50 protein-coding genes (2 of these 50 cut by a window edge) are annotated in these 56,596 nt (G+C 64.9%); 22 read left to right on the top strand and 28 right to left on the bottom strand.

Features of this window, described 5'->3' with window-relative positions; genetic code table 11:
* The 10 genes from ACIGJE_RS34125 to ACIGJE_RS34080 form a co-directional block, all read left to right on the top strand.
* On the top strand, nucleotides 1-1,088 hold the 3' portion of the coding sequence (locus ACIGJE_RS34125; RefSeq protein ID WP_311940549.1) for an ABC transporter substrate-binding protein. 124 nt of this gene lie to the left of the window's left edge; the window shows 1,088 of its 1,212 coding nt (coding positions 125-1,212); its start codon lies beyond the left edge, outside the window; it ends in the stop codon at nucleotides 1,086-1,088.
* A gap of 39 nt (nucleotides 1,089-1,127) precedes the next feature.
* On the top strand, nucleotides 1,128-2,102 hold the full coding sequence (locus ACIGJE_RS34120; RefSeq protein ID WP_311940551.1) for a YVTN family beta-propeller repeat protein: 975 nt from the start codon (nucleotides 1,128-1,130) through the stop codon (nucleotides 2,100-2,102).
* A gap of 43 nt (nucleotides 2,103-2,145) precedes the next feature.
* Entirely contained in the window at nucleotides 2,146-2,634 is a 489-nt protein-coding gene (locus tag ACIGJE_RS34115; RefSeq protein WP_311940553.1) for an SRPBCC family protein, read from the top strand.
* A gap of 308 nt (nucleotides 2,635-2,942) precedes the next feature.
* Nucleotides 2,943-3,689: an ABC transporter ATP-binding protein gene (locus ACIGJE_RS34110; protein ID WP_311940555.1), complete on the top strand. Its 747-nt coding sequence runs from the start codon at nucleotides 2,943-2,945 to the stop codon at nucleotides 3,687-3,689.
* A complete protein-coding gene (locus ACIGJE_RS34105) occupies nucleotides 3,689-4,534 on the top strand; it encodes an ABC transporter permease (protein ID WP_149250623.1) in 846 nt (281 codons plus the stop codon). Before ACIGJE_RS34110 ends, ACIGJE_RS34105 begins: the two co-directional genes overlap by 1 nt.
* Complete coding sequence (locus ACIGJE_RS34100) at nucleotides 4,531-5,193, top strand: hypothetical protein (RefSeq protein WP_376717730.1); 663 nt, start codon at nucleotides 4,531-4,533, stop codon at nucleotides 5,191-5,193. Before ACIGJE_RS34105 ends, ACIGJE_RS34100 begins: the two co-directional genes overlap by 4 nt.
* 164 nt (nucleotides 5,194-5,357) lie before the next feature.
* The gene (locus ACIGJE_RS34095) at nucleotides 5,358-5,603 is read left to right on the top strand and encodes a BrnT family toxin (protein WP_415084165.1); all 246 of its coding nucleotides are present in this window, start codon (nucleotides 5,358-5,360) and stop codon (nucleotides 5,601-5,603) included.
* Nucleotides 5,593-5,907 (top strand): BrnA antitoxin family protein, encoded by a 315-nt coding sequence (locus ACIGJE_RS34090; RefSeq protein ID WP_415084167.1) that lies wholly within the window; start codon nucleotides 5,593-5,595, stop codon nucleotides 5,905-5,907. The genes ACIGJE_RS34095 and ACIGJE_RS34090 overlap by 11 nt, the downstream gene beginning before the upstream one ends.
* 196 nt (nucleotides 5,908-6,103) lie before the next feature.
* A complete protein-coding gene (gene yghX, locus ACIGJE_RS34085) occupies nucleotides 6,104-6,991 on the top strand; it encodes a YghX family hydrolase (protein WP_394313207.1) in 888 nt (295 codons plus the stop codon).
* A gap of 332 nt (nucleotides 6,992-7,323) precedes the next feature.
* Complete coding sequence (locus ACIGJE_RS34080; protein ID WP_311940558.1) at nucleotides 7,324-7,629, top strand: hypothetical protein; 306 nt, start codon at nucleotides 7,324-7,326, stop codon at nucleotides 7,627-7,629.
* 64 nt (nucleotides 7,630-7,693) lie between these two features.
* On the opposite strand, the gene ACIGJE_RS34075 is transcribed toward ACIGJE_RS34080, so the two are convergent.
* From ACIGJE_RS34075 to ACIGJE_RS34020, 12 genes are all read right to left on the bottom strand, one after another.
* Nucleotides 7,694-10,696, bottom strand: coding sequence for a type III effector HrpK domain-containing protein (locus tag ACIGJE_RS34075; RefSeq protein WP_483681767.1), 3,003 nt, complete (start codon nucleotides 10,694-10,696; stop codon nucleotides 7,694-7,696).
* 273 nt (nucleotides 10,697-10,969) lie between these two features.
* A complete protein-coding gene (locus ACIGJE_RS34070; protein ID WP_149250627.1) occupies nucleotides 10,970-11,785 on the bottom strand; it encodes an IclR family transcriptional regulator in 816 nt (271 codons plus the stop codon).
* Between the two features lie 64 nt (nucleotides 11,786-11,849).
* Nucleotides 11,850-13,049, bottom strand: a complete 1,200-nt coding sequence (locus ACIGJE_RS34065; protein WP_415084172.1) for an aminotransferase class V-fold PLP-dependent enzyme — start codon at nucleotides 13,047-13,049, stop codon at nucleotides 11,850-11,852.
* A 162-nt stretch (nucleotides 13,050-13,211) separates the two neighbouring features.
* Nucleotides 13,212-13,703, bottom strand: a complete 492-nt coding sequence (locus ACIGJE_RS34060; RefSeq protein WP_367624923.1) for a RidA family protein — start codon at nucleotides 13,701-13,703, stop codon at nucleotides 13,212-13,214.
* A 35-nt stretch (nucleotides 13,704-13,738) separates the two neighbouring features.
* A complete protein-coding gene (locus tag ACIGJE_RS34055) occupies nucleotides 13,739-14,731 on the bottom strand; it encodes an ABC transporter ATP-binding protein (RefSeq protein WP_415084175.1) in 993 nt (330 codons plus the stop codon).
* Nucleotides 14,728-15,747 (bottom strand): ABC transporter ATP-binding protein, encoded by a 1,020-nt coding sequence (locus tag ACIGJE_RS34050; protein ID WP_483681740.1) that lies wholly within the window; start codon nucleotides 15,745-15,747, stop codon nucleotides 14,728-14,730. The genes ACIGJE_RS34055 and ACIGJE_RS34050 overlap by 4 nt, the downstream gene beginning before the upstream one ends.
* Nucleotides 15,744-16,970, bottom strand: coding sequence for an amidohydrolase/deacetylase family metallohydrolase (locus ACIGJE_RS34045; RefSeq protein WP_483681738.1), 1,227 nt, complete (start codon nucleotides 16,968-16,970; stop codon nucleotides 15,744-15,746). Before ACIGJE_RS34045 ends, ACIGJE_RS34050 begins: the two co-directional genes overlap by 4 nt.
* 3 nt (nucleotides 16,971-16,973) lie before the next feature.
* Nucleotides 16,974-17,837: an ABC transporter permease gene (locus ACIGJE_RS34040; protein WP_311940572.1), complete on the bottom strand. Its 864-nt coding sequence runs from the start codon at nucleotides 17,835-17,837 to the stop codon at nucleotides 16,974-16,976.
* Complete coding sequence (locus tag ACIGJE_RS34035) at nucleotides 17,837-18,778, bottom strand: ABC transporter permease (protein ID WP_149250634.1); 942 nt, start codon at nucleotides 18,776-18,778, stop codon at nucleotides 17,837-17,839. Before ACIGJE_RS34035 ends, ACIGJE_RS34040 begins: the two co-directional genes overlap by 1 nt.
* A 166-nt stretch (nucleotides 18,779-18,944) precedes the next feature.
* Nucleotides 18,945-20,477: an ABC transporter substrate-binding protein gene (locus ACIGJE_RS34030; protein ID WP_415084233.1), complete on the bottom strand. Its 1,533-nt coding sequence runs from the start codon at nucleotides 20,475-20,477 to the stop codon at nucleotides 18,945-18,947.
* 124 nt (nucleotides 20,478-20,601) lie between these two features.
* Nucleotides 20,602-22,224 (bottom strand): serine hydrolase domain-containing protein, encoded by a 1,623-nt coding sequence (locus tag ACIGJE_RS34025; RefSeq protein WP_415084180.1) that lies wholly within the window; start codon nucleotides 22,222-22,224, stop codon nucleotides 20,602-20,604.
* 314 nt (nucleotides 22,225-22,538) lie between these two features.
* Nucleotides 22,539-24,074, bottom strand: a complete 1,536-nt coding sequence (locus ACIGJE_RS34020) for an ABC transporter substrate-binding protein (RefSeq protein WP_415084181.1) — start codon at nucleotides 24,072-24,074, stop codon at nucleotides 22,539-22,541.
* Between the two features lie 331 nt (nucleotides 24,075-24,405).
* On the opposite strand from ACIGJE_RS34020, the gene ACIGJE_RS34015 reads away from it, so the two are divergent.
* Nucleotides 24,406-25,167, top strand: coding sequence for a potassium channel family protein (locus ACIGJE_RS34015; protein WP_246683519.1), 762 nt, complete (start codon nucleotides 24,406-24,408; stop codon nucleotides 25,165-25,167).
* A 6-nt stretch (nucleotides 25,168-25,173) separates the two neighbouring features.
* Here the strand turns inward: ACIGJE_RS34015 and ACIGJE_RS34010 are convergent, their stop codons facing one another.
* Genes ACIGJE_RS34010 through ACIGJE_RS33990 form a run of 5 tightly spaced genes read right to left on the bottom strand, consistent with a single transcriptional unit; the run spans nucleotide 25,174 to nucleotide 30,474 of the window.
* The gene (locus ACIGJE_RS34010; protein ID WP_483681735.1) at nucleotides 25,174-26,166 is read right to left on the bottom strand and encodes a carbohydrate kinase family protein; all 993 of its coding nucleotides are present in this window, start codon (nucleotides 26,164-26,166) and stop codon (nucleotides 25,174-25,176) included.
* A gap of 40 nt (nucleotides 26,167-26,206) precedes the next feature.
* Nucleotides 26,207-27,409, bottom strand: a complete 1,203-nt coding sequence (locus ACIGJE_RS34005; protein WP_483681733.1) for a trans-sulfuration enzyme family protein — start codon at nucleotides 27,407-27,409, stop codon at nucleotides 26,207-26,209.
* 19 nt (nucleotides 27,410-27,428) lie between these two features.
* Entirely contained in the window at nucleotides 27,429-28,265 is an 837-nt protein-coding gene (locus tag ACIGJE_RS34000; RefSeq protein WP_149250641.1) for a carbohydrate ABC transporter permease, read from the bottom strand.
* Between the two features lie 2 nt (nucleotides 28,266-28,267).
* Complete coding sequence (locus ACIGJE_RS33995) at nucleotides 28,268-29,182, bottom strand: carbohydrate ABC transporter permease (protein ID WP_483681730.1); 915 nt, start codon at nucleotides 29,180-29,182, stop codon at nucleotides 28,268-28,270.
* Nucleotides 29,183-29,211: 29 nt separating this feature from the next.
* A complete protein-coding gene (locus ACIGJE_RS33990) occupies nucleotides 29,212-30,474 on the bottom strand; it encodes an ABC transporter substrate-binding protein (RefSeq protein WP_394313188.1) in 1,263 nt (420 codons plus the stop codon).
* Between the two features lie 142 nt (nucleotides 30,475-30,616).
* Between ACIGJE_RS33990 and ACIGJE_RS33985 the strand changes: the two genes are divergently transcribed.
* Both ACIGJE_RS33985 and ACIGJE_RS33980 read left to right on the top strand, forming a co-directional pair.
* Complete coding sequence (locus ACIGJE_RS33985) at nucleotides 30,617-31,483, top strand: MurR/RpiR family transcriptional regulator (RefSeq protein WP_483681728.1); 867 nt, start codon at nucleotides 30,617-30,619, stop codon at nucleotides 31,481-31,483.
* A gap of 13 nt (nucleotides 31,484-31,496) precedes the next feature.
* Complete coding sequence (locus tag ACIGJE_RS33980; RefSeq protein ID WP_311940591.1) at nucleotides 31,497-32,177, top strand: phosphoribosylanthranilate isomerase; 681 nt, start codon at nucleotides 31,497-31,499, stop codon at nucleotides 32,175-32,177.
* A gap of 18 nt (nucleotides 32,178-32,195) precedes the next feature.
* Here ACIGJE_RS33980 and fhuF read toward each other — a convergent pair whose 3' ends face one another.
* From fhuF to ACIGJE_RS33935, 9 genes are all read right to left on the bottom strand, one after another.
* Nucleotides 32,196-32,897, bottom strand: a complete 702-nt coding sequence (fhuF, locus tag ACIGJE_RS33975; protein WP_483681725.1) for a siderophore-iron reductase FhuF — start codon at nucleotides 32,895-32,897, stop codon at nucleotides 32,196-32,198.
* Nucleotides 32,894-34,891 (bottom strand): Fe(3+)-hydroxamate ABC transporter permease FhuB, encoded by a 1,998-nt coding sequence (gene fhuB / locus ACIGJE_RS33970; RefSeq protein ID WP_483681723.1) that lies wholly within the window; start codon nucleotides 34,889-34,891, stop codon nucleotides 32,894-32,896. Before fhuB (ACIGJE_RS33970) ends, fhuF begins: the two co-directional genes overlap by 4 nt.
* Nucleotides 34,884-35,720 carry an ABC transporter substrate-binding protein gene (locus tag ACIGJE_RS33965; RefSeq protein ID WP_483681722.1) on the bottom strand — a complete coding sequence of 279 codons (837 nt, stop codon included), beginning with the start codon at nucleotides 35,718-35,720 and terminating at the stop codon, nucleotides 34,884-34,886. The genes fhuB (ACIGJE_RS33970) and ACIGJE_RS33965 overlap by 8 nt, the downstream gene beginning before the upstream one ends.
* A gap of 65 nt (nucleotides 35,721-35,785) precedes the next feature.
* The gene (locus tag ACIGJE_RS33960; RefSeq protein WP_483681720.1) at nucleotides 35,786-38,218 is read right to left on the bottom strand and encodes a TonB-dependent siderophore receptor; all 2,433 of its coding nucleotides are present in this window, start codon (nucleotides 38,216-38,218) and stop codon (nucleotides 35,786-35,788) included.
* A gap of 148 nt (nucleotides 38,219-38,366) precedes the next feature.
* Entirely contained in the window at nucleotides 38,367-39,350 is a 984-nt protein-coding gene (locus tag ACIGJE_RS33955) for a FecR family protein (protein ID WP_483681718.1), read from the bottom strand.
* A gap of 156 nt (nucleotides 39,351-39,506) precedes the next feature.
* Nucleotides 39,507-40,019, bottom strand: a complete 513-nt coding sequence (locus ACIGJE_RS33950; protein ID WP_311940597.1) for an RNA polymerase sigma factor — start codon at nucleotides 40,017-40,019, stop codon at nucleotides 39,507-39,509.
* A 239-nt stretch (nucleotides 40,020-40,258) separates the two neighbouring features.
* Nucleotides 40,259-41,977 (bottom strand): ABC transporter ATP-binding protein, encoded by a 1,719-nt coding sequence (locus tag ACIGJE_RS33945; protein WP_483681716.1) that lies wholly within the window; start codon nucleotides 41,975-41,977, stop codon nucleotides 40,259-40,261.
* Nucleotides 41,978-42,118: 141 nt separating this feature from the next.
* Complete coding sequence (gene fhuB / locus ACIGJE_RS33940; protein WP_483681714.1) at nucleotides 42,119-44,101, bottom strand: Fe(3+)-hydroxamate ABC transporter permease FhuB; 1,983 nt, start codon at nucleotides 44,099-44,101, stop codon at nucleotides 42,119-42,121.
* Nucleotides 44,088-45,014 carry an ABC transporter substrate-binding protein gene (locus ACIGJE_RS33935; protein WP_483681712.1) on the bottom strand — a complete coding sequence of 309 codons (927 nt, stop codon included), beginning with the start codon at nucleotides 45,012-45,014 and terminating at the stop codon, nucleotides 44,088-44,090. The genes fhuB (ACIGJE_RS33940) and ACIGJE_RS33935 overlap by 14 nt, the downstream gene beginning before the upstream one ends.
* 428 nt (nucleotides 45,015-45,442) lie before the next feature.
* Between ACIGJE_RS33935 and ACIGJE_RS33930 the strand changes: the two genes are divergently transcribed.
* From ACIGJE_RS33930 to ACIGJE_RS33910, 5 genes are read left to right on the top strand one after another with little or no spacing between them, the layout of a single operon-like run.
* Nucleotides 45,443-47,650, top strand: coding sequence for a TonB-dependent siderophore receptor (locus tag ACIGJE_RS33930; protein ID WP_483681764.1), 2,208 nt, complete (start codon nucleotides 45,443-45,445; stop codon nucleotides 47,648-47,650).
* On the top strand, nucleotides 47,644-48,531 hold the full coding sequence (exbB, locus tag ACIGJE_RS33925) for a tonB-system energizer ExbB (protein WP_376717731.1): 888 nt from the start codon (nucleotides 47,644-47,646) through the stop codon (nucleotides 48,529-48,531). The genes ACIGJE_RS33930 and exbB overlap by 7 nt, the downstream gene beginning before the upstream one ends.
* 4 nt (nucleotides 48,532-48,535) lie before the next feature.
* Nucleotides 48,536-48,991 carry a TonB system transport protein ExbD gene (exbD, locus tag ACIGJE_RS33920; RefSeq protein WP_311940604.1) on the top strand — a complete coding sequence of 152 codons (456 nt, stop codon included), beginning with the start codon at nucleotides 48,536-48,538 and terminating at the stop codon, nucleotides 48,989-48,991.
* 8 nt (nucleotides 48,992-48,999) lie between these two features.
* Nucleotides 49,000-49,896, top strand: a complete 897-nt coding sequence (locus ACIGJE_RS33915; protein WP_367624901.1) for an energy transducer TonB family protein — start codon at nucleotides 49,000-49,002, stop codon at nucleotides 49,894-49,896.
* A gap of 14 nt (nucleotides 49,897-49,910) precedes the next feature.
* Nucleotides 49,911-50,735 (top strand): ATP-binding cassette domain-containing protein, encoded by an 825-nt coding sequence (locus tag ACIGJE_RS33910; protein WP_483681762.1) that lies wholly within the window; start codon nucleotides 49,911-49,913, stop codon nucleotides 50,733-50,735.
* Nucleotides 50,736-50,775: 40 nt separating this feature from the next.
* On the opposite strand, the gene speB is transcribed toward ACIGJE_RS33910, so the two are convergent.
* Nucleotides 50,776-51,744: an agmatinase gene (speB, locus tag ACIGJE_RS33905; protein ID WP_311940608.1), complete on the bottom strand. Its 969-nt coding sequence runs from the start codon at nucleotides 51,742-51,744 to the stop codon at nucleotides 50,776-50,778.
* Between the two features lie 51 nt (nucleotides 51,745-51,795).
* Nucleotides 51,796-53,154, bottom strand: coding sequence for an MFS transporter (locus tag ACIGJE_RS33900; protein ID WP_415084217.1), 1,359 nt, complete (start codon nucleotides 53,152-53,154; stop codon nucleotides 51,796-51,798).
* 212 nt (nucleotides 53,155-53,366) lie between these two features.
* Here ACIGJE_RS33900 and ACIGJE_RS33895 point away from each other — a divergent pair, with 212 nt between their 5' ends.
* From ACIGJE_RS33895 to ACIGJE_RS33880, 4 genes are all read left to right on the top strand, one after another.
* The gene (locus ACIGJE_RS33895) at nucleotides 53,367-54,287 is read left to right on the top strand and encodes a LysR family transcriptional regulator (protein WP_415084219.1); all 921 of its coding nucleotides are present in this window, start codon (nucleotides 53,367-53,369) and stop codon (nucleotides 54,285-54,287) included.
* 210 nt (nucleotides 54,288-54,497) lie between these two features.
* Nucleotides 54,498-54,830, top strand: a complete 333-nt coding sequence (locus tag ACIGJE_RS33890) for a YMGG-like glycine zipper-containing protein (protein ID WP_068294316.1) — start codon at nucleotides 54,498-54,500, stop codon at nucleotides 54,828-54,830.
* Between the two features lie 860 nt (nucleotides 54,831-55,690).
* On the top strand, nucleotides 55,691-56,029 hold the full coding sequence (locus ACIGJE_RS33885) for an HdeA/HdeB family chaperone (protein WP_068294318.1): 339 nt from the start codon (nucleotides 55,691-55,693) through the stop codon (nucleotides 56,027-56,029).
* A 266-nt stretch (nucleotides 56,030-56,295) separates the two neighbouring features.
* A protein-coding gene (locus ACIGJE_RS33880) for an oxidoreductase (RefSeq protein WP_415084222.1) crosses the window boundary here: on the top strand, nucleotides 56,296-56,596 show its beginning. The gene runs 1,769 nt beyond the window's last position; the window shows 301 of its 2,070 coding nt (coding positions 1-301); it begins with the start codon at nucleotides 56,296-56,298; its stop codon lies off the right edge, out of view.

The following is a 56,596-nucleotide window of genomic DNA, read 5'->3' as shown; positions in this document are numbered from 1 at the left end:
TCATTACCCACAAGGCACCGCCGCCCGCGCTCTACGAGCTCGATCCCACGCCGGAAGACGAGGCCGCGGCCGGTGCGGGGCTTGCCATCGACGACAACAACACCACAGGCCGCTTTTCCGGTCAGCGCTATGTGCTGGATCAGGTCGTGCTGGACAAGGACCAGTCGCCGGTGGAATCGGCCGTCAAATTGGCCGATGCGGGGGCGAAATTCCTGGTCGTCGCCCTGACGGCGGACGAACTCCTCGCCGTCGCCGATGCCCTCAAGGGACGGCCGGTGGTGGTGTTCAACGCTGCCGCGCAGGACGACCGGCTGCGCGGCGCCGATTGCCGCGCCAATGTGTTCCACGTTCCGCCGAGCCGCGCCATGCTGACCGATGCGCTGGTGCAGTATCTGGCGACCAAGCGTTGGATGAAGCTCTTCCTCACCTACGGGCCTACCGCGGCGGACAAGCTCTATGCCGACGCGCTCAAGCAGTCGGCCAAGAAGTTCGGGCTTACCCTCGTCGCCGAGAAGGCCTGGGAATTCGGTCCGCTCGCCCGCGCCCGCAGCGACAGCATCACCCAGTCGGATGCCTTGGTGTTCAGCCGCGGCGTCGACTACGACATCATGCTGGTGGCCGATGAGGAGGCCGATTTCGGCGACTATCTCAGCTATCGCACCTGGGACCCCAAGGTCATCGCCGGTACGCAGGGCCTGATCGCGACCTCCTGGCACCGCGCCCAGGATGCCTGGGGGTCGGCGCAATTGCAGAGCCGCTTCTTCAAGCGGGCCAAGCGGACCATGCGGCCGATCGACTATCAGGCCTGGGTCGCGGTACGTGCGGTGGGGGAAGCCGTGACGCGGACCAAGTCGGCAGATCCGGCGGCGATCTCGACCTTCCTCGTCGATCCGAAATTCCAGCTGGCCGCCTTCAAGGGCGTACCGGTGAATTTTCGCGGTTGGGACCACCAGCTGCGCCAGCCGGTGCTGATTGCCCAGCCGATGGCGATCGTTTCGGTGTCGCCGCAGCCCGGTTACCTGCATCAGCGCAGCGTGCTCGATACGCTCGGCGCCGATCAGCCCGAAAGCCAATGTCATTTGCCGTGAACGCGCTGCGGGGATGCCCGCCTGGAGAGGAACCGGATCATGCCGCATTTCGCCAAGGCTGCTTTTTTGGGGCTGGCGGCCGCTTGCCTGGCCGGCACGGCGCAGGCCTACACGGTCTATGTCTCCAATGAGAAGGGCAATTCGATCTCCGTGATCGATTCCGAGACCCAGACCGTCAAGCAGACCGTGCCGACGGGCCGGCGCCCGCGCGGCATCACCATCTCCAATGACGGAAAATCCCTCTATCTGTGCGCCAGTGACGACGATGGCGTCGAGGTGATCGACACGGCGACGATGAAGGTGGCCCGCACCTTGCAGTCGGGGCCCGATCCCGAACTCTTCATCCTGCACCCTTCCGGCAACCCCCTCTACATCGCCAATGAGGACGATGCCCAGGTGACGGTGGTCGACGTGCAGCAAAACAAGGTGCTGGCCACCGTGCCCGTCGGCGTCGAGCCGGAGGGCATGGGCATCAGCCCTGACGGCAAGATGCTGGTGAACACCTCCGAGACCACCAACATGGCCCATTTCATCGACACCACCAGCTTCCAGGTGATCGATAGCGTGCTGGTGGATTCACGTCCGCGCTTTGCCGAATTCAACAAGGACAATTCCAAGGTCTGGGTGAGCTCCGAGGTTGGCGGCACCGTCAGCGTGATCGAGCCGGCCACCCGCAAGATCCTCAAGAAGATCGAATTCCAGGTCCCGGGCGTCACCGCCGAGACGATCCAGCCCGTTGGCGTGCGCGTCACCAAGGATGGCAAGACGGCCTTCGTGGCGCTCGGGCCCGCCAACCGCGTCGCGGTGATCAATGGCGAGACCCTGGAGGTCGAGAAATATCTGCTGGTGGGCCAGCGCGTCTGGCAGCTCGCCTTCACGCCGGACGAAAAATATCTCTACGCCACCAACGGCAATTCCAACGACGTGTCGGTGATCGATGTCGCCAGCCAGAAGGTGATCAAGACCATTCCGGTCGGCGAGGCCCCCTGGGGCGTGGTGGTTTCGCCGAACTGACGCGACACGACGATTCAATCAGCAAGATCTGGGGAGGAAGAACATGCGTATCGCGACTCTTGTCGGCGCCGTGGCGGTATTGGGCCTTGCTTGCAGCCCGGCCCTCGCGGAAAAAAACTCCAATCGCGTCGAGGGCAAGGGCACGCCGGCCAAAGCCTGGGCCCTGATCGGCGATTTCTGCGGTATCAAGACTTGGCATCCGGCCATCGCTTCCTGCGAGCTTTCGGAAAAGGACGGCGCCAAGATCCGCACACTCACCACCAAGGACGGCGCCAAATTCGTCGAAAAGCTGGTCAAATGGGACGACAAGGACACGTCCTACACCTATGCGATTCTCGAGAGCCCCCTGCCGATCGAGAATTACGTCTCCACCCTGAAGGTGGAAGAGGACGACGAACCGGGCAAGATCGCCATCACCTGGTCGTCCACCTTCGACCCCAAGGGCGTCTCGGGAGATGCTGCGCGCAAGGCTGTGGCAGATATCTATCTGGCCGGTCTGCTCCAGCTCAAGGCCAAGCTCAAGGGCAAGTGATGGTTGTGAAATACCGTTCATTTTGGGCCTGGCGAGCCGATCAGGTGCGGTGAAATGGTTACAGGATGGTGCTGCCCGTCACCCTTACCCTCTCCCCGCAAGCGGGGCGAGGGGACCTCGGCGTCGCGTTTTGTCCCGCAAGCTCAACGTCTCACGTTGATGCGCGGCGCTTGGCGCTCCCTCGCCCCGCTCTTGCGGGGAGAGGGTAAGGGTGAGGGGCAGCGCAAACCCCTGCCAGCAACTCTTCGTTCTGCCGTCCGCCGGGCCTGGTGTATCCTGCCGCATCCTCGGCGTGACAGGGATCAACCATGACGGTTCGTTCGGACAAGCCGGCGCTCTCGGTCTCGGCCGTCGGTCATCGTTTTGGCAAACGCGAAGCGTTGACCGACGTTTCGCTCGAGGTGCAGGCCGGGCGCTTCGTCGCCCTGCTGGGGCCGAACGGCGCCGGCAAGACGACCCTGTTCTCGATCGTGACGCGGCTCTATCAGAACCGTTCCGGCCGCGTCGAGGTCTATGGGCATGATCTCAATCTCACGCCGTCGCGGGCACTTGCCGAGCTCGGCGTCGTCTTCCAGGCCCGCACGCTCGATGCCGACCTGACGGTACGCCAGAACCTTGCCTATCACGCGGCCTTGCACGGCCTCGGCGGGAAGGCGGTCCGCGAGCATATTCTTACGCTTCTGCGACGCGTGGGCCTTGCCGAGCGGGCCGACGAGAAGGTTCGCACGCTTTCCGGTGGCCAGGCCCGGCGCGTGGAGATCGCACGCGCGCTGGTGCACAGGCCCCGCCTCCTGCTCCTGGACGAGCCGACCGTCGGCCTCGACCTTGCAGCCCGGGCCGACATCGTCGCCACGGTGCGGCGCCTGGTCGATGAGGAGGGCATCGCAGTGCTGTGGGCCACCCATATCTTCGAGGAAATCGCCGACAACGACGACGTCTATGTCCTGCACCAGGGCCGCATCGTCGCCGAGGGCAAGGCGGCCATGCTCGCTGCTCGCAGCGGCGCCAGCCTGGCCGAGACCTTCCGCCGCCTGACTGACAGGGAGGCCGCCTGATGTCGGATACGGCACTCACCTCGCGGCTGAGCTTTTCGGGTTATCTGGTCTGCCTGGGCGGCATCGCGCATCGGGAGATGCTGCGTTTCGTCAACCAGAAGGAACGTTTCCTGTCGGCGCTGGTGCGCCCGCTGATCTGGCTCTTCATCTTCGCTGCCGGCTTTCGCAATGTGCTGGGGGTCTCGATCCAGCCGCCCTACGAGACCTATGTGCTCTACGAGACCTATGTCGTGCCGGGCCTGGCGGTGATGATCCAGCTCTTCTACGGCATGCAGTCCTCGCTTTCGATGGTCTATGACCGCGAGGTCGGCTCGATGCGGGTGCTGCTCACCAGCCCCTTCCCGCGCTGGTCTTTGCTGGCCGCCAAGCTGACGGCGAGCGTGCTGGTGTCGGTCCTGCAGGTCTATGTCTTCCTGGCGATCGCAGCCTGGTGGGATGTCGACGCGCCGGTGCAGGGCTATGTCCTGGCCCTGCCGGCGCTGGTGCTGACCGGCCTGATGCTCGGCTCGATCGGCCTCTTCCTGTCCTCGCTGATCCGCCAGCTCGAAAATTTCGCCAGCGTGATGAACTTCGTGATCTTCCCGATGTTCTTCGCCTCCTCGGCGCTCTACCCGCTCTGGCGCATCCGGGAGGCGAGCGAGGGTCTTTATCTGACCTGCCTCGCCAACCCGTTCACCCATGGGGTCGAGCTGGTGCGCTTTGCCCTTTATGGCCGGCTCGAGCCGGTCGCGCTTGCGGTGGTGGTGGGCACCACGGTGCTGTTCTTCGCCGCCGCGCTCATCGCCTATGACCCGTCCCGCGGCCTGATGGTGCGCCGCGGCGGCCCCAAAGGAGAAGCATCATGAGATCTGGCAGGCCCCCGAAATCTGGCAGGTCCGTGGTGCGGACCCTTCGGCCGGCCATCCTGGTGGTGATGCTGGCGGGTGGCGTGGATTGGGTTCACACCGTGCAGGCCCAGCAGCCCCAGCCCGATCCGGACTGGCCCTGCATCCAGCGCAAGGTCGGCACGCTGAGCGCCGGCGTGGTCTGGAGCGGGCCGGATATCGCGACGGCCGGCGACTGGACCAAGGATTTCGACACGGCGGCGATGGCCCAGAAGCTCGCCTCGCGCCGGACGCCGATCGAGGAGGTCGATGGTCTGCTCGACGGTTTCGTACAGCAGACCGGGGCGGAGAAGGACGCCCGCCTGACGCGCCTGTTCGCCGGTGTGCTCGAACTGGTCAATGAGGAGCGCGACAAGATCCTGGGCGGCATCGGCCGCTATGCGCGCGGCCAGAACAAGCTCGCCGATCGCATCCGCGACGAGAGCGACAAGATCGGTGCCGCCAAGGATTCCCCCAGCGCGGTGGGCAGCAAGGAAACGGATGATCTCGAAACCCAGCTCAAATGGGACAAGCGCATCTTCGAGGAGCGCGGCCGCTCCCTGACCTATGTCTGTGAGACGCCGGTCCTGCTGGAGCGTCGATTGTTCGACATCGCCCGGCGCATCCAGCAGCGCTTGTGACAGGGGCGGTCGGTCGCTTCCGTCTTCAGCCTTGGAAGCACGAAAGGAGCGCCCAAAGGATGGTCCCCTTGTTATGGGGCCTTTTTTTGTATATACAAAAAGATTGACAAAGAAAGATTTGTAGCTACAAAAAGCTATGGAGCTCGTCTGGGACGAACCAAAGCGTGCTGCCAAACCTTGTAAAGCATGGGTTGGATTTCGCTCATGTCGAGGAAGGATTCGACTTCGGGACGGCAATCGCGCTTGAGACATCGCCGAGCAGGAACGGTCGCAGGCGCATTCGCATGATTGGCGAAATGAACGGTATCCTATTGGTCGCCATGATCGTTTCCCCACTGGGGTCGGAGGCATTGTCGATCATCAGCCTCCGCACCGCGAGCAAGAAGGAATGTGAGCTCTATGGCTGGTAGGAAGGCATCAGATTACATTCCAAACTCCGTCTTTACGAGGGAAGACTGGAGCGAGGTGTCTGACAATCCGACATGGAAGAAGGCGGACTTTGCCAAGGCAAGGCCGGCTGGCGAGGTCCTGCCGACGGAGATGATGGATGCGCTGAAGAAGCGATATCGCGGGCAACGTGGCCGACAAAGGGCGCCGACGAAGATGCTCGTTTCGCTGCGCCTTGATCAGGATATTATCGATCGGTTCAAGGCGGATGGGCCTGGTTGGCAGTCACGGATCAACGAGGCGCTGCGCAAGGCGCTGGCGGCATGAGATAACTGCCGACAGTGGAGGCTATCTCCTTCACCATGACGAGGACTCTTCGGCGAGGCGGCAGCTTGAAAGGCATCTGAGTAATCTGATGCTCTCGCGCCGCTCGCAGCACCCGGCCATCTCGCCATTGTGAAGACCGCCGGCCGGCAGATCATGTAGTCTGCCCCCAGGATCCACTGGGATGGAGGGACGATCGATGACCCGGATGACGGCCAAGGATTTCCCTCAGGAACTGCTTGAACTCTACGACTTCTATGCGCATGGCAAGATCTCCAAACGGGAGTTCCTCGATCGCGCCGGCAAGTTTGCCGTGGGTGGCCTGACGGCAGCGGCCATTCTTGCCTCTCTCAGCCCCAATTACGCCTATGCGCAGCAGGTGCAGTTCACCGATCCAGACATCGTGGCCGAGTACATCACTTTTTCCTCGCCCAAGGGGAATGGCGAGGTGCGCAGCTATTTCGTGCGCCCGGCCAAGGCGACGGGTCCCGTTCCCGGTGTGGTCGTCGTCCACGAGAACAGGGGCCTCAACCCCTATATCGAAGATGTGGCGCGGCGTGTCGCCAAAGCAGGGTTTGTCGCCCTCGCACCCGATGGCTTGAGTTCGGTCGGTGGTTACCCCGGCAATGACGACAAGGGGCGGGACCTGCAGGCCAAGGTCGATCCCGAAAAGCTGATGAACGATTTCTTTGCGGCAACCGAGTTCCTGATGAAGCACAAGTCGGGGACCGGCAAGGTCGGCATGACCGGCTTTTGCTATGGCGGCGGCGTCGCCAATGCCACGGCCGTGGCCTATCCCGAGCTCGCGGCCGCGGTGCCCTTCTATGGGCGCCAGCCCAAGGCCGAGGACGTGGCGCGCATCAAGGCGCCGCTGCTGATCCATTATGCGGAACTCGATACCCGCATCAACGAGGGCTGGCCGGCTTATGAAGCTGCGCTCAAGGCCGGCGGCAAGACCTATGAGGCCCATGTCTATCCCGGCGTGAACCACGGCTTCCACAACGATTCCACCCCGCGTTACGACGAGGCGGCGGCCAAGCTCGCCTGGGACCGGACAATCGCCTGGTTCGGGCGCTATCTGGCCTGAGGCACTCGGGCCCGATCCGGTTTTCAACGTGTCGCTGTGCGACCTGCCGTTCCCTGCCAAAGTGCAGGATGCGCCGGTTGCCTATGATGGCGGGACGGCCTCATCCGGGCGCTGACGGCTGCCATGTGGCGGCCGGCAAGTTAATCTGACATTTCACGATTTTTTTGCTACGGAATGAAAATTCCATAGAAGGGTGGTTGTCTTACTATTTGAACAGGCACGACCTATATACGACGGAATATGTTGGATGCTGGGTCCGGCATCGATATTTTGGCCGCCGTCCTGCCCAAGAGGCAGGCACCAGGATAGTGTAGGATATTGGGCGTTTTACGATGCGGAATCCGCCGAAGCCGGACCCCGAATTGCTGCGGACCTGCTATCTTTCCGGGCAGATGACCGAGGCTCAATGGCAGGAGCATGTCGCCAATGGCGATGTCGAGGAGCTTGCCGGCGCCGCGGACGACAGTGCCTCGATTTCGCCCCTGGAAGCCGCAATGATCCTCGGCAGGGAGGCCATGCAGTTGCGGGCCCGGCAATTCATGGACAAGCACCCGGAACTCTCGGTTACCGATCTCATGGTCGAGTTCGCTTTGCTCGAGGCGGAGCTGCTGATCGCGTCGAGAAACCGAGCGGCATAGCCAGGCGTCATCGAGGAGGGTCGACGGGCCGGCTTCGTCGATCAGATCCGCCGCACTGGGCGCGTCAGGATGTGCCGCTGCCGGTCTGCGGCCAGTCCTCTTCCGGGACATCCCAGATATCGCCATTCTCCACGCCGTCGATCCCGTATTTCGTCAGGTAGCTGCTGAGCAGATCCCCGAAATCGTCGGCGCGCTTTTGCTGCTTGCCTTCCTCGATCAGGCCCGGAAGTAGCAGGGCCAGCGCGCCGACGCCGGCCGCGGCTAAGCCAAGGCCACCCGCGGCCAGGGCCGGGATCAAGCGCGCCACATTGGGCGCAAACAGGGCAAGGCCCCCCTCGACGGTGGAAGCCAGGCCGGCCATGGCGCCCAGCGAGCCGGAGGCGATGCTGATGCCGCCGCTGACCGTATCGCCCTTGCGGATCGATTGGACGCCGTCGAAAATCGCATAGGCGCCGGCGGCCATGCCGGCGATGCCGCCGGCTCCCTTCGCGGCGTTTTCGAGTTTCTTCAGGTTGGACTCCAGCTCCTTGTAGAATTTGGACTTGTCCTGCAGGGCCTGGCTTTCCGGAGAAACGTCTTCGAGAAGCGAGCCGACATGGTCGAGAAGGTCGCCGCTGAGCTTGCTCTTCACGTCCTTCAGATAATTCAGATAGGCCTTGGAGCCGCCTTCCGTGAGGATCGTCGCGGTCTGGATCGAACCGGTGGTGATGTCGGCGATCTGGCGGCTGCTGAGCTGGCCGGATCCGCTGGCCCCCTTGGCGATGGTGACGCCGGCCAGGAAGAGGCCGCTGACGCCATGCAGCACGCCTCTGTCGGAAGCCGCCTTGATCGACGAATCCGGGCTGAAGAGCTTGAGCTCGTTGATCGATTTCGCGCCCTGTCGCAACAGATCCCAGTCTCCCCTGAAGGAAGCCAGGATCTGGTCTGGCCTTGCGACCGTCCCGTCCTTGTTGATCAGGAATTCGGGATTGTCCTTGCCGATCTGCTCGATGAGGCTCTTGACCTTGGCCTCATCGAGCCGGTCGCCGCCATCGACGCCGAACGCCTTCTTCAGATCGTCGAAGGATGCCCCGTCGAAGGCCTTGTCCTGCGCGATCTTGGTGAAGTTCTCGTTCAGCTTGGCGTCGAACCTGCCGGTGAAGTCGGGATCGAGGGCTGCGTTGTAGAGCGCAACTTCCATGCTGAAGGCGCTGGCTGCCTTCTCGAACGAATTGTCCCTGATAAGGTCTTTCAGGCAATCGCCCGATGCCAGCGACTTCTCATAGAAATCCTGTAGCTCGCCATTATGCTTGGAACTCTTGACGGCGTCCTGGATTTCGGCGGCGTTCTTGAGCCCGAGGGCGCCCTGGAACAGCCGTGCGGTTTCAAAGAACTCGGCAAGAACCGCCTGCTGGTCGGCCTTGCCGTCCTTCGTCTTCGTGTCCCACAGGCTGTCGAGCGCCTTACCGGACTTGATCTCCTCGCCATAGGTCTTTTGCAGGGCGTCCTTGAGACCCTTGTTTTCGTCCAGCAGCTCGGTCATCTGCTTGGCGCTGTTCTCGTCCAGATATTTGACGACGTCCGGATCGTTTTCGAGCGTCTTGATGTGGTCGTTGACGTCCTGAAGCAGCTTCTGCGGATCGGGATGACTGCGCACGCGGTTGGCGATGCTGACGATGGAATAGTCGTCCTTCCACATGCCGGCCTTGGCGCCGTCGGTGATCAGCTTCTGCGCCTTCAGCAATTCCTGGAGGGCGGCCGCCTTTTCGGGTGTGCCGTATTTTTCGGGGTGCTCGAACAGGTCCTGGTTCAGCGTCTTGGTGTCGATGCCGGCGACGACATTGCCATCGGCGATCGTGGACATGAGAGCGATGGCCGAACCGGCATCCTTGGGCGCCTGCTTTTCCAGCCAGCTGGTTACGTCGTCCTTGCTCAGCTTGCCGTCGGCCTTGAGCCGTGTCGGGTCCTTCGCCGTCTCCAGCCGGTCGAAGGCGCCCGGCTGCGACCAGAAATTGAGCGCTTCCTTGAAGTCCCCGCTGATCTGCGGGTTCTTGCGCATGTAGTCCTTCAGCGCGTCGGCCGTCAAAGTCTCGCCCGAGCCGGTCTTGCCTTTGATCGCATCGTAATTCTCGGCGAGGATGGCGGTATATTTGGCGATCGTCTTGGAGGCTTCGTCGGCGCCGGGATTCTTTTCCAGGAAGTCCTTGTAGCTGGCGATGTCTTCGGGTTTTTCCACTGCCTGGAGAGCGGAGAAGCCATATTTGCCGAAATCCTGGAGCCGGCCGGCCTCCGTGCCATGCCTGGCTTCCCCGCTCTTGGTGAAGCCGTCGATGCTGGTGTTGGACACGTCGCTTCCCGACAGCGGCTTGCCATTCTCGTCATACATCGTGACGCGATCGAGAACCTGGCTGGCCCGGTAGGCGGCGTTGGCGTCATGCTCGAAATCGCCGACCCGTTCCTTCAGCATGTCCTTGACGCCGCTCTGGTTGCCCAGATTTTTGAGCAAGGGGGAATCGTCGATGATCTCCTGCGCCGAGCGCTTGTCGTCGGCCGGCAGTTCCCATTGGATGCCGATTTTCTCGGCCTGTTCCCGGGCTGCCTTGTCGTCATCGGCGGAAGCGACGTGCTGGAGTTCGCCTTTCAGGTTGGAGAAGCCATATTTGCCGAAGTCCTGCAGCCGGCCGGCCTCCGTGCCGTGCCGGGCGTCGCCGTCCTTGGTGAAGCCGTCGACACGGCCATTGCCCATATTGCTGCCGGCGATCCGGTTGCCGTTCTCATCGAATTTCTCGACATGTTCGAGCACCTGGGCGGCTCTGAACGCGGCGTCGGCATCCGTTTCGATATCGCCGCCGACCCTGTCTTCCAGCATGTCCTTGACGCCGCTTTGATTGCCCAGATCGCGCAGCAGCGGGGTGTCCTTGATGATATCCTGAGCCGAGCGGTGATCGTTCTCCGGCCGCTTCCAAAGTATACCCGCGTCCTTGGCAGCTTTCTGGGCCTGATCCCATGCCTTGACAGCCGATGGGTCGATCGAGGCGGAGTTTATTTTAACGACAGGCAAACTATTATTAAATGAATTGATTTTCATCACGACGAACAAACCTTTCCTGTCTCAGGGACATTACAGTCCGATACGGTTAAGGTTGTCGGATCTAAGCGGTCCTTCATGAATTGCATGTGACAGGTCGGACAATATCGCGACTGCATGCGGCATCGGGCGACCGCTGGCAGCATCCGCGGGCCATGGCCGATTTTTTGATTTCAGGGGTTGTCCGGGGATATGCCGCGTGATTGCGAGCGCGCATCATCGCTTGTGATGCGTCAGCCGTCGGTGAGGCCACAAACGCCGTGTCGATCCCCCTCAGCGCCGGGCCTGCCACCCCAGCCGGCTCTCGATGCGCCGGGCACTGGCCTTGACCAGGGCGATCAGATCAGGGTCCTTCTGCTCGAGCTTCCTGTCCGGCACCACGATCGAGATCGTGGCGCGGCAGGCGCCCTGGCTGTCGCGGATCGGGGCGGCGATGCAGGCAACCGCGAAGTCGGAATCGCCGGCCTGGATGGAAAGGCCCTGTTCCAGGGCTTCGGCCGCTATCCTGGCCAGCACATTGTTGTCCGTCTCGGCCCGGCCGGTCGGCGAGGCGACCGCCGAGCGCGCGAAGATTTCGCGCCGCTCCGCTTCCGGCAGATGGCCGACCAATATGCGGCCGGATGCCGTCCAGTTCAGCGGGCTGCGCGTGCCGACGCGCGAGGTGACCTGGAAATGGTCCTTGCCCTCTTCCATGGCCAGCACGACCATGTGGTCGCCGTCCCGCCCACAGATCTGGATGGTCTCGCCCGAACTCTGGGCGAGCTCATGCATCTCCTGCTCCGCCACGTTGAGGAGGTCGAGCGTGCGCGCATAGGTCAGGCCATAGTGATAGAGGCGGGGCCCGAGCCAGAGCAGGCCGCCATCCTGGCGGTCGAGCATCTCCTTCTCCACCAGGTCGTCGACGATGACATAGATCGTCGACAGGGGCGCGCCGATGTCGCGCGCGATCTCATAGGCGGTGGCGGGACGCTCGACCTTCTGCAGATAGTCGAGAATCTGCAGGGCACGGTCGATGCCGCTGGTGCGCGAGCGGCGCCGGGTGGCACCGCCTTCGTTGGCGTCGTCACGCTCGAGGGCTGTCGTGGACATGGGATTCGGAGCTTTCCATCATGCATCATTCTATGCCGCGGTCGCGGCAATGAACAAGCAGGGCTCAGTCCGGCCATTGCAGAATGGCGGCCTCCTTGGCCAGCAGGCGATCCTCGAAGGGGGTGGCGATCGGCAGGTTGGACTTGCGGGCTTGTTCGAGTTCCTCGGCGAGGCGGGCCGCTACGATGTCTTCCTCGTCCGGGTGCAGGTTGCAGGGATCGAGGAAGAAGTAGCCGTGCTCGACCTCGTGATCGCGCACGATCACCGGACGATCCCCAGCGGCCAGACGGTCGGCCAGGTCCCAGGCGGTGATGCGGGCCTCCTGCGGGTCGATGAAGACCTGGAGCCGATCGAGCGGATTGTTGGTCGGATCGGGGACGATCACTGCCTTCACGCCCTGCTTGCCGTCGAGAACCGCCAGCCAGCAATCGAGGGCCTTGCGCTCGCGGGCGCGGATGCCGTCATGATCGCGCGTCTTCCAGGCCTGCAGGGCGGCCAGTGTGCCGACGATGCCTTCCTTGCCCACCTTCATGCCGCGGCCGATGCCCCGGTTCTGCAGATAGACATTGCGCACCAGTTCCTTGGGGCCGGCCACGATGCCGGAGGTCGGACCGCCCAGGAATTTGTGGCCGGAATAGAGGACGAGGTCGGCGCCATCGGCGAGGAAACCCTGAAGGTCATATTCGGAGGCGGCATCGACGATGACGGGAATGCCGCGCTCATGGGCGACCTTGGCGAAGACCCTGAGCGGGATCTGCGCATAGTCGACCACGTGGTGGGAGACCACATAGACGGCGGCGGCGGTGCGATCGGTGATGGCGCCGGCCAGATGGTAGGCCGAGGCGCTGGTGGCCTGGCCGATCGGCACGACCTTGGCGCCGGTGAGGCGGATCGCCTGCTCGACAGGGGCGCCGTAGCTGACCATGTGGCCGGACTGGATGATCACCTCGTTCTTCAGGCCCGTCGCATCGGGCAGGCGTTCGATGGCGGCAAGATCGCTGCCGGTCATGGCGGCGGCGACGGCGAGGCTGATCGCGGCCGAGCATGAGGCGGTGATGAAGCCCGCCTCCGCGCCGGTCAGGTTGGCGATCACCGCGCTCGCCTTGCGATGCAGGTCGCCGAGTTCGACGAATTCGCTGAGGATCGCCGAGACCGCTTCCACGGCAGGCGGCACCACGATGGAGGCACCGAGCGAGGTCATGGTCCCGGATACGTTGATGACGGGCCTGAGGCCAAGGCGGCTGCGGATATCGTTGGTGGACATGGGAGGGTGCTCCGAAGGGCGATGAAGGATTGACGCCAATGCGTATTGGCATCGATTCTTTCTGGGACCGCTGGCTTCCAGCCGGCTCTTCTTCTCCATCCGGCGGGGGGGTGTCCAAGAGCCGGCTGGAAGCCAGCGGTCCCAGGAAACGATAGGCTGCCGTCAGTCGATGGCCACGATGGCTTCGATCTCGACGGTGATCTGGCCGGGCAGCGAGCCCTGGCCGACCGCTGAACGGGCATGGACGCCGCCGTCGCCGAAGACTTCGATGAACAGGTCCGAACAGCCATTGATCACGGCCGGATGCTGGGCGAAATCGGGCGCCGCATTGACCATGCCGAAGAGCTTGACCACCCGCCGTACCCGGGAGAGATCGCCGAGCGCGTCCTGCATGACGGCGATCAGGTTGATGCCGGTCAGGCGGGCGTGCTGATAGGCTTCCTCGACCGAGACTCCGGCACCAACCTTGCCGGTGTGCGAGCGGCCGTCGGCATGGTTCGGACCCTGGCCGGACAGGAACAGCAATTTGCCCTCCTGCACATGGGTGACGAAATTGGCGATGGGCGCGGGCGCAACGGGAAGCTTGATTCCGAGGGCTGCCAGCCGCTCATAGGGCGAGGCGTGCGGGCGTGGAACCGTCCCGGAAATGGTCATTGAAAAACACTCCAATTATGCAAATAGCCCGGTCTTCATGCGAAGAGCTCGGCTTGACGGATGCAGGCGACATAGTGGCCACCGCCGATAGGCTCGACCGGCGGTATGGTGGTCGAGCAGGCCGGCGCGGCGGCGGGGCAACGGGTCCGGAACACGCAGCCGGAGGGCGGCGCGATGGGGCTGGGAATGTCGCCCTGCAGCGGCACGCGCGTGCGCCGGCGGGTGGGGTCGGGCACCGGCGCAGTCGCCAGCAGCGCCTTGGTATAGGGGTGGCGCGGGGCGGCATAGACCTGCCGGCTCGGGCCCCGCTCCATGACGCGGCCGAGATACATCACCACCACCTCGTCGCACAGATACTCGACGACGGAGAGATCGTGGGCGATGAACAGCATGGTCAGGCTCAGCTTCTTCTTGAGATCGCCGAGCAGATTGAGGACCTGGGCTTGCACCGAGACGTCGAGGGCCGAGACGGGCTCATCGGCGACGATGAATTCGGGTTCGACCGCAATGGCCCTGGCGATGCCGATGCGCTGGCGCTGGCCTCCGGAGAATTCATGCGGAAAGCGCGTGGCATAGTCGGGCGACAGGCCGACCAGGCTGAGCAGTTCGGCGACGCGTTCGGCGCGCGCCTTGCCGCGCGGGTAGTCGCAGGTGTCGAGCGCCTCGCCGATGATGGCCGAGATGCGCATGCGCGGATTGAGGCTGGAGAAGGGATCCTGGAAGACGATCTGCAGCCGGCGTCGATAGGCCAGCATTTCCCTGGCGCTGAGGCCGAACAGGTCGACGCCGTCGAAGATCGCCTTGCCGGAGGTCGGCTCGACCAGGCGCAGCACCGAGCGCCCGGCGGTGGTCTTGCCCGAGCCGGATTCGCCGACCAGGCCCACCGTGGCGCCGCGACGGACATCGAAGCTGACATCCTCGACGGCATGCACGATACGCCCGTTGCGGGCTGGGAAATGCTTGGTGAGGTTCTGCACGCTGAGCAGAGGCGTGTCGGCCGCGGCCTGGGGGGAGGGGGCTGTCGTCATAGCTCGGCGCTCCGGATGCAACGCGAGAAGCTGGCCGCTCCCGTCGCGACCAGTTCAGGGACCGCGGCGCTGCAGGCCTCGAGCGCCAGGGAGCAGCGCGGCCCGAAGGCGCAGCCGGGGGGCAAAGCGGTGATCGGCGGTACATTGCCGGGAATGGAATGGAGCGCCTGGCGCTCGCCGCTGGCGTCGATGTCGCGCGTTGCGTCCGGGGTGCAGGCGAGCAGGCCCCTGGTATAGGGGTGGCGCTGATGGGCGAAGAGATCGATGACGGGCGCCTTTTCGACCACCCGGCCGCCATACATCACCACAACATTATGGGCGATCTCGGCGACCACGCCGAGATTATGGGTGATGAACAGGATGGACATGCCGAATTCAGCCTGCAGCCGGCGCAGCAGATCGAGGATCTGGGCCTGGATGGTGACGTCGAGGGCCGTGGTCGGCTCGTCGGCGATCAGCAAGGACGGATTGCAGGACAGCGCCATGGCGATCATCACGCGCTGGCGCATGCCGCCGGACATCTGGTGGGGGTAGTCGTCGAGGCGGGAGGCGGCATCGGGGATCTCGACATGCTTGAGCATGGCGAGCGCCCGGCGGCGGGCCTCCTGGCGGTTGACCGGCTCGTGCAGGGCGATCATCTCGCCGATCTGGTCGCCCACCGTGTAGAGTGGGTTGAGGCTGGTCATCGGCTCCTGGAAGATCATGGCGATCTCCCGGCCGCGCATGCGGCGGAACTGGCGGGGCGTGAAGGCGGCAAGGTCGTGCACGCTGCCGGCACGGTCGCGGAACAGGATCTTGCCGCCGGCGATGATGCCGGGCCTGGAGAGCAGGCCCATGATCGATAGGCTGGTGACGGATTTGCCTGAACCGGATTCGCCCACCACGGCGAGCGTCTCGCCGCGCTTGAGGTCGAAGGTCACGCCATCCACCGCCTTGGCGGTGAAGCGCTTGTTGACGAACCAGGTGCGCAGGTCCTGGACGGAGAGGATGGTATCGGCCGCGATCGAGCCTGTCATGACTGCCACCCGCAATGAGGGCAGGCGTGCTTGCCAGTCGTCGGCGCCTGGGCCGGGACATAGCGCTCCGCGGCAATCACCTCGGCGCCCAGCACGACCTGGCGCGGCTCGAACACCCGGGTGAGCCGGCTGAGCGCGCCCTGCGAGTCCTTGACGGTGATGTCGGCGTCGACGACGTCGAACAGCGTGAATTCGGCCGGCCGGCCCTTGTCCAGCAACCCGTCCGCCTTGAGGCCGATGGCTCGGCGCGGCGCGGTGGTTACGGCGGCGACCACCTCCTCCAGCTTCATGCCGAGCGAGAGGAGCTTCGACATGGTGGTGGCCATGTCCCACACCGCCCCGTCGAGCGAGCGATTGTGCAGGTCGGTGGAGATGGTCCGGGGCGGCAGGCCACGCGCCAGGGCCGCCTTGGCGACGTCGAAGGAGAAGGAAGCGCCGCCATGGCCGACATCGAGCACGATGCCGCGTGCCGCCGCGTCCTCGGCGAGGCGATAGAGGTCCTCGTCCTCCAGGATCGAGCTGCCGGCCTTGCCGTTGAAGCAGTGGGTGACGATGTCGCCCTCGGTCAGCAGGCCGAGGACGCCGTCATAGAGGGGCGGCGGCTCGCCGACATGCACCATCAAGGGCAGCTTGAGGATGCGGCCGAGTTTCTTGGCGAGCTTGACCGGGGTGAGGTCCCAGCCGCCGGTGATGACATGGCTGGCACGCACCTTCAGGCCGACGATGACGTCGCGGTTCCTCTCCACCGTGGCGATGATGCGCTCGAAATCGATGGAGCGGATGTCCATGAGCTCGCTGACACGGTTGCAGGCGACCAGGCCGATCGAGCCGAGATTGAGGAAGGCGTAGACGTTCTCCCGTGCCGGCTCGATGATGAATTCGCGCAGGCCGTGGAAATTGGCCTCCCCGGCCGAGCCGGCATCGACCATGGTGGTGACGCCGCGCGCGGCGCCGCATTGCTCGGGCCGGAGCGAGATGTCGGTGCCGCCATACCAGACATGAACGTGAAGGTCGGTCCAGCCCGGCGACAGGAAGCGCCCGCCGGCATCGAGGATACTGATATCGTCGCCGGCCGTGATCGAGGTCGCGACGTCGGCGATGCGGCCCTCACGGTCGACCAGGATGTCGAGGGGCGTGCCGGAAGAGGCGGCGGTGAAGCCGATGGTCTTGGCACCCTTGATGAGCAGCGGCCGGTCGGCCTGAGGGAAACGGTTGCCGATCATGGCTCAGATATCCTTTGCCAGGCGCGGATCGAGGAGATCGCGCAGGCCGTCGCCGACCAGTTGCAGCGACAGCACGGTGACGACGATGGCGGCTCCGGGGAACCACATCAGCCAGCCCGCCTTGTCCATGAATTGACGCCCGACGCTGATCATGGTGCCCCAGGTCGGCGTGTCGGGCGAAATGCCGACGCCGAGGAAGGACAGCCCGGCTTCGGCGAGGATGGCATTGGCGAAGATGAAGGTGCCCTGCACCAGCAGCGGCGAGGTGACGTTGCGCAGGACATGGCGCAGCAGGATCTTCCAGGTCGGTACGCCCAGCGCACGAGCGGCCTCGACATAGGGCAGTTCCCGGATCACCAAAGTGGAGGCGCGCACCACGCGGGCGAGGCGCGGGGCATAGACGATGCCGAGCGCGATGATGACGTTGATGGCGGAGGCACCGAGGGCGGCGACCAGCGCGATCGCCAGCAGGATGTCGGGGAAGGCCATCATCGCGTCGATCACGCGCGAGAGGGGGGTATCGGCCTCGCGGAAGAAGCCCGCGGTCAGGCCGAGCGCGATGCCGATCAGCGAGGCCAGCACCACCACGGCAAGGCCGACGGACAGGGAGGTCTGGGCCGCATAGAGCATGCGGGTGAAGATGTCGCGGCCGAGATCATCGGTGCCGAACAGATGGAGGAGGCTCGGCCCCTTCAGGCGATTGGCGACCGAGAGCTTGGTCGGCGAAAAAGGCGCGATCAGCGGCGCGAGGATCGCGGCCAGGGCGATGACGGCGAGAACGGCAAGACCGATGAACGAGGTCGGCCGTCTGATCAGGCGCGACAGCAGGCCGGGCGCCGCCTGGTAGGAAGAGGAGATGGCAGCCATTAGTAGCGCACCCTCGGATCGATGAGCAGATAGAGCATGTCGATGCAGAAATTGACGAGGACGTAGAGCCCGGCGATCACCAGCAGCGCACCCTGGATCACCGGGTAGTCGCGCCGGAGCACGGCCGAGACCACGAGATTGCCGATGCCCGGCACGCCGAACACGGTTTCGGTCACCACGGCGCCGGAGATCAGCAGGGCCGCAGTCAGGCCGATGACGGTGAGGATCGGGATCAGCGCGTTCTTGAAGGCATGCCTGATCACCACGCGCCATTCGCTCATGCCCTTGGAGCGGGCGGTGCGGACATAGTCGTCTGAGAGCACGTCGAGCATCGAGGCGCGGGTGAAACGGGTGATCAGGGCCGATGAGACCACGCCCAGCGCCACCGCCGGCAGCACCAGATGATTGAGGCGTTCGCCGAAGGACGCGCCTGGTCCGCCATAACCGGAGGTGTCGAACCAGCCGAGTTTCACCGCGAAGATCTGCATGAGGACGAGGCCGAGCCAGAAGCTCGGCACGCTGGCGGCGAACATGGCGAGCGTGGTCGCCGCCTGATCGAACAGCGAGCCACGCCAATAGGCCGAGAGAATACCGACCGGCAGGGCGATGGCGCTGGCGATCAGCAGCGAGAACAGCGTGAGGAAGAAGGTCGGCTCGGCGCGGGCGGCGAGAGCCTGCGTCACCGGCTGGTTGAGGAAGATCGACTGGCCGAAATCACCCTGGACGAGACCGAGGACGTAATAGGCGAACTGGGTGATGATCGGGCCGTCCAGGCCGAGCTTGGTGCGCAAGGCAGCGATGTCGGCTTCGGACGCGTCGGGTCCCAGCATCATGGCGGCCGGATCGCCCGGCGTGACCCGGACGATGATGAACACGATCGTCACGACGAGGGCCATCACGATGATCATGCCGAGGAGGCGGTGGAGAATCGTGCGCAGCATCTGGGATCCTGGCGTTGTTCGAGGCCGGAGAGCGTGACGAGGCGATCTGAGCGGGATCGCGGGCACCGCCGGTGTCGGCTGGTGCCCGCTCTCAAGCCTCCCCGGGAGAGAAAAGGAGGCTATGTCAGCCCAGAGGCACTGGTCGTTCTTGGGGCCGCAGGGGGCCTTACTTGCCTTCCAGATAGGCGTTCCAGAAATAGGGCCAGGGGGCCGGCGTGACGCCCTTCAGGTTGGGGGCCTGGGCGGCGAGGGCATTGAAATTGCCGACCTTGTAGGCCGGAGCCTCGTCGTAGAAGGCTTTCTGGACGGCCGGCCACAAGGCCAGCCGCTTGGCGGGATCGGACTCGGCGTTGAAGGCGCCCAGTGCCTCATGCTTCTTGTCCGAGACCCACCAGCCGGGTGAGGTGTCCGACATGAAGCCGGTCAGCGACGGCTCGGGCAGGAAGGGGCTGTGGGTGATGTAGATGTCCCACAATTTCGGGTCGGTGCGGTTCTTGGTCAGCGTCGCCCACTCGACCACGTCGAGTTCGACCTTGAAGCCGGCCGCCTTGAGATATTCGGCGGCGACCTGCGCCAGCTTGTAGTGGAACTCATATTGGCGGCTGGTCAGGATGCGCAGAGGCTTGGAGCCGTCATAGCCCGCCTCCTTCAGCAAGGCGGTGGCGGCTTCGACGTCACCCTCCGGCTTGTAGGGCTGCGTTCCCTCTTCGGTGTGCCACTGATAGTCCTTGGGATAGAGGGCGCCGTCGACCGAGAAGAATTCCTCCGAGCCGAAGGCGGCCAGCATCATGTCCTGTGGGGAGAGCGCCGCCTGGATTGCCTTGCGGATGCGGATGTCGGAGGCGAGGCCCTCCTTGTTGTTCATGAAGAGGACAGGCCAGCCGAAGGGCTTCAGCAGGACCGGGGCGGTCTTGCCCTTGGAGATCTTGTCGAAAGCCTCGACAGGCAGGGAGTCGACATAGGCGAACTGGCCTGATGCGGCACCCTCGACGCGGGTATTGGGATCGGGCACCGGCACGAAGCGGATCTCGTCGAGATATTGCTTGCGCGCGCCGCCATAGCCGTTGGGCTCGCCCGGGCGGGACGCATACTCGTCGAAGCGCGCGAGTTGGATGAACTGGTCGGGCTTGCGCTCCTTGAGCTTGTAGGGGCCGGTGCCGATGAAGCTCGTCAGGGGATCCTGCCCGGCATTCTTGGCCGGAATGATGATCGCGGCGGCATTGTTGAAGGCAAGCAAAGCGAGCAGTGGTGCGTAGGGCTTCTTGAGCGTGATCTTGACGGTATGATCGTCGATCGCGTCGATGGCAGCGATCATCTCGGCCGTCTGCTTGCCGCGCGTGGCGATCTTCGTCCACCGCTGCAACGAGGCGACGACATCGGCGGCGGTCATCACCGAGCCGTCATGGAACTTGATGCCGGTGCGCAGGGGGATGGTGTAGGTCAGCCCGTCGGCCGAGATCTTCGGCATTTCGGCGGCCAGCAGCGGAGTGACGCCCCAATCCTTGTCGAAGGTGAACAGCGTTTCGAAAATATGCTGGGAAACGATGCCGACGAGGTCGGCGGTCGAAGCCATCGGGTCAAGCGTGGGGGGCTCACCGACGGTAGCAACGTCGATGACGCCGCCCTTGGTGGGTTCGGCCCAGGCCGGACCGGCGGCCGGAAGCAATGTCAGTGCAAGCAGGGCAGTCAGTCGGGCCAAGCGTCCCATAGTGCATCCCCTTGTTACATTACTATGTAATCTATAACTTATTTATGTATCACTATGCCCTCGATGCCGGGTTTGGTCAAGCCGGTTCGTTTAGCGAGCCTCTGCAGGGGGCGATTCAGGCATTGGCCAAGCGATGGAGCACAATGTCGGCGCTGCGGTCGGAATTGAGGATGATGGCGTCCTCCAGGCAGCGAACGCTGAACAGCCAGGGCAGTTCCCATGGCGCCGCCCGCCAGGCGTCATGCGTCTCGCGGCTGGCCGGATGGGCGAGGAAGAGATCGCGATCGCAGGGCTCCAGACCGAGATCGAGCGTCCCGAAAGACGAGGACAGGCGCAGGCCCGGGCCGTCGGCATGGTGATGGAAACGGGCCTCCAGCCCGCTCGACTCGTCGCGATAGCGCCCCGCCGGCAGGACGCTCCGGTCCGGCGGAACGGTGTCGACAAGCCTGAACCGGCGGCGGCGGCCGAACTTTTCGGTCTCGATGCTGCCGTCCGCCTGGATCAGGAGATCGTAGGGGGCCAGCCCCGCCCGGGGCCGAAAGCGGCCCTGCGCCACCTCCTCGAGTTCCGACGCCCCCATGCTGGAGACCAGGCTGGGCGTGCTGCCCTCGCTAGCGATACGGATGAGGGCGCTGGTGCCGTCTTCGCGATAGGTGCCCGCGCGGGCGGTGAGCAACGCGATCGCCGAGGGCGACAGGGCCGGCCCGCCTTCCAGGCCGAGGACGATGTCGGCGATGCGCCGGGTCAGGGCATAGGGTGAGAAATCGTCGTGATTGGCGAGGAGGACGATGCCGAGGTCACGTTCGGGAATGCGGATCGATTCCGAGCGCGAGCCGGCGATCCAGCCGCTATGGCCGACGCAGCGCAGGCCGCGGTGCCGGCTGGTGACGAGACCGAGGCCATAGGGGGAGGCGATGCCGTTGATCAGTGCGCCGGGAGCCTCCATGCGGGCGATCATCGTGGTGTCGCCGACCTTGGGTCGGCGTAGATTGGCCTGCCAGGCCAGCATGTCCTGAAGCGTCGAGACCAGCCCGCCCTCGCCGCCGATGGCGATGCCCCAGGCCGCCTTGAGCCAGCATCCGCCGGGGCCGCGGCGGTGATGGGTGGCGAGGCGCGGATAGATCTCGTCGTCGCGGGCCATCAGCCTGGTGTCGTGCATGCCGAGGGGGCCGGTGATGCGCTCGCGCAGGAGATCGTCGAAGGAGAGGCCCGAGACCTGTTCGAGGATTTCCGACAGCAGCAGGAAATTGGAGTTGGAGTAAAGGAGGTCCGTATCGGGCGGGAAGTTGAGGCCCTTCTGGCGGGCGACGATGGCGCGTGCGGTGGCGCGCGAGGACGGGGCCAGGATCGGAATGCCGGCCAGGATCATGGTGTCGAGGATGTCGCGCAGGCCACTGGTGTTGGCCGCCAGGTGCCTCAAGGTGATCGGCTGGTCATAGGCCGGCAGCCAGGGGCAATGCTCGCGCACGTCGTCGCCGAGCGAGAGCTTGCCTTCCGCTTCCAGCATCAGGGCCAGCAGCACGGTGAACTGCTTGCTCTGGGACGCGATGCGCACGACCGAGGTCGGCGACAGCTCGATGCCATGGGCAAGGTCGGCCATGCCGGCGCAGCGCTGGTAGACGACGTCGTCCCCGAGCGTCACCGCGACCACGAAGCCCGGCGAGGTTTTGCTGGCGAAGGGTGCGAAGAGAGCGTCGATCTCGGCGATGGCGGTCGAAGCGAGGGCTGGGGTGGTCATGGCATGTGACTTTCGAAAAATCGGGAGTGTCAGAAATTCCGTGTGCGGGCGGGCTGTTGAACACTACGTCGCATGGCCTTTCTGGGGTGGTGCCGCCCCTCACCCTTACCCTCTCCCCGTAAGGACGGGGCGAGGGGGCAGAGGCGTCGTGATCGCTTCTCAACCCTTTCATCTCGCCCCCCGGTCGGGCCAGATAGTGCGTGTTCAGTGTGAGGCGCTCGGTCGAAGTCCCCCTCGCCCCGTCCTTACGGGGAGAGGGTAAGGGTGAAGGGCAGCGCAACCGAGACGACAGGACGCGAGCGACCCCGCGACGATCATTGCTCGAGATAGACGTTCCAGAAGGCCGGCCAGGGCGAAGGCTCGAACCCCTTGAGCTTGGGAGACTTGGCCGAGAGGGCGCTGAAGTCGCCGATCTTGACGATCGGGGCCTCCGCCATGATCAGTTCCTGCACGCGCTGCCAGTGCTTGACCCGCTCGGCCGGATCTGAGGTTGCGTTGAGGGCCTCGACTGCCGCCCGGCTGTCGGGCGTGTCCCACCAGCCGACTGAGGCCGGCGCCAGGATGTTGATCAAAGCGGGTTCGGGCAGGAAGGGGCTGTGGGTGATGAAGATATCCCAGGAGGCCGGATTCTGGATCTGCTGCACCAATGTTGCCCAGTCGACGACATCCATCTTCACCTTGAAGCCGGCGAGCTTGAGATATTCGGCGGCGACCTGCGCCATCTTGTAGTGGAACTCGTATTGGCGGCTGGTGAGGATGCGCAGCGGTACCTCCTCGCCGAGACCCGCCTTCTTGAGCTCGGCCTTGGCCTTTTCGACGTCGGCGACATCATAATTGCCTTCGACGCCCGCATCCGTGCGCCAGGGATAGCCTTCCGGATACATGGCGCCGTCGACGGCATAGAATTTGGTGTCGCCGAAGGCGGCCGCCAGCATGTCGCTCTCGCTGAGCGCGAGCTGCACCGCCTTGCGCACACGCATGTCGGCAAGGACGCCCTGCTTGGCGTTCATGCGGATCATCGGCCAGCCGAAATGTTCGAGCAGCACCGGCTTCGACTTGCCGGCCTTGATCTTGTCGAACTGTTCGACGGGCAGCGAATCCGCATAGGCGAACTGGCCGGAGACCGCGCCCTCGATCCGGGTATTGGGATCGGGAACCGGCACGAAGCGGATCTCGTCGAGATATTGCTTGCGCGCCCCGCCATAGCCATCAGGCTCGCCGTCCCGCGAGCGATAGCCCTCGAAGCGCACGAGCTGGATATATTGATCGGGCTTGCGCTCCTTGAGCTTGTAGGGGCCGGTACCGATGACCTGCCTGAGCGGCACGTCCTGGTCCTCGGACGGCAGGATCACCGCGGCCGAATTGTTGAAGGCAAGCAAAGCGGGAAGTGGCGAATAGGGCTGCTTGAGTGTGATGCGCACCGTCAACGGGTTGACAGCCGCGATCTCGGCGACATTGGGGGCGACCTGCTGGCCGCGGGAGGCCACGGTCAGCCAGCGCTTGAGCGAGGCGACGACATCGGCCGAATCCATCGCGCTGCCGTCATGAAAGGTGATGCCCTGGCGCAGCTTGATGTCATAGATCTTGCCGTCCGGGCTTACCGTGGGCAGCGCCTCGGCCAGCAGCGGTGCGACGTTCCAGTTGCGGTCGAAGGTGAACAGGGTCTCGAAAATGTGCTGGCCGACCATGCCGACGATGTCGGTGGCGCTCGCCATCGGGTCGAGCGTCGGCGGTTCGCCGATGGTGGCGACATCGATGACAGCACCTTTCTCCGGCGCGGCCATCGCCGGGCTGATCGCCGGCAACAAAAGTACAGCCAGGGCTGCGGCCAGACTGAGGGCGCGCTTCATGGATCCTCCCCAAAATGATATTATAATGGAATATATATCTTATTTAGGGACTATGGTCGCATCCCCTTTCGGTGTCGTCAAGATGGTACCGGCTGCTTGCCGTCGGAGCGTATTTTGCGATGTGGCGCGATGTGAGAGCTGGTCCCGAAGGGGATAGCGGGTTTGCGCAACCTTGTGAGTAAACAGCTTGGGCGAACAAGAATCGGAAGGATTTGGCCAAGCACGACGTTAGGGTAGGGCAGCGTTTCCGCCCAAACGCGCTTTGGCCTAGTCTGAACGCCGGATGACATCCGGTTGGACAGGGAGGCCCATGGTTGAGAGGAAAAGCGGCATGATCGCGCTCGCGGATATTCGCCAGACGCTCCGGGGGCTTTATTTCGGTTCGAGCCGGAAAGCCGTCAGTTTCCAGATCCTGCGCTTCGTCATCGATGTCGGCATTCTCGTCTTCTTCATCGCCGGGCCGAGCATGAAGAACGAGGCCTGGCATGCCGCCATCAATGCCATCGTCGCGGCGATCATCGTGCTCGAACTCGCGGCCAGCGCCCTTGTCGCGCCGAACCTGAAGAAGTGGGTGCTGCGGCCGATGACCTGGATCGACCTGGCCATTCTCGCCACTTTCGTGGTGCCCGCCTTCTTCTCCAACCTGTTCCTGCGCGTGCTGCGCATCTGGTCGCTGAGCAAGAGCAATCTGTTCACGCTGGCGCTGCGCAAATCGGGCTACCGGCAGATGGAAGACACGCTGCGCGCCGTGATCGATCTCACGGTGTTTCTGTTCCTGGTCTCCAGCTTCGTCTACACCATGTTCTACGCCAACGGCTTCGACGGCTATATCCAGGCCCTGTACTTCACCGTCGCCACGGTGACGACGACGGGCTTTGGCGACATCACCTTGCCCGGCAATCTCGGCAAGCTCACCTCCATCGTCGCCATGATCATCGGCGTGTCGCTGTTCGTCCGCCTCGCCCAGGCGATCGTGCGGCCGCACAAGGTGAATTTCAGCTGCCCCCAATGCGGGCTCTCCCGGCATGAGACGGATGCGGTGCATTGCAAGGCCTGCGGCCATGTCCTGAACATCCCGGATGACGGGGAGTAGGGGCGGTCAATCCTGCCCGGCCTCCAGGAGGGCCATGATCCCGGCGGCCAGCGCGGGCTCGATATCCATGTTTCCAATCATCGCCACCAGATTTTGACGCTCGACGGCACCGGCACCCGAACCGATGGTCGTGGCCGCGATGGCACCCGCCGCATTGGCAAGGGCGCTGGCGCCGGCGGGCGCCAGGCCGTTGACGATGCCGAAAATATAGCCGGCGGCGAAAGCATCACCCGCGCCGGTCGTATCGATGGCCTCGACCTGGGCTGCAGGCGAGACGACCTGAGGCTGTCGGCTATGGACGAGGGATCCCAGGGCGCCACGCTTGAGGACGACCTGTTTGGTGCCGGCCTCAACGAGGCGTTCGGCCGCCTGGTCGAGAACCGCATCGCTGCCGATGCCGGCAAGGAGACGGGCATCGGCCTCGCCCAGGAACAGGATATCGATTGCCGGCAAAAGAGGGAGAACCAACGCCCTGATCGTACCGGTGATGCCGGCGGGAATGTCGAGGCTGACGGCAGCCCCCGCTGCCCTGGCAAGTTCGAGCGCATGGAGGGCGGCCTCGCGCTGCGGCGCCTGTAGCAGGGCATAGCCCGATAGATGCAGCAGAGCCGTGCCGGCCAGGGCAGCCGGATCGACTTCCTCCGCGGCCAGGCGGGCATTGGCGCCGCGATAGGCGAACATGGTGCGCTCGCCGCTCGCGCTGACCACCACGACATTGAGCTGGGTTGGCTCGGCCTCGTCACGCCGGACCCAGCGCGTCTCGACGCCTTCGCGCTGCATCGCGGCCAGGCACCAGTCTCCCCAATTGTCCCTGCCGGTCTTGCCGATGAAGTGCACCGGCAGGCCCAGGCCCGCCAGGATCCGGGCCGTGTTGGCGCCGGAACCGCCCAGGCCATGGCTCTGGCGCTCGGCGATGCCTTCCCCGCCCTCCGGCGGGTAGGCCGGGATCTGGAGGGTAAGGTCGACATTGATGTCGCCGAGGATTGCCACTGCCGGCATGATCTTCGCTTTGGCGCTGAACGGCGGATGCGACTCTATTCTAGACCTCGACATGCATCTGATCGATCGCCTGGGCGACGTCGGCGATGATGTCGTCGGCATGCTCGATGCCGACCGAGAAGCGCACCAGGCCGTCGACGATGCCCATGGCCTGGCGTTCCTGGGAGGGGATGTCGAGGAACGCCATGGTGCCGGGCATCTGCGTGGTGGTGCGCAGGCCGCCGAGGCTGGCGGCGAAGGAGCACAGCTTCAGCCGCTTGAGCAGGCGCACGCCATGTTCCTCGCTCTCCACCTGGAAGGACAGCATCGCCCCGAAATTGCGCAGCTGCTCCTTGGCTGAGGCGTGGTTGGGGTGCGAGGGCAGGCCCGGATAGAACACGCGCTTGACCTTGCCGTGCCCCTCCAGATAGCGGGCGAGGGCGGCGGCGTTGGCGCACTGCTTCTCGAGCCGTAGCGCCAGGGTCTGGGCCCCGCGCAGCAGCAGCCAGGCATTGAAGGGCGAGAGCGGTGCGCCCAGCTTGTTGAGCGTGTTCCAGCGCACGTCCTCCAGCCAGTCCTTTGGCAGGATCTCGGATTTGAGCGTGATGATGCCGCCGACCGCGTCATTGTGACCACCGATGAACTTGGTGGCGCTCTCCACCACCACGTCGACGCCGAAGGCATGCGGCTGGCACACGGCGGGGCTGGCGAAGGTGTTGTCGCAGATCACCACGATGCCGCGGCTATGGGCGAGCTCCACCAGCTTGCGCATCGGCGGCACCTTCATGGTCGGATTGGCCAGCGCCTCGAAATAGAGCACCTTGGTCTTGTCGGTGAAGGCGCGCTCGACCTGGACGGGATCGGTGGTGTCGACGAAACTGACGGTGATGCCGAAATCGCCGATGCGGTGGTCGAAGAACTCGTGGGTGCTGGAATAGGTGGTGAGGTCGGTGACGATGTGGTCGCCTGCCTTGAGGATGCCGAACAGGGCATGGGAGATCGCGGCCATGCCCGAGGCGGTCGCGAGGCAGGCCTCCGCCCCGGTCAATTGCGCCATGTGCTCCTCGAACTTGTATTCGGTGGGATTGCCACAGCGGCTGTAGATGTTCACGTCCTTGCGCGCGCCGGCCACGATCTGGTCGTAGATGTCGCCGGCATATTGGAAGTTGGCCGACATGTAGATGGGATAGCTGATCGACTGTGATTCCGGCTCGGGCGCGTAGAACACGGCACGGCTGGCGAAATCGAGCTCTTTGGACGACATGCGGGCACTCCTTGAATAGTCATTCCTTGACGGCGCCGCCGGTCAGGGCGGCGGTGATCTGGCGTTCGAACAGGACGAAGAGGATGAGCGGGGCGAGGGCGGCGATGAAGATGGCCGCCAGCATCACCGGATAGTTGGTGATGTGCTCGCCGACGAAATCGGCCAAGCCCACCGGCAGCGTCTTCTTCGCCGGCGTGTTGATGAAGACGAGCGGGAAGAGGAAGTCGTTCCACACCCAGATCATGTTGACGATGGCGGCGGTGAACATGGCCGGCCGGGCGAGCGGCACCGCGATGCGCCAGAAGATGCCGAATTCGCTGCAGCCGTCGATGCGCGCCGCATCCATCAGTTCGCGTGGCAGGGTGACGAAGAAGGCGCGCATGATGAACAGAGTCACCGGCACGTTGAAGGCCGCCGTCGGCAGGATCACACCGAGATGGGTGTCGAGCAGGCCCATCGTGCGCAGTACCACCACCAGCGGCACCAGCGCGACATAGGCGGGGATCGCCATGGCGACCATCAGCCCGGCCTCGACGCCGGCCAACCAGCGCGGGCGGTAGATGGCGAGCCCGTAGCCACCGGCCGTGGCCGCGGCGACGGCGAGGAGGGTCGAGCCGGCCATCACGATCAGCGAGTTCAGGGAATAGGTGCCGAGCGCGCCATTGCTCCAGGCCTGGACGAAGGCGTCGAGGCTCGGGGCCGCCGGCAGCGACCACACCGAGCGCATGAACTCCTTGTTGGTCTTGAGCGTGCTGTAGGCCATCCAGGCGAAGGGCGACACCACGATCGCCACATGGAGCGACAGGAAGGCAAGGACGCCGAGGCGCGTCGGGCTCCAGCGGGACAGGGCCGGCATGCTCACGCCTCCCTGCCGGCGGCGCGACCGCGCAGCGCGCGGAAGACGATGAAGGCGCCGATGGCGGTGAGCAGCATCTGGGCAAAGCCGATGGTGGCGGCATAGCCCATCTCGAAGGCGTTGAAGCCGACCTTGTAGAGATAGGTGGAGACGACCTCGCTGGCATGGTTGGGGCCGCCATTGGTCAGCACGAAGACCAGGGAGAAGGTCTTCAGCGAGCCGATGACGCAGAGCAGCACATTGGCGCGCACCGTGTCCCACACCATGGGTACGGTGACCGAGACGAAGGAGCGCCAATGGCCGGCCCCGTCGAGTTCGGCCGCCTCGAACACGCTTTCGGGCACGTTGCGGATGGCGGCGACGAACAGCAGCACGTAGAGGCCGAGATAGGTGAAGCTCATCACCGCCACCACGGCGGCGAAGGCGGTGGAAGACTGACCGAGCCAGCCCGAGGCGAGGCTGCCGAGGCCGACCGCCTTCAGCCCGGCATTGAGCAGCCCGAAATAGGGATTGTAGATGAAGCGCCAGAGCAGGCCGATGCACACTTCGCTGACGATCACCGGGACGAGATAGAGAAACAGGAAGAAGCGTCCGACCGCGCCGACGACGCGCACCAGGCAATAGGCGATGACAAGGGCGATCAGCACCTGCAGCACGATGGCCGAGACGGCGACGGCGAGGTTTCGGGCCAGGGCCGCCCAGAAGAAGCCGTCGCCGGCCAGGCGGACGAAATTGTCGAGGCCGACGAAGACGGGGGTGGCCGAGCCGTTCCATTGGTAGAAGGACAGCACGCCCGAATGCAGCACGGGATAGGCGACGAAGAGGCCGACCAGGCTCAGCGTCGGCACCAGGAAGGCGAACGCATAGCGCGCATCACGGCCGGCCGACGAGTCCTTTCCTGCTTCCTGCATTGCCATGGGATGCGTCTCTCCTGGCCTGAAGGCGCCTATTTCGCCTTCAGGGCGTCTTCCACGCGCTTGGCGGCGTCAGCCGGTGCGACCGAGCCGTCGAGCACGCCCTGCAGCGAAGTGTAATAGGCATCGGTGCCCTTGGGCGGCATGGCCGTGTCGTAGAAGGGATCGAGCTTGCCGGCCTTGCTCATCAAATCGTTGCTGATGGCATAGAGCACCGGCCCCGCGGCGGCCTCAGTGGTGGCGCCCTTGACGGTGACCATGGTTTTGCGCAGCTCGACATATTTGGTCATCACCGCCGGCGAGGTGAGGAAGCGCAGCAGCGTGACCGCGTCCTTCTTGTTGGCGGTCTTTTCGGCGATGCCGAAGGCGGCCGCGACGCCGCCCAGCACGTCGCCGGGGTTGCCCTTGCCACCGGCCACGGCGGGGAAGGGGAAGAAGCCGAGCTCGAAGCCCTCGGGCGCGTCGGCGGAGGCGCCGATCTGCCAGGTGCCGTTGAGCATCATCGCAGCCTGGCCGTTGAGGAAGAGCATGTTGGCTTCCTGGTCGCTCATACCGTTGAAGCCGACGGGGAAATAGCCCTTGGAGGACAGGCTGGCGATGCGGGTGAAGGCCTCGGTGGCCTCCGGGGCGAGCGACGTGTCGGCCTTGCCCGCCACGATGTCGGAGACCAGGCCCGAACCCTTCAGGCGCATTTCGAGATATTGGAACCAGAAGGTGGCCGGCCAGGAATCCTTGTTGCCCAGCGCCATCGGTACCAGGCCGTCGGCCTTGATCTTCTCGCACAGGGCCAGGAATTCGTCATAGCTGGCGGGGACCGTCCAGCCTTTTTCGGCGAACAGGGCCTTGTTGTACCAGAACACGGCGGCGTCGATGTCGATCGGTACGGCATAGGCATGGCCGCCGATGCTGGTCTGCGCCAGGGCCGTGGGCAGGAAGCTCTCGCCCCAGCCATCCTTGGCGAGGTCGGCGTCGAGGGCATACATCTGGTGGCCGGCCACGAAGGCGCCGAGGAAGCCACCCGGCAGGGTATAGAACACGTCCGGCGGGTTGCCGGAGGCCATGGCGGTGTTGAGCTTGGTCTTGTAGGCCGATTGCTCGGCCGCCACCACGTCGAGCTTGATGTCGGGATGGGCCTTGGCGAACTCGTCCAGGGCGTAGGTGATGAAATCGACCTTGTCCTTCTGACCCGAATAGGCGTGCCAGAAGGTCAGCTCACCGGCGAGTGCCGACAGGTTCATTGCCAAGGACGCGGCCAGGGACGCCACAACGCCGAGTGCAAGTGCGCGCAAACGCATGTCTTCAATCCTTCCCCACCGGTTTCATATGCTCGGTTTGATTGAATGCAGTGGTGCCACATTGGGAAAGACATGTCTACAGTGGCACCACAAACAAGGTCGTGCTAGAAGCTGGACGGCAAGTGCAAGATTCGAGGCAGGCATGATCGATCAGGCCAAGAATGCGGCTGGGGGGCAGGCAGCGAGCCGGCTGCGCAGCGCGTTGCCCGCTCTTTCCGAATCGGAACGGCGCGTGGCGCTGTGGATCCTCGACCATGTCGACCTGGCGATCCGCCAATCCATGTCGGCCATCGCCCAGACCGTCGAGGTCAGCGACACTACGGTCTTGCGCATGTGCCGCACCGCGGGCTTTGCCGGCTTCACCGATCTCAAGCTCGCCCTTGTCCGCGATACCGGCGAACGTTCGGCCGCCCGGCCGGACGAAAGCGCGGCCGGCGCCGATGGCGATCTCGGCTGGGCCAAACGGGTATTCAATGCGAATATCCAGGCCATCAGCGACACCTTGTCGATGCTCGACCAGGGCGACTTCGCCCGCGCCCTCGATCTCGTCGCCGGCGCCCGCCACATCCTGATCGGCGGCATCGGCGGGTCGGGCATCGTGGCCCAGGCCTTCTATCAGCGCTGCTTTCGCCTGGGCCTGCGCTGCGACGCGCCGGTCGATTCGCAGCTCCAGCTCATGCACGCCTCCCTGCTCGGGCCGGGAGATCTCGCCGTGGCCATTTCCTATTCCGGCATCACCAACGATCCGGTGCTCCTCCTGCAGGAGGCCAGGACGCAGGGCGCTTCGACCCTGTGCATCACCGGCAACCGGCGCTCGCCTTTGGCACGCCTTGCCGATGTCGTGCTGGTCAGCGTCTCCCATGAACTGCGCAGCGAGCCGATGGCGGCCCAGATCGCGCAGCTGACGCTGGTCGATGCCCTCTATGCCGTCCTGGTCGCGCGTTCGCCCGACACGGCCCAGCTCAACGAGGAGCGCATGGTCAATGCCATCCTCCCCAAATCCATCTGAACAAGGCCCATCCATGAAAGTACAGATCTATACGATGCAGACCGCCGCCGAGGCGCTCGAACTGGCGGCGCTTGGCGTCGATTGCCTGGGCGTGACGCCCTCCGACCGCGGCCTTCCCGGCGAGATCAGCAATGAGATGGCGCGCGAGATCGTCGACGCCCTCGCGGGCAAGGCGACGCGCGTCGCTTTGTCGGTCGAGGCCGAGCCGCAGGCGATCGCCGCCATGGTCGATGCCGTCAGGCCGGACGTGCTGCATCTGTGCGGCGATATTGCCAAGGTCACGCCTGCGGTGGTGAAGGCGTTGCGGAGCGCGCTTCTCGCGCGTCATCCCGACTTGAAGATCCTGCAGGCGATCCCGATGACCGGCCCCGAGGCGCTCGACCATGCCGCGGCTTTCGAGCCGGTGTCCGACATCTTCATCCTCGATTCGGTCGCAGCCCATATCGGTGGCATCGGCGCAGCCGGCGTGACCCATGATTGGTCGCTCAGCCGTGAGATCGTGGCGCGCAGCAAGTTGCCCGTCATCCTGGCCGGAGGCCTCGGCCCGGACAATGTCGGGGAGGCGATTCGCGCCGTGCGCCCCTGGGCGGTCGATTCGCTCACCCATACCAACAGCCCGCTGGCCTCGGGTGGCTTTCGCAAGGACCCTGCCAAGGTCGCTGCCTTCGTTGCGGCGGCGCGGGCGGCTGCCTGAGCAGACCATGGCCTGCCCTCAGTCGAGGGGGCAGGTCTTGCACAGTTTCAGGCCGTCCATACGATAGCGCAGGCAGCAGATCCGGCGCCTTCGCCCTTTTTCGGCGCTGTAGCGGATGGGCTCGAACAGGGGGTTGCTCGTGCCGTCGCTCCAACGCCGGGTCGCCAGCAAGGCGCGGGCCTGGTCGAGGCCTGGGTGGCCGGTTCCCAGGAAGGCCTCCAGCTCGCCCAGGCTGTGCTCGACGATGGTTCCGGCATTGCTCCACAGCACTTTCCGGGGCAGGGCGCTGGCGCGCGAGATCGCCGCGATCATCGGGGTGAGATGGCCATCGACCAGGCTTTCGAAGCGCTCGCGGACTGTGCTTGGCACAAGAGGGCTGCCTGCATGCGGCAGGCTCAGGGCAGCGGTGCGGCCGTCTTCGGAGAGGACCACGCCAAGCTCGCCGATTGTGATCGGCAAATTCCAGCCGGCGATGATATTGGCGGCCAGGACGGGCGGTATCAGGATCGAAAAATGCCATTTCGACCAGAGCGTCGCCACCGCGACTGGCTCCGGCTCCTGGTAGTTCCCGGCGAAGCGGGCCAGGAGAAGTGTGAGATCCTCGCCCTCGACCAGGGCGGTCGCGGGAATGAGGGCGCGGGCGTCCTCCCCCAGCACCAGATTGTCGGCGAGGAAGGCCAGCGGGCCCTGGAAGAGAGTGGCGAGCATGGTGGCTGTCATCGCTTCCAGGCCGTCATGACGAAATAGGCGCCGCCAAGGGCCGTCGCGATCAGCCCGGCCGGGATCTGCCAGGGAAAGGCGATGGTGCGGCCTGCCCAGTCGGCCAGGACCATCAGCACGGCGCCGACGAGGGCCGAACCGTAGATTTCGGCCAGTGCCGTCCGCGTGCCGAGGCGTCGTGCCAGATGGGGCGCCATCAGGCCGACGAAACTCAACGGCCCCACGAACAAAGTGGCGATGCCGGTCAGCACGGCGACGACCAGCACGATGGCAAGGCGCGCACTGGCGATCGGTACGCCGAGCGAGCGGCCGACCGGCTCGCCCAGCGGCATCAGGCCGATCCAGCGCACCAACGGCAAGGGCAGCAACAGAGCAAGGGCCGTTGCCAGGACGATGGCGCGTGCCTCGGCGGCATCGACCGAATAGGTCGAGCCCGACAGCCAGCCGATCACCCGCAGAATCCGGGGATCGCCGATGACGAGCAGGATCGACAGCAATGAAGCCAGCAACGCGCCGAGGCCGGCCCCGATCAGCAGAAGATGGTCGGGAGCAAAGGCCGAGCGCCGGCTAAGCCGGAGCACGCAGCCCAGTATGGCGAGACAGGCCAGGCAGGACAGCGCCGCCGTGCCAGAGCGGTCGAGGCCCGGCAGGAACAGGGTCGCCACCAGCAGCATCAGGGCGGTTCCCGAGGAGATGCCGAGGAGCTCGGGGCTGGCCATCGCGTTGCGGGTCAGGCGCTGGAGCAGCGAGCCCGCCATCGCAAGCATGGCGCCGGCGCAGCAGGCGGCCGTGATGCGCGGCAGACGCCAGATCGACAGCTCGGCGAGCAGCCTGCCATGGGCGAGTTGCCAGCCATCGGGGCCGGGGCCGAGCGTGGCGGCGAGGGCGAAACTCGCAATCAGGGCCGAGCCAAGGCCGATGAAGGCCGGCGCGGTGCCGACCTGCAGCCGCATCGGTGCGCTCATCGCTGCGGGAGCACTGCTGGCGACGGGCGTGCGTTGCAGCATCCAGAGCAGCAGGGGAACGCTGACAAGCATGACGGTGATGCCGGCGGGAATCTCGATGCCGCCGGCCAGCGCCAGCAGGGCCTGGTCGGTCAGCACCAGCAGGCCCGCGGCAATCAGCGGGGCTGCGATCAGGCGGGTCGACAGCCGCCTCGCGCCGGCGCCTCGCGCGATGGCTGCGCCGGCAAGGCCGAGGAAGCTGATCAGGCCGACCGTGCTCGCGACCAACGCGCTCAGCCCGACGGCGGCGAGCATGGTCGCGCCCCTGACCAGCGACGTCCGTACGCCCAGCCGCTCCGCGCCCTCGATCTGCATGGCCGAGAGCGGGCGCATCAGAAGGACGATCGCCAGCGACACCAGGCCGAGTTTCGGCCCCAGGGCCAGCACGCTTCCCCATCCGTTCTGGATGAGCGAACCAGCCTCCCAGATGTAGAGATCGCCGAGGGTGTCGAAATGGGTAAGCACCAGCATGGTGCCGCAAGCGCCGAAGACGAGCGAGGCAATCAGCCCTACCAGGGTGACCGTCGCCGGCGCGAAGCCGGACCGCGCCGAAAACAGGAGGACGAAGACGGCGACGCCCAGGCCTCCGGCCAGCGCCGGCAGGTCCCAGCCCAGCGACAACAGTCCGGGTGCCCAGACGATCGAGGCGGCGATGGCGCATTTGGCCCCCGCGAAGATCCCCAGCGTTCCCGGTTCGGCGAGCGGGTTGCGCAGCACCTGCTGGAGAACCACGCTGGCCAGGCCGAGAGCGCCGCCGCCGAGGAGGCCGGCGCAGAAGCGGGGGGCCAGCTCGTCCCGCGCCATGATTGCGCGAAGGTCGTCGGCACCGGCCAGCAGGGCCGGCCAGGCCGCAGGCGGGACCAGGCGGGAAAGGTTGAGCAGGAACAGGGCCGCGGCGAGGCCGAGGAGGATGGCACCGACCATGATCCAGCCGGAGATCCCGCCGATGACGCTGTCACGGCCGCTGGCTGCAAGTCGGGCTTCAGGCATCGTGCGGCAGACTTTCAGCGAGCTGGCGAGCAAAGCGCATCGCCGAGGCGACGCCGCCATTGGGGTAGATCACCGGCATCATCGTCAGCCTGTCGGCCTTGACGGCGGGAAGAGCGCGCCAGAGCGGATTGTCGGCAAGCCGGGCCAGGGCGTTGCGGGTCTCCACGCCCCGGTCGAAATGCACGATCCTGGCCTCGGGATCGCCCGCCAGCTGGTCGATGCCCACCGAGATCACGCCCGATCCGTTCACGCGCCCGCGCCAGGCATTGACGAGGCCGAGCCGGGTCAGGCTGTCGCCGATCAATCCGGTGCCGCCGAACAAGGCAACCGTGCGGCCGTCCTGGGCAAAGCGGCCGACATAAAGGGATCGGCGGGTTCGCCCGGCGAGGGCGGTGCGTGCCTCGGCAAACGTCGCCTCCAGCTGCGAAGCGAGGGCCTGCGCCGCCTCCTTCCTGCCGGTCAGCTCCGCGAGCTGGACGAGCAGCCCGATCGCCTGGGCGACGCCGGATTTGCCGGCCGAGGCCGCATCGAGGGGAACCAGCGGCGCGATTTCGCGCAAGCGGCGCAGAGGCCCGGCCTGCCAGGCCGCCATGACGATGGCATCGGGTCGGATAGCCTGCAGCAGCTCGGCATTGGGCTCGAGCAGGGGCCCGAGGTCCATGACCTCATCGGCAAGCGCCGGCTTGGCGACGAGCCTGTGATAGAGCGCGACATTGGCCACGGCCACGGGATTGACGCCGAGCGAGACAAGAAGCTCGGTCGCCAGCAGATCCAGCGCGACCAGGCGAGGCGGGCTCGCTGCACGTGCCGGAATTCCCATCACGGCCATGAAAGGGAGAGCCAGAGCAGCGCGTAGCATGTCGCGCCGCACGGCCGCCCGCCCTGGCGAGAGAGTTACCATTTATAGGACAGCGTCGCGGTTGCCGTCAGCGGCTCGCCATAGCGGCACCCCGTCGAGCCGGCGCAGGTGTAGAACTTCTTGTTGAACAGATTGCGCGCATTCACGGTCAGGCTGGCACCGTCGAGTCTCTTGTCGATCACGCCGAGGTCGTAGCTCGCCATGGCGTCAACCAGCAGATAGTCCGGCACGTGGGTCGGCTTGCCCAGCACGTCGATGCTGTCGGCGATGTAGGTTTCCCCGACATAGCGCAGTCCGCCGCCGATCTTCAGCCCCCGCACGCCGAGATCGTCGAGCTTGTAGCTCGCCCATAGCGCGGCGGAGTGCCGGGGCACCAGGTCCACCGGCCGGCCCACCGTGGAGGCTACCGCGCTCTGCAGGGTCTTGCTGTCGGTAAAGGCGTAGCTGGCGACGAGGTCGAGATTGCCGAAGGAGGAATGGGCCTCCAGCTCGACGCCGCGCGAGCGGACCTTGCCGATCTGATAGACGTCGCCGAGGGCGTCGAAGCTGCTGACATTCTGCTGGGTGAGCTCGTAGACGGCGGCGCTGAGCAGCAGGTTGGTATCTTCGGGCTGGTAGCGCACGCCCGCCTCGTATTGCAGGCCCTTGTTGGGCTTGAGTGCCGTACCGGAGATTGCGTCCAGGCCGAGCTGCGGCGCGAAGGACTGGCTGACGCTGACATAGGGGGCGATGCCGTTGTCGAAGCGGTAGACCAGCCCGGCGCGGCCGGTGAAGGCGCTGTCGTTCTGGCGCGACTTGGCGCCCGTCAGGTAGTTCAGAACCGTGGCGCGGTTCCAGTCATGGCGCCCGCCGAGCAGCACGGTCAGGTTGCCGAGGCGAATCTGGTCCTGCAGATAGATGCCGAACTGGTCGCTGAGATTGTCGCTGCCGCGATCGACGCCATAGTTGATGACCGGGTAGCCGGAATAGACCGGGTTGTCGATGTCGAGCGGGACGATCGAGCCACGATAGCGGTGCGAGTCGTAGCTGCGACGGTAATAGTCGAAGCCGACCAGGAGGGTGTGGTTGAGCGGGCCGGTCTCGAAGCTCTTCTCGATCGAGGTGTCGGCCGTGATGCCGTAGGAGCGCTCGGTGCGGGCGCTGGCCCGCCGTGCGAGCTGGCCGTTGGTGACGGGCAGGAGGCCAGCCTGCATATAATCCCAGCGCACGTCGGAATAGTAGTAGCGGGCGTTCTGGCGCAGCTTCAGCGTCTCGTCGAAACGGTGCTCGAAGGCATAGCCGATCGTATAGGCATCGCCCACGAAGCGATCGAAGGATTCCTCGCCCAGGAACAGCTTGCGCGGAATGCGCCCGGTCGCGACGTCGTTCCAGTAGAGCGGCGTGATGAAGCGGGTATTCACATGCTGATAGCTCGCCAGGAGCGTCAAGGACGTGGCCTCGTTCGGCTGCCAGGTGATGGCGGGCGCGATATAGACCTTGTCGTCCGGTACGTGCCTGACCCAGCTGTCGGCGTCCCGCACCAGGCCGGTCAGGCGATAGCGCAGGGTGCCGTCGGCCGTCAGGGCATCGGAAAGATCGAAGGAGGCTTGCTTGCGGTCATAGCTGCCATATTCGAGATTGATTTCGTGCAGGGGTGTTGGCGTCGGGCGCTTGGAGATGGCGTTGATCACGCCGCCTGGCGCCAACTGGCCGTAGAGGACCGAGGAGGCCCCGCGCAAGACCTCGACGCGCTCCAGGCCGTAGGGCTCCTGGGCGCTGTCATAGACATTGGACTGCAGTTTCATGCCGTCGCGCAGCATGCCGCCATTGCCGGTGGCGACGTCGAAGCCGCGCAGCATCACGTCATCCGTCATGCGGCTGAAGCCCTGCGACTGCATGCCGACCCCCGGCGTATAGGTCAGGACGTCGGCCAGGGAGGCGACCTTCTGGTCCACCATCTGGTCCTTGGTTACGACAGTGACGGACTGTGGTGTCTCGATGATCGGCGTGTCGGTCTTGGTCCCCGAGGCGCTCTGGCGGGCGACATAGCCCTGCACCGGGGCCCAGGCCGATTGCGCCTGGACGATGACCGGGTCGAGTTCGATCGCGCCTGAGTTCTCGGTTCCGCCGATGCTCGCGGTGACGTCGGCAGAAAGGACGGTCACTGTGGAGGCATTGCTGAAGCGATAGTTCAAGCCGGAGCCCGCCAGCAGCCTGGCAAGCGCCTGCTGCACGGTCAGGGACCCGCGAACCGGGCGGCCGAGCGTCTTGATAGGGCTGTTCTCGCGGAAGACCACGGAAAGACCGGCGACGCGCCCGATCTCGTTCAGCGCCTGGGGAATCGGCCTCGCCGGAATATTGAAGGTGAAACGCTGTCCGGCGGGCTGCTCTGCCCGGGCCACCGACACGCCCACGCTTGCCGTCGTCGCAGCCATCAGCATGGCGGCCGCCATCCTGCCGGCCACACGCTTCACGCCATGCCTACTCATCGCAACCTGTCCCCTCGATCATCGATCACCGGCAAACCCGCGGTCTTGGCACCTGCGGATTACCAGCCTCCATGGTCTTCACGTTCGAGGGGGCGTTTCACTGAACCCCTTGGCGAAGATTTTTCTTCGTATCGCGGAATCGGACACCTTACGGCCGGATGAACACGACGAGTCCACCGGGTAGGGCAGTCATGCGGAAGCCGACGCTGGCCTGCAGGGACTGCAGTGCCGCATCCGTGTCGGCCAGGCTGAAGCTGCCGGTGACGCGCTGGTCGCTCAGGCCCGCATCGGTAACGACGATCCTTCCCTGCCGATACCGCGCGATTTCCTCGATGACCTCGGACAGCCGGGCCCGGTAGAAGACATAGCGTCCCTTGCGCCAGGCCAGCGCATCCTTGAGATCGACCTGTTCGATCTCGCCTAGGCCTTGCCTGTCGAAACGAAGGCGCTGGCCCGGTTCGTCCAGCAGAGCTTCGCCGATATGCTCGGCCTTGATGGCGACCTTGCCGCTCTCGAGCGTAACGATTGTGCCGTCTTCGCCGAGACTGACGTCGAACTGGGTGCCGATATCCCTGATGTCGCCGTCCGGCACGCGCACGACGAAAGGAGCCTTGCCGGGGGCGACGTCGAAAGAGGCGGTGCCGCGCAGGAGCCTGACCTGTCTTTCGTTCTTGTCGAAGGCCTCGTCGAGCGCGCTGTCGGCGTCGAGAAGCACTTTCGAACCATCGGACAGTGTGATGGCACGCCGTTCGCCGCGGCCGCTGCTGTGATCGGCCATCAGTTTCTGCAGCAGATGAGGGTTCTGCAGCCAGATCACGCCGCCGAGGCCGAGTGCCAGCACCAGGGTGGCAGCCGAGAGCCGGCGGAAGCTGCGATGCTGGCGCCGGCTTCTGTCGACGGCGTGCAGATAGGGCGCGAGCGCTTCGTTTTCCCTGGAGGCGAGCTGGCGGGCGGGCCGTTCGGCAGCGCTCCAGACCTGCTCCGTCCTGCGAAGGGCGTCGGCGTGAGCGGGATCGGAACCGAACCAGTGCTCGAATTCGGCCTGCTCGGCCCGTGACAATCCAGCGAGGCGGCGAACGAACCAGTCCCTGGCCTCCTGTTCGACATCTCGTGAGGATTGGGGGGGTGCCATGATCCGTGGCCTCGAAAACCGCTTTTTCGTCTATGGCACCGTGCGATAGAGAATCGCGGCACTATAGCCCGACTGTGCCGGGCTTGCCTGTCGCATGATGCCGGCCGACGCGATCGTCGGGGACGAGCGTCTGTGGAGGATTGGGGGCCGGTTGCCTCAGGCCCCGTCCGGGGATATGCCATCGCTTGCTGCGCAGGCAGCGAGCGCTCGTGCCATATGCTTTGCCACGGCGCGCTCCGAGATGCCCAGCGTCGCGGCGATCTCGACGAAACTATGCCCGTGAATGCGGTTCAGCAGGAAAATATGCCGCGTCTGCCGGGGCAGTGCCGCGATTCTGTCCTGAAGGGATTGCAGGTTCTGGCGGGCCGAGAGGATTTCGAACGGCGTTGCGGGAGAGGCCGCATATTGGCTCGGCAGCGTGCCCTCCTGCAGGCGCTCGCGCCTCGACTCCGACCTCAGATGATCGATCGCTGCATTGCGGGCGCAACGGGTCAGGAATGCCGATGCGTTGCCGGTGGTGTCGCTGGTGCGCTCCCAGATCCGCAGGAACATGTCCTGGATGAGATCGAGCGCCGCATCCCGGCTCCTGACTTTGCGCCGCAGCGTCCGCTCCAGGCGAGGCCGCTCCGCGGCATAGAGAGTTTCGATGTCGTGACTGCGGCTGTTCATGGAGCGAAATCTGTGAGCGGGCGGCGATGCCGGGCAATTACGCAAGCATTATCCAGAAAAGCAGTGCCTCTCAACCGAAATGATTTATATTAATTCTAAATTGTACAGATTATCTGTCTCTGTGTAAAATATAAATAAGAATAGAATGCGAGCATTCCGAAAGTAATATGAGGTCGTTCCCAGTCGATGTCGTTGGAAAGACAGGCCCGATTTGCTGCAGTGCCTGTCTTCCCAAGGCGTCAGACAAATTGCGCCCGGTGCAGTCGCCCATAGATTCCGGACTTGTCGAGGAGATCGCTATGGCGCCCCTGCTCGACGATGCCGCCGCGGTCGACGACGAGGATGCGGTCGGCATTCTTGATCGTCGCCAGGCGGTGGGCGATCACCAGGGTGGTGCGCCCCTTGGAAAGCTCGGCGAGGGCCTGCTGGATGGCGAGCTCGGTCTCGGTGTCGAGCGCCGAGGTCGCCTCGTCGAGGATCAGGATCGGCGGGTTCTTCAGGAACATGCGGGCAATGGCCAGGCGCTGCTTCTGGCCGCCCGACAGCTTGACGCCGCGTTCGCCGATCAGGGTGTCCAGGCCATTGGGCAGCGAGGCGATCACGCCGTCGAGACGGGCGCGGCGGGCTGCCTCGAGGATTTCGTCTTCGCTCGCTTCGAGGCGGCCATAGGCAATGTTCTCGCGGATGGTGCCGCCGAACAGGAAGACGTCCTGCTGCACGATGCCGATCTGGCTGCGCAGCGAACGCAGGGTGAGATCCCTGATGTCGATGCCGTCGATGGTGATGGCACCCTGTGTGACGTCATAGAAGCGGGGCAGGAGCGAGCAGATCGTGGTCTTGCCGGCGCCCGACGGCCCGACGAAAGCCACCGTCTCGCCGGCGGCGATCGACAGATCGAGATCGGCCAGGATCTGTCGGTCGGGCGTATAGCCGAAACCGACCTTCTGGTACCGGATGGCGCCGGTGAGCAGCGGTGCCGGCCGGGCATCGGGTCGGTCGGTGATGTCGGGCCGGGTGTCGAGGAAGTCGAGATAGCGGCGGAAGCCGGCGATGCCCTTGGGATAGGTCTCGATCACGGCATTGATCTTCTCGATAGGACGGAAGAACACACCGATCATCAGGAGGAAGCCGACGAAGCCGCCATGGCTGAGCTGGCCGGTCAGCACGAAATAGCTGCCGGCGACCATCACGGCGAGCTGGGTGAGCCGCATGCTCAGATAGCTCAGCGAATTGGAGGCGGCCATCAGCCAATAAGCCTGCAGCTTGGTGCGGCGATAATCGTGATTGTCGCGCGAGAACAGCGCCCGCTCATGGTCCTCATTGGCGAAAGCCTGCACCACGCGGATGCCGCCGACATTTTCCTCGATGCGGGTGTTGAAGCTGCCCACGCTGTCATAGAGCGCGCCCCAGTTCTTGGTCATGCGGCCGCCATAGCGCAGCGTCACCCAGGCCGTTACGGGCACGACGAGAGCGGTGATGAGGGTGAGCTCGACATGCAGCGAGAACATCAGCAGGAAGGCGCCGGCCAGCGTCATCACCGCGATGAACAGGTCTTCGGGACCGTGATGGGCGATCTCGCCGATCTCCTCCAAATCCTTGGTGAGCCGGGCGACGAGATGGCCGGTCTTGTTGTTGTCGAAGAAGCCGAAGGACAGTTTCTGGAGATGGTCGAACGCCTTGCGCCGCAGCTCGGTCTCGATGTTGATGCCGAGCATGTGGCCCCAATAGGTCACGATCGCCATCAGGCCGGTATTGACGATGTAGACGGCCAGAAGGCCGACACAGGCCAGGGTGATCAACTGCCACTGGCCTGACGGCAGTAGCGTATCGATGAAGATCTTGATCGCGACGGGAAAGCCGAGCTCGAGCAGGCCGGAGGCGATCGCGCAGGAAAAATCCAGCAGGAACAGGCCGCGATAGGGCAGATAATAGGCGGCAAAGCGTTTCAGTAAGGCCATGGCTATCGAGCAATCAGGGATGCAGGGATGCAGAGGTAGCCGCCAGGGCCTTCCTCGCAACGAAAACGGATCGGAGATCTATACACGTCGCGCCGGGACGCGGCCATTGCCTCCATTCGGGCCTTCATCGTCTTCGACCCCTCAATGAGCTCGACGCCCGAGCTGCCAGATCAGGTAGGGCAGTCCGATCAGGGCGGCCACGATGCCGGTCGGCAGTTCACGGGGGGCGATCAGCGTACGCGCCAGGGCATCGGCGACGACCATGACCAGGGCGCCGATGAGGACCGAGCCGAGGATCTGCGACCAGGCGCGGCGCAGGCCGATGAGGCGCGCCATATGCGGCCCGGCAAGGCCGACGAAGGTGAGCGGGCCAGTGGCCATGACCGCGACGGATGTCAGCAGCGAGGCCATGGCCAGGATCGCCAGCCGGCTGGTCTTGACCGGCAAGCCGAGAGCCCTGGCCGTGACGGGGCCCATCGGCACGATGTCGAGCCAGCGCGTCAGTGCCAGGGCGGATGGCAGCAGCAGGGCGGCAAAGGTCGCTGTCGTCAGTACTTTGGGCCAATCGGCATAATAGGTCGATCCGGCCATCCAGGCGAGCACTTGCGGCGCACGGGGATCGCCCAATGCGAGAAAGGCGACGATGACGACGTCGAGCAGGGCCGAGAGGGCAAGGCCGGTGAGCAGGACCTGGTCGGGGGCGAAGCCGCTGCGCCGGCCCACCATCAGCACCAGGAAAAGCGCAAGAAAACCCCCGGCCGCGCCGGCCGCCGTGTGAGCAGCCAGGCCGGCCGTCTGGCCCAGGATCATCGCCAGGGCCATGCCGAAGGCAACACCGGTGCCGATGCCGAGCACCTCGGGTGCGGCCAGCGGATTTCCCGATATCCGCTGCAGCAGCAAGCCCGAAGTAGCGAGCATGGCACCGGCCAGGGCGGCAATCGAGGCGCGTGGAGCCCGCCAGGGCTCGACCAGGGCTAAGTCTGCCGGCGGGGTCAGCCACCAGCCGGCACTGCCATGGCCGATCAGCAAGGCGCTAGCCATAGCGAGGACGAGCAGTGCGGCGAGCAAAGGTAGGAGCCGGGTCCGGTCGCGCGCGCTGGTGGCCAGGGAGCGCTGCGTGGAGGGGGGCTCGCTGCGGCGCAAGCGCGGCAGAAGCCAGAGCAGAAGCGGGGCGCCCAGCAAGGCCGTGGCCGCGCCCGTGGGCAGGTCGATGATGCCGGCCGCTTCCAGCAGTCCGACGATGGCGTCGACCGCCAGCACCAGCAGGGCGCCGGTCAAGGGGGCCAATACCAGCCGGGCCGCGAAACGGCGGGCTCCCGACAGGCGTGCGATCTGCGGTGCCGCCAGCCCGACGAAACCGATCACCCCGACATGGGCGGTGACCACCGCCGTCAGCAAGGCGGCGAGGAGGAGGCCGGCGCAGCGCACCACGCCGAGCGGCACCCCCAGGGCGCGTGCATTTTCCTCGTCCAGGGCGAGCAGTTCGAAGGGGCGGGCCAAGAGTGCAGCGAGGAGGTAGAGCGCGGCGATGGACGGCGCGAGTGCCACTGGCGCCGTCCAGTCCTGCTGCGCCAGCGAGCCGCCACCCCACAGGAAGAGGGTGGCGACATATTCCTGGTTGAGAAGGCGCAGCGCGATAGTGAGTGCGCCGCAGAACAGCCCTGCCACCAAGCCGGCCAGCACCAGGGCGACGGAGGAGAAGCGATTGCGCGCCGCGCACGCCATCACGAACCCCAGGGCCAGCAGCGTGCCGGCCAGTGCGATCACGGGGCGTCCGAGCACGAGCAGCCCGGGAGCGGCGACGAGGACGATGGTCAAGGCAAGCTGGGAGCCCGCTTCCAGGCCGAGCGTGGTAGGGGAGGCCAGGGGATTGCGCAGCGTCTGTTGCAAGAGGAGACCGGCCAGACCGAGTCCTGCGCCGGCCAGGATTGCAGTGAGCGCGCGAGGCAGGGCGGAGAAATGAAAGACGAGCTGCTGCGGGTCGTCGAACCGGGGATGGAGTACCGCGCCCCACCATTGCGCGGCCGGCAATTGCGTGGTCCAGCACCAGGCGGTCAGCACGAGAGCCAGCGAGCCCAGGACGGTGTAGGCAAGCAGGGGGCTGCGTGCGTCAGAACCGGGCATTGCCACCGTCCGCTGCGCGGTTCCCACTGATGGCATCGACCAGGAGACTGGCGAAGCGCTGCGCCGCCGTCAGGTCGCCGAAGGGCCAGGTCGCGGCAAGCCGCTTCACGCGGCCCTGTTTCACTGCAGGCAGGTTGCCCCACAGGCTGTCCGTATCAGGTGCGAGCGTCACCTCGGAGGGTAAGGGGTCGACCACCACGATTTCGGCATCGGTAAAGGCGGCAAGCCTTTCCACGCCTACCAGGGCGAAGCCCCAGCCATTGGTCGGCGCATGCCAGGCATTGCCGAGGCCAAGCCGTTGCAACACCCCGCCGAACAGGCTGGAGGGCCCGTAGACACGCACGAAGCGCTTGTCGAGAAACTGGATGACGAGCAGGCGAGGCATGGCCGCACCTGCGAGGCGCTGGCGCAAGCTCGCAAACTCGGTATCGGCCCGTGTCACGACGGCCTGCGCCTGGGCCTCGCGCCCCACGACCTTGGCCAGCGCCTGGAGCTCGGTTTCGGCGTGGCGAAGGGGATCGCCCGTTCCGGAATAGACCGCCACCTCCCGGGTGGGTGCAATGCGCTGCAGCGCGGAACGCGCGGCGGCACCGAGAGGGCTGACGATGATGAGCTCCGGCTTGAGGGAGGCAACGGCTTCCAGGCTGGGCGTGTCGCGAAGGCCGACATCCCACGTGCTCTGCGACAGGGGCGGTTGGCCCACCCAGATGCGGTAGAGATCGGCGTCGCCCACGCCGACGGGATCGATACCGAGCGACCTCACCATGGCGGTTGCCGTCCAGTCCAGCACGACGAGGCGCTCGGGCGCGGCCGCAGCTTGGGCGTGCGCGACGCTCGGGACGAGCGCCAGGCACGCCAGAGCGATGGCGGCATGGCGCAAGGCTGTCGGAAGCAAGGTGGCAAGCAGTTTCACGGCGTCTCCGCGCCAGGCAGAATCTCCGGGATCGAGCCATGAGCCGATCAAGAGACCTGCAGGATTTCAGACATCTGCAGTGTTTGCGAACCGCACCCCGGAAAAAGCGAGTTCGCAAACGCTGCGTAGAGGAAGCGAAGCATGCGCCAGCCTTGACCAGGCGAAGGCGGCCATCCCTCGAAAAGATCTCGTTTACTGACAGGGCCGGCTTATGGCACCTGAAATATACGGCATGCAACAGAGAATATTCGTGCTCCTGCACAGTTTTGAATCTTTATAAATTGCACAAATCAAAACAAGTATAATTACTCACTTGTATGAGTAATTCTATTATAAGTTTGTTTACATGGTAAAGCTTGTTGGTCTAAACGTCTGCCAAATGACGCTGCAGGCTCTTGGTGCCGCGCGATATTGTTTCTCTCACTGGGATGGTAGAGGTGATGGACCGGCGGGTTGGAGTTTGCGTCAAGCTGTCCATGGGGACGGCATCGGGCCTTTTGATGCTGGCCGCGGCAACAGCCGCGTCCGCACAACAGGGGAGCAATGGCGGAACGATTGCGCTCGATCCGGTCGTCGTCAGTGGTGGGACGGGCACGAGCCCGGTGACGGGCTATGTCGCCAAGAAAACCACGGCAGGCTCCAAGACCGACACGCCGATCGAGAAGGTTCCGCAATCGGTGACCGTGATCGGCCGTGACCAGCTGGAGGCTCGGCAGCCCCAGAAGCTCGACGAAGTCTTCTACTACACGGCCGGCGTAACCGGTGCGCCCTATGGCTATGACCCCCGCACCAACTGGGTGTTCATCCGCGGCTTCGACGCCAGCCAGACCGGTATCTTCCTCGATGGCCTGCCGCTCTACCAATATGCCTTTGGCAGCTTTTATGTCGATCCCTACGCCCTCGAGCGCGTGGAGGTGCTGCGCGGCCCCTCCTCGGTGCTCTATGGCGGCGGCAATCTCGGCGGCATCCTCAATCTCGTCTCCAAGCGGCCAAGCGATGAGCCGCTGCGCCGGATCGAGGCGGGCATCAACAGCTGGGGCCAGGCCACCACGGGCTTCGACTTCGGCGGCAAGCTCGATGAAGCCGGTGTGTGGACCTATCGCCTGACGGGCCGAATTGCGGGCGGCGGTTACGAAACCGACAAGGCCAGGGGCTTCCAGGGCTTCATCGCCCCGGCCCTGACCTACACGCCCAACGATGCGACCAGCCTGACGCTGCTGGCCAACTACACCAATATGGATCTCGACCATACCGGCGGCTTCCTGCCCTATTACGGTACGGTGAAGGCGACCCGCTTCGGGCGCATTTCCCGCGATTTCTATTCCTCCGAACCCTCGGACGACCTGTATCGTCGCTCGCAGGCGATGATCGGCTATCAGTTCAAGCACGATTTCAACGATGCCTGGACCTTCCGCCAGAACGTGCGCTACGCCTATCTCGATACGCGCGAGCGCTATGCCTACCCTTATGGCTATGAGGTTCCCGGTTCCTCGACGCCGTGGGTGCCCTCTCCCGTGCCGGTGTCCGACGACAACCAGCTTCATCGCCTCGGTTTTGCGCACCACACCACGGTCAACACCTTCTCGGCCGACAACCAGCTCGAAGGGCGGTTCGACACCGGGCCTCTGGCGCATGACCTGCTGTTCGGCCTCGACTACAAATACTATGCCATCAACCAGATGCAGGGGACTTTCACGACCACCCCCCTGAGCGCCACCGATCCGGTCTATGGCACGCCGCAGGGCGGGGTGGTAACGCCCTATCTGCGCCAGAAATATACCATGCACCAGCTTGGCGCCTATCTGCAGGACCAGATCAGCTTCGCCGACAATTGGCTGCTGACCCTGAACGGGCGCTATGACCGGGTCTGGACGGACAGCACCGCCTCGGTCGGGAATGCCAATTTCAACGGGGTCGAGGGTGCCTTCAGCGGCCGCGCCGGCCTCTCCTACGCCTTCGCCAACGGCATCACGCCCTATGTTTCGGTTTCCCGCGGCTTCAACCCGGTGATCGGATCGAATTTTGCCGGCCAGCCTTTCAAGTCGGAGACCGGCGTTCAGTATGAGGCCGGCGTGAAGTATCGCCCGACCTTCTTCGATGGCCTGATCACGGCGGCTTACTACGACCTCACCAAGCAGAATGTGGTGACGCCGGACACCGAACATCTCGGCTTTAGCAACCAGCTCGGCGAGGTGCGCTCACGCGGCCTCGAAGTCGAAGTACAGGCCAACGTCACCGATGCCCTCAAGATGACGGCGGCCTTCACCGCCTCGCAGATCCGCATCAAGAAGGACACCGATTCCACCGTGGTCGGAAAGCGGCCGAACGTGGTGCCGGAAACCACTGCCTCGCTCTGGGCCGACTATACCTTCCAGGATGGGGTGCTGCAGAATCTCGGCCTGCAGGGGGGCATTCGCTACATCGGCTCGTCCTATGCCGACAACCAGAACGTCTACAAGGTGCCGGCCGCCACCCTCGTCGATCTCGGTATGCATTACAAATACAAGGCGTGGGACTTCGCCTTGAACGTGAACAATGTCTTCAACAAGCGCTACGTTGCGGGCTGTTCCGGTATCTATGGCTGCAACTACGGCGCGGGCCGCGTCGCAACCCTGAAGGCCAGCTACACATGGTAGATTTTCGCCGCAACGGGCCCCTCATGGTCCTGATTTCGCTTGCCTCGATGGTACCGGTTCGGGCCTTCGCCCAGGATGCACAGCCGGCACCGGCGCCCCCGCCGGCCGGCGATCCAGCCGCCGCCGCGGCCAGTATCCTGCCGCATGACCTGTCCCCCTGGGGCATGTTCATGCAGGCCGACGTGGTGGTGAAGGGCGTGATGATCGGTCTTGCCTTCGCCTCGCTGGTGACCTGGACGATCTGGCTGGCCAAGGGTGTCGAGCTGCTGCTCGCCAAGCGCCGGGCGCAGACGGCGGCGCGCCTGCTCGAAACTGCCGAGAGCCTGGAAGCCGCCTCCCAGGCCATCCGGTCGCGCCAGTCGGGGAAGGGAGCCGTCGCCGATCTCGTGACGGCGGCCAACCGCGAATTGCTGCGTTCGGACGATTTGCCGGCCGATGGCATCAAGGAGCGTCTGGCGATCGCGCTGGCCCGCATCGAGGCGCGTGCTGGTCGCTCCATGACGCGCGGCACCGGCCTGCTCGCAACCATCGGTGCTACCGCCCCCTTCGTTGGCCTGTTCGGCACGGTGTGGGGCATCATGAACTCCTTCATCGGTATTTCGCAGTCGCACACCACCAACCTGGCGGTGGTGGCACCCGGCATCGCCGAGGCCCTGCTCGCCACCGCGATCGGCCTCGTCGCCGCCATTCCGGCCGTGATCATCTACAATGTCTTCGCCCGCGCCATTGCCGGCTACCGGGCTCTCCTGTCGGACGCTTCCGGTGAGGTGCTGCAGCATGTCTCGCGCGATCTCGAGCGCCAGGACCGCGGCGTGGAGCGGGATGGCAACGCCGCTCCGGTCCGCACATTGGCATCCGCGCGCACGCAGACGGTAGGCTGACGGTATGGGCGTCTCCCTCAAGGATCCGCAGGACGGCGACCTGTCGGAAGTCTCCGACATCAACGTCACGCCGTTCATCGACGTCATCCTGGTGCTGCTGATCATCTTCATGGTGGCGGCGCCTCTCTCCACCGTCGATGTCGCCGTCGACCTGCCCGTCTCCAACGCCAAGGTGCAGCCGCGCCCGGACAAGCCGGTGTTCCTGACCGTGAAGAAGGATCTGACCCTGGCGCTCGGCGAAAACACCGTGCCGCGTGAGCAGCTCCAGCCCGCCATCGACCAGCTCACGGGGGCGGACCGCGAGCAGCGTGTCTTCCTGCGCGCCGATGGCGGCGTCGCCTATCGCGACATCATGGCTGTGATGAATCTCCTGCGTAACGCCGGCTATCTCAAGATCGCCCTGGTCGGTCTCGAGGATACCGGACAAGCCGTCAGCACAGGCGCCGCGCCGCAACAATGAGTGAGCAGGTGCCTTTGTCCAGGCTGGCCGGCAAGGCTGCAAGCCTGCCCAACGTCGCCTTGTGGACGGCGGCAGCGGTCGTGATGTTGTTCGTGCATGGTGCCGGTATCTGGGTTGCACGCGATTGGCATCCGGTCGGGCCGCCTCCCGCCGGAGATCCCTTGCCGGCTATTGAGTTTGATCTGGCCCCTCCGACCACTCTGCCTGAAGCGCCGCCCCAGGAAGCCTTGGCCGAGACTCAGCCTGAGCAGACGCAGGAGACGCCGACCGAGACGGTCCAGCCGGTCGAGCCCGAGCCTGTGCAACCGCAGACTCAGGAGGTCGAGCCAACGCCGGTGGAGCCTCAGCAAGTGCCGGAGCAGACGCCACCGGAGCCTGAACCTGTGCAGCCGGAAACGGTAGAGCCCGAAACGCCGCCGGAGCCTCCCCCGGAGGTGGTGCCCGACCTGCCATCAAAGGACAAGGCGGAGGTGATCCTGCCCGCGGCGCCCAAGCCACAGCCCAAGCCGAAGAAGAAGCCCGCGCCCCGCAAGGAGCCGGAGCGGCAGCGTCCCGTGGTGCAGCCCAAGCCCACCGTCGTCGCCCCTCGCCAGCAGGCGGTCCAGCCCGCGGCGCCGCGCCAGTCGGGCTCGGCAACGGGTGACGAACTCGCCGCCTGGAAGCGCGCCGTATACGCCCGAGTAAATCGGGCAGCCAACTCGATATCGGCAAGCGGAAGGGGCACGGTCCGTGTAACCTTTTCGATCAGCGCAAGCGGGCAAGTTTCATCTCCTCGCCTCGCCGGTTCGAGTGGCAATCCAAGCCTGGATACCAGCGGCGTCAATACCATCCGCCGGCTTGGCTCGGTCCCGCCCCCACCCGGCGGCCGTGCCGCAACCGTGACCATACCCATCATCTTCAAGTGATAACGCCGATGCCTATGACCGCTTCGCAAGAGAGTGCATCAGTTCCGATACCGGCTCTTGCCGATACGGATCTCTTCGCGCTCGAAGACGTCAGCTTCGCCATTCCCGGGCGCGTGCTGCTGCAGCCCCTGACGCTGTCCCTGGCACCAGGCCGGGTAATCGGGTTGGTCGGCCATAATGGCTCGGGCAAGTCGACTTTGGTCAAGATCCTGGCGCGTCAGCAGGCGCCGACCTCCGGTTCGGTGCGATTCGGCGGCACCCTGCTTGGGGACTGGGGCGAACGGGCCTTTGCCCGCCAGGTCGCCTACCTGCCCCAGCACATCCCGCCGGCCACCAGCCTGCTGTCCAAGGAACTCGTCGCACTCGGGCGCTATCCCTGGCATGGCCCGTTCGGGCGCTTCGGCAAGACCGATGCCGAAAAGGTTGCCGAGGCGATGGCGCTGGCCGACGTCGAGCCCTTCGCCGACCGGCTGGTCGATACGCTGTCGGGGGGCGAGCGTCAGCGTGTCTGGCTCTCCATGCTGATGGCGCAGGACACGCGCTGCCTCCTCCTCGACGAGCCGATTTCGGCGCTCGACATCGCTCATCAGGTCGATGTGCTGGCCCTGGTCCGGCGCCTGTCGCGTGAACGCGGCATCGGCGTCGTCGTGGTGCTGCACGACGTCAACATGGCCGCGCGCTATTGCGACGAACTGGTCGCCCTGCATGGCGGCCGCCTGATCGCCCGCGGCACCCCCGCCGAGATCATGACGCCCGCCTGCCTCAAGGCCATCTATGGCATCGAGATGGGTGTGATTCCCCATCCCGAAAGCGGGGGACCGGTCAGCTTCGTGCTATAGCGCGCCCTGCGCCGGAACCGACTGCGACTATCGTTTCCGGTCAGGCGGCAGCCCTTGCCGAGCGGGCGTCGAACACGAAGCCGAGGAAATTCAGCAGGATCTGCGCCGCCAGGATCGCGGTGCCCCCGGTGTGGTCGTAGTCGGGCGCCACCTCGACCAGGTCTATGCCGACCACCTCGTTGCGGCGCGCCAGCGCTTGCAGCATTTCCAGCACCTCGTAATAGAGGAAGCCGCCATGCGAGGGCGTGCCGGTGCCCGGGGCGATGGAGGGGCAGAAGCCGTCGATGTCGAGGGTGACGTAGACCCGCGCTCCGGCCGGGATCCGATCGATCACGCCCTTGGCCCCGAGCGCGCGCATCTGGCGCACCGACAGGATGTCCGAGCCCATGCGGCGGGCATCGTCATAACCCTCCTTGGCGGTGGAGGAGACATTGCGGATGCCGACCTGGGTGAGGCCGCTGACATAGGATTTCTCGGCGGCGCGGCGCATCGGATTGCCGTGGCCGTAGCGCACGCCGTGGCGCTCGTCGACGAAGTCGAGATGGGCGTCGATCTGGAGGATATGGATATCGCCGCGCCCCGCAAAGGCGTCGATGCAGGGAATGTTGACGGAATGGTCGCCGCCGATCACCACCGGCATCGCCCCGGCATCGAGGATGGCGGCGACTCCGGCCTCGATGTTGGCATGGCTCTTCTGGGTGTCGGTGTGCACGATGTCGGCATCGCCGATGTCGACCATCCGCACCGAAGCCGGCAGATAGGTGCGATCGTCCTCATGGTCATAGGCGCCGGCATGGCCGAAGCTGAACAGCGTGGAGGCCTCGCGCACCGCGCGGGGACCGAAGCGAGCACCGGCGCGGAACTGGGTGCCGAAGTCGAAGGGGGCGCCGAGAATGGCGACGTCGGCGTCGATGCGGCGCCAATCGGCGACATAGGGGCGCTTTGCGAAGGTGGAGATGCCGACGAAAGGCAGGTTCAGCCGTCCGGCTTCGTAGGAATGTTCACTCATTGCGGGTCCTTGCAGTTTTCAGGCGACGGGGCGAGCTGTGCCGCGCCGCTTCTAGTCGTCGTCGAGAGTGGAGCCGGCGCGGCCGGCCGTCGTCATGGCGATGGCGAGGAGGGTCACCAGCGCGGCGGCCACCAGGAACCAGGCCGGCGCGAGCTTGCTGCCGCTCGCCCCGATCAGCCAGGTGGCGATCAAGGGGGCGGTGCCGCCGAACAGGGCGTTCGCCGCGTTGAAGCTGAGGGCAAAACCCGAATAGCGCACCCGCGTGGGGAACAATTCGCACAGCAGAGTCGGCAGCGTGCCGCCATTCATGGCGAGGAGGGCGCCGAACAGCGCCCAGATCCCCAGGATCGCCAGGAAGCCGCCGGAACCGAGGCCGGTGAAGCTGACGGACGAGAGTACGACGAACAGCGGCACGGTGAGCGCGGCGAACAGCAGCGAGCAGGCGATCAGCACGGCCTTGCGGCCGAGCCGGTCCGACAGCATGCCCATCACGAAGATCGAAGCGAGATAGACCGTGAGGGTGATGGTCGAGCCGAGGAAGGCGGCGGTTTCGCTGATGCCGAGCTCGGTGGCCAGATAGGTCGGCATGTAGCTGAGCACGAGATAGAAGCCGACGGCGTTGAGCAGCGTGCCGCCGAAGGCGATCAGCACCTGGCGGCGGTGCTTGCCGAGAAGTTCGAGCACCGGCGCCGGCGGCACGTGATGGGCGGCCTCCAGGGACTTGAAGTGGCGCGTCTCCTCGAGCCGGCGGCGGATGAAGACGCCGACATAGCCGAAGGGTAGCGCGAACAGGAAGGGCAGGCGCCAGCCCCATGCCTGCAGCTGATCGGTGGTCAGCAGCGCATGCAGCAGAGCGACGAAGAGGGAGGCGGCGAGCAGGCCCGCGGCCTCGCCGGCCGGCACCAGGCAGGTATAGATGCCGCGCCTGCGGTCGGGCGCGTGCTCAGCGAGGAAGGAGGCGGCGCCGGCATATTCGCCCGAGGCGGCAAAGCCCTGCACGAGGCGGGTCAGCAGGAGCAGCACCGGCGCGGCCAGCCCGGCCGTCTGGTAGGATGGCAGGAAGGCGATGACGAAGGTGGCTGACGACATGATGAAGATCGACAGCGTCAGGGTCGATTTGCGGCCGAACCTGTCACCGAAATGGCCCCAGATCACCCCGCCGATCGGACGGACGATGAAGGACAGGGCGAAGACGCCATAGGTGGCCATCAGGGCGCTGCGCGTGTCGGTGGCCGGGAAGAACACCACGGCGATCACCGTCGCCAGAAAGCCATAGACGGCATAGTCGAACCATTCGACGAAGGTGCCGATGAAGCTGGCAAAGGCAGCCCGGCGCAGGACGGGGCTCGTGGCGGCATCGCCACCGGCTCGGAGCCGAGATGGCGTGGTCGCGGCGTGTGGGTGGCTCATGGAAAACGTCCCCTCTTGGATGAAGCTGGATCATCAAGGCGTCGTCCGGCCGGGATGGTGGAGGTGCCTTCTATGGGCATGGGGCAGCCGGGCGATTGGTTGGGGATGATGCCGCAAATGAATGCATTCATAATTCGGAACTTTTCAATTCTTACATCGGGAATTTTGATGTAACGGGAAACTGTCGAAACCTGTCTGTCCCGGGGACCGTCATGCGGATCAGCGACTACATGGTGCGGAACCTGCGCACCTTCTGCGCGGTGGTGGAGCATGGCGGCTTTGGCGGGGCACAGGCCGTTCTGGGCGCGGGCCAGTCCGTGATCTCGACCCATCTCAAGGATCTCGAGCTTGCCGTGGGTTTCACGCTTTGCCAGCGCGGACGTGGGGGATTCTCACTGACCCCGAAGGGTGAGGCGGTCTATCATGAAGCCAAGCGCATGCTGGGCTCGCTCGAGACCTGCGAGGCCAATCTCGGCGTCCTGCGCAGGATTCTCACCGGTCATTTGCGGGTGGGCATCGTCGACAGCGAGGCGGACAACCCCGATTTGCCCGTGCATCGGGCGGTGCAACGCTTTTTCGAACGCGAGCAGCAGGTCCGCCTCAGCCTGGAGGTCGGCACGCCCGAAGCGCTGGGCAAGGGGCTGCAGACCGGAGACATCCATGTCGCCATCGGCCCGTTCCCGAACCGCCAGGCCAATATCGACTATGCGCCTGTCTATGTGGAGGAGCATGCCCTCTATTGCGGGCAGGCCCATCCGCTCTTTGCCGGCGCTACGGCGCAGATCACGCCGGCGGTGATTGCCCGCCATCCCATGACGGTCCGCCCCTATCTGCATCGCGCCGAACTCGCCGCACTACAGGATCCCCTGATCACGGCCTCGGTCTCGAATATGGAAGCGCAGGCCGTGCTGATCCGCAGCGGCTGTTTCCTCGGTTTCCTGCCCGTTCATTTCGCGAGCAAATGGGTCGAACGCGGTGAGATGCGAAGGCTCGACGGACCCGGCCTGGTGTGGCGGTCGCAATTTTATATCGCCTTGCGGGTTCAGCCCGAACCGACAGAAGTGGCCCGCCAGTTCACGCGCGATCTCGCGGCGACTTTGGCACTCCCTGGGTTGGGAGAGCGGCTTGGATAATGTCTTTCTATCAAATAGATGGCGACCTTAGCAGTCGATCAGCCCCCTTGGAAAGTTGAACCATTTTGCATCGATCGAATTACCTCAATTCAAATTGAAAGGAGGGTCTGGCAATCGCCAGGCATGGTTAAAATAAACCGATGAAATACGCTCGCCACGATTGCGACCGAATCATTACTTAGCGGTAATCTGGCAAACGGAGACCGATCTATGAAAAAAATTCTGATCACGGTTTTGGCGGGCGCCGTCGCTATGTCGGTAGCGGGGTGTGCGTCGGACAATCCCGGGGACCGGGCGGTCGGTGGCGGCGTGCTTGGCGGCGTGGCCGGTGCCGCCATTGGCGCCGGTGTCTCGAAGAACAAGGGGCGCGGTGCCCTCATCGGCGGTGCCATCGGTGCGGCCGGCGGGGCCGCCGTGGGTGCGGCCACCACCCCGAGCCGCGAACCCGAGCCGGGTTACGATGGCTATGGCGGCGGCCCGCGCCAATGCGCCCAGGTGGGCTATGATTCCTATGGCAACCGGGTTTGCACGGCCTATTACTGAGAAAGCCTGCGAACGGGATGGGCCGTTTCCATCCGCGAGACGGCGACCGGCCTTTTTGGCCGGCTCGCCGTCCGGTCCGCTCCCGGGGTCTGGTTTCTTGCGATGAAATCACCCCAGAGGCCGGGCACTCCCGCACGGCAAATGACGTCCTGCCTGTTTGATTTCGGCCCGTCGGCCCGCCCGGACAGGTCGCCAAATACGGCCTCGGCCGGCTTTCTTGCCAGCCGGACCCATGTTTTCGCCTAAATCCGGCTTCACATCATTGGCAGCAGAATGGCGGGAACCTGCGGAGCATTTCCCGATGATCATCGGCACCAATCAGTACAGGGCCAAGACTTGACAGGGCCAAGACTTGCTTGGTCATCGGAAAGCCGAAAAGGCCCTTTAGCGCATAGATACGATCGTCGATAAGCGTTGGTCCGATCATGATCGAGGGGCCGCCGCATCAGTTGCAGAAGGAACAGGGCCGCTTCGGGAATTGAAGCGGGTATGGTGGTGGATGAAGGATGGATGGGTGCCTGGTGCACAAGGTGAGCAAGGGAATGGCAGCCCCGCAGAGAGGGGAAGCCTTTCCGTCAAGGCGCGATCTTGGTTTGGCGGGCAGACATTCAATTGGGTGCGCAGGCAAGAGATTTTCTTTGCGCTGCGTCGGGATCACGAACGGGGCAGTTCGTTCGGGATGGTTGACAGTCTGAGGGCTGTTCGCCGACAACTGCGAATGAAACTTGCCGTTTTGCGAAAGTCTCGGTTCGCGGTGGCAACTCAGGCGGACGGGCACCAGCATTTGACCGCCTTGCTCCAGGCCCGGCTGGAAAAGGATTGCACCATGTCCGCCAACACGAATCGACCGGGCTGACGGCATGCGGGGTGTCATCGGAGCGATCGTCCTGTCTGCCATGGTCCATTCCGGCGCGGCGCTGGCTCAGGAAGTAAGGCGCTCGGCCGTCGGCTATATGGACGTGACCTGTGACAGGTGGACGGCAAGCGCCAATTCGACCCAGGGCACGGCCTATGCAGCCTGGGTTGCCGGCTTCCTCAGCGGGGCAAATCTTGCTGAGCGGGCGGAGGATTGGCTGATCGACGAGGATGGCACCTCGATTCGCCGCTGGATCAGCGAATACTGCAAGGCCCATCCTGTCGAGACGCTCGGAGCCGCGGCGGTGATGCTGCGCCAGGCGCTTCAGCAGCGTGCGCGGTGATGTGCAAGCGAGGCAGCGCGCCTGCTTCAGCCCAGCTGATCCATTGCATCGGAAAACTCTAATTTGCCGTCGCCGCGGGCTCCCCGAAATTGGTGGTGATGCTCCAGGGCAAGCGCGTTCACGATCGAGCGGCTGCCTGCTCTAACGCTCTGGTTCGATGCGTCATCGTGATTTGAAGCAATTCGTTCAGATCACGCTGCGCTTTGGGAGGCATCGGGACGCCTCGCATCTGCCCGGCGGTGCGATCGTCGAACCCGGGGAATTTCATGCGCCATCCACGCTACGACATTCTGTTCGAGCCGATGAAGATCGGCCCGGTGACGGCCAAGAACCGGTTCTACCAGGTGCCCCATTGCAATGGTGGTGGCTATCGCGACCCCTCCGCCGCCGCCGAGATGCGGCGGATCAAGTCGGAAGGCGGCTGGGGCGTCGTCTTCACCGAGCAGACCGAGATGCATCACACCTCGGAAATCACCCCCTTCATCGAATTGCGTTTGTGGGACGATGCCGATATCCCCGCCTTGGCCAGGATGGCCGACGCCATGCATGAGCATGGCGCCCTTGCCG

Source organism: Labrys sp. E2SS-1L (assembly GCF_057073705.1).
The sequence above is the reverse complement of the archived record's forward strand: the minus strand, read 5'-3'. Positions and strand labels throughout refer to the sequence as shown.

Excerpts from the sequence above, each read along its gene's own strand:
- ACIGJE_RS34120 (WP_311940551.1), top strand. The coding sequence starts at position 1,128 with ATGCCGCATTTCGCCAAGGCTGCTTTTTTGGGGCTGGCGGCCGCTTGC.
- ACIGJE_RS34115 (WP_311940553.1), top strand. The coding sequence starts at position 2,146 with ATGCGTATCGCGACTCTTGTCGGCGCCGTGGCGGTATTGGGCCTTGCT.
- ACIGJE_RS34110 (WP_311940555.1), top strand. The coding sequence starts at position 2,943 with ATGACGGTTCGTTCGGACAAGCCGGCGCTCTCGGTCTCGGCCGTCGGT.
- ACIGJE_RS34105 (WP_149250623.1), top strand. The coding sequence starts at position 3,689 with ATGTCGGATACGGCACTCACCTCGCGGCTGAGCTTTTCGGGTTATCTG.
- ACIGJE_RS34100 (WP_376717730.1), top strand. The coding sequence starts at position 4,531 with ATGAGATCTGGCAGGCCCCCGAAATCTGGCAGGTCCGTGGTGCGGACC.
- ACIGJE_RS34090 (WP_415084167.1), top strand. The coding sequence starts at position 5,593 with ATGGCTGGTAGGAAGGCATCAGATTACATTCCAAACTCCGTCTTTACG.
- yghX (WP_394313207.1), top strand. The coding sequence starts at position 6,104 with ATGACCCGGATGACGGCCAAGGATTTCCCTCAGGAACTGCTTGAACTC.
- ACIGJE_RS34080 (WP_311940558.1), top strand. The coding sequence starts at position 7,324 with ATGCGGAATCCGCCGAAGCCGGACCCCGAATTGCTGCGGACCTGCTAT.
- ACIGJE_RS34075 (WP_483681767.1), bottom strand. The coding sequence starts at position 10,696 with ATGAAAATCAATTCATTTAATAATAGTTTGCCTGTCGTTAAAATAAAC.
- ACIGJE_RS34070 (WP_149250627.1), bottom strand. The coding sequence starts at position 11,785 with ATGTCCACGACAGCCCTCGAGCGTGACGACGCCAACGAAGGCGGTGCC.
- ACIGJE_RS34065 (WP_415084172.1), bottom strand. The coding sequence starts at position 13,049 with ATGTCCACCAACGATATCCGCAGCCGCCTTGGCCTCAGGCCCGTCATC.
- ACIGJE_RS34060 (WP_367624923.1), bottom strand. The coding sequence starts at position 13,703 with ATGACCATTTCCGGGACGGTTCCACGCCCGCACGCCTCGCCCTATGAG.
- ACIGJE_RS34055 (WP_415084175.1), bottom strand. The coding sequence starts at position 14,731 with ATGACGACAGCCCCCTCCCCCCAGGCCGCGGCCGACACGCCTCTGCTC.
- ACIGJE_RS34050 (WP_483681740.1), bottom strand. The coding sequence starts at position 15,747 with ATGACAGGCTCGATCGCGGCCGATACCATCCTCTCCGTCCAGGACCTG.
- ACIGJE_RS34045 (WP_483681738.1), bottom strand. The coding sequence starts at position 16,970 with ATGATCGGCAACCGTTTCCCTCAGGCCGACCGGCCGCTGCTCATCAAG.
- ACIGJE_RS34040 (WP_311940572.1), bottom strand. The coding sequence starts at position 17,837 with ATGGCTGCCATCTCCTCTTCCTACCAGGCGGCGCCCGGCCTGCTGTCG.
- ACIGJE_RS34035 (WP_149250634.1), bottom strand. The coding sequence starts at position 18,778 with ATGCTGCGCACGATTCTCCACCGCCTCCTCGGCATGATCATCGTGATG.
- ACIGJE_RS34025 (WP_415084180.1), bottom strand. The coding sequence starts at position 22,224 with ATGACCACCCCAGCCCTCGCTTCGACCGCCATCGCCGAGATCGACGCT.
- ACIGJE_RS34020 (WP_415084181.1), bottom strand. The coding sequence starts at position 24,074 with ATGAAGCGCGCCCTCAGTCTGGCCGCAGCCCTGGCTGTACTTTTGTTG.
- ACIGJE_RS34015 (WP_246683519.1), top strand. The coding sequence starts at position 24,406 with ATGATCGCGCTCGCGGATATTCGCCAGACGCTCCGGGGGCTTTATTTC.
- ACIGJE_RS34010 (WP_483681735.1), bottom strand. The coding sequence starts at position 26,166 with ATGCCGGCAGTGGCAATCCTCGGCGACATCAATGTCGACCTTACCCTC.
- ACIGJE_RS34005 (WP_483681733.1), bottom strand. The coding sequence starts at position 27,409 with ATGTCGTCCAAAGAGCTCGATTTCGCCAGCCGTGCCGTGTTCTACGCG.
- ACIGJE_RS34000 (WP_149250641.1), bottom strand. The coding sequence starts at position 28,265 with ATGCCGGCCCTGTCCCGCTGGAGCCCGACGCGCCTCGGCGTCCTTGCC.
- ACIGJE_RS33995 (WP_483681730.1), bottom strand. The coding sequence starts at position 29,182 with ATGGCAATGCAGGAAGCAGGAAAGGACTCGTCGGCCGGCCGTGATGCG.
- ACIGJE_RS33990 (WP_394313188.1), bottom strand. The coding sequence starts at position 30,474 with ATGCGTTTGCGCGCACTTGCACTCGGCGTTGTGGCGTCCCTGGCCGCG.
- ACIGJE_RS33985 (WP_483681728.1), top strand. The coding sequence starts at position 30,617 with ATGATCGATCAGGCCAAGAATGCGGCTGGGGGGCAGGCAGCGAGCCGG.
- ACIGJE_RS33980 (WP_311940591.1), top strand. The coding sequence starts at position 31,497 with ATGAAAGTACAGATCTATACGATGCAGACCGCCGCCGAGGCGCTCGAA.
- fhuF (WP_483681725.1), bottom strand. The coding sequence starts at position 32,897 with ATGACAGCCACCATGCTCGCCACTCTCTTCCAGGGCCCGCTGGCCTTC.
- fhuB (WP_483681723.1), bottom strand. The coding sequence starts at position 34,891 with ATGCCTGAAGCCCGACTTGCAGCCAGCGGCCGTGACAGCGTCATCGGC.
- ACIGJE_RS33965 (WP_483681722.1), bottom strand. The coding sequence starts at position 35,720 with ATGGCCGTGATGGGAATTCCGGCACGTGCAGCGAGCCCGCCTCGCCTG.
- ACIGJE_RS33960 (WP_483681720.1), bottom strand. The coding sequence starts at position 38,218 with ATGAGTAGGCATGGCGTGAAGCGTGTGGCCGGCAGGATGGCGGCCGCC.
- ACIGJE_RS33955 (WP_483681718.1), bottom strand. The coding sequence starts at position 39,350 with ATGGCACCCCCCCAATCCTCACGAGATGTCGAACAGGAGGCCAGGGAC.
- ACIGJE_RS33950 (WP_311940597.1), bottom strand. The coding sequence starts at position 40,019 with ATGAACAGCCGCAGTCACGACATCGAAACTCTCTATGCCGCGGAGCGG.
- ACIGJE_RS33945 (WP_483681716.1), bottom strand. The coding sequence starts at position 41,977 with ATGGCCTTACTGAAACGCTTTGCCGCCTATTATCTGCCCTATCGCGGC.
- fhuB (WP_483681714.1), bottom strand. The coding sequence starts at position 44,101 with ATGCCCGGTTCTGACGCACGCAGCCCCCTGCTTGCCTACACCGTCCTG.
- ACIGJE_RS33930 (WP_483681764.1), top strand. The coding sequence starts at position 45,443 with ATGGTAGAGGTGATGGACCGGCGGGTTGGAGTTTGCGTCAAGCTGTCC.
- exbB (WP_376717731.1), top strand. The coding sequence starts at position 47,644 with ATGGTAGATTTTCGCCGCAACGGGCCCCTCATGGTCCTGATTTCGCTT.
- exbD (WP_311940604.1), top strand. The coding sequence starts at position 48,536 with ATGGGCGTCTCCCTCAAGGATCCGCAGGACGGCGACCTGTCGGAAGTC.
- ACIGJE_RS33910 (WP_483681762.1), top strand. The coding sequence starts at position 49,911 with ATGACCGCTTCGCAAGAGAGTGCATCAGTTCCGATACCGGCTCTTGCC.
- speB (WP_311940608.1), bottom strand. The coding sequence starts at position 51,744 with ATGAGTGAACATTCCTACGAAGCCGGACGGCTGAACCTGCCTTTCGTC.
- ACIGJE_RS33900 (WP_415084217.1), bottom strand. The coding sequence starts at position 53,154 with ATGAGCCACCCACACGCCGCGACCACGCCATCTCGGCTCCGAGCCGGT.
- ACIGJE_RS33895 (WP_415084219.1), top strand. The coding sequence starts at position 53,367 with ATGCGGATCAGCGACTACATGGTGCGGAACCTGCGCACCTTCTGCGCG.
- ACIGJE_RS33890 (WP_068294316.1), top strand. The coding sequence starts at position 54,498 with ATGAAAAAAATTCTGATCACGGTTTTGGCGGGCGCCGTCGCTATGTCG.
- ACIGJE_RS33885 (WP_068294318.1), top strand. The coding sequence starts at position 55,691 with ATGCGGGGTGTCATCGGAGCGATCGTCCTGTCTGCCATGGTCCATTCC.